Annotated in this window: 41 protein-coding genes (2 of these 41 running past the window's edge); 17 read left to right on the forward strand and 24 right to left on the reverse strand. The window is 52.7% G+C overall.

Annotated elements, in window-relative coordinates:
* The 3 genes in view from rffA to B5D63_RS04850 are tightly spaced (at most 28 nt apart) and all read right to left on the reverse strand, a layout consistent with a single transcriptional unit that may run on beyond the window.
* A protein-coding gene (gene rffA, locus B5D63_RS04840; protein ID WP_078667610.1) for a dTDP-4-amino-4,6-dideoxygalactose transaminase crosses the window boundary here: on the reverse strand, positions 1-91 show its start. It extends 1034 nt beyond the left edge of the window; only the first 91 of its 1125 coding nucleotides appear in the window; its start codon is at positions 89-91; its stop codon lies beyond the left edge, outside the window.
* A gap of 28 nt (positions 92-119) precedes the next feature.
* Entirely contained in the window at positions 120-812 is a 693-nt protein-coding gene (locus B5D63_RS04845) for a GNAT family N-acetyltransferase (protein ID WP_159455890.1), read from the reverse strand.
* A 12-nt stretch (positions 813-824) separates the two neighbouring features.
* Positions 825-2006, reverse strand: coding sequence for a TDP-N-acetylfucosamine:lipid II N-acetylfucosaminyltransferase family protein (locus tag B5D63_RS04850; protein ID WP_078667612.1), 1182 nt, complete (start codon positions 2004-2006; stop codon positions 825-827).
* Positions 2007-2540: 534 nt separating this feature from the next.
* Between B5D63_RS04850 and B5D63_RS34555 the strand changes: the two genes are divergently transcribed.
* A complete protein-coding gene (locus B5D63_RS34555) occupies positions 2541-13487 on the forward strand; it encodes a DUF7927 domain-containing protein (protein ID WP_143312764.1) in 10947 nt (3648 codons plus the stop codon).
* Between the two features lie 63 nt (positions 13488-13550).
* Here the strand turns inward: B5D63_RS34555 and B5D63_RS04925 are convergent, their stop codons facing one another.
* From B5D63_RS04925 to B5D63_RS04950, 6 genes are all read right to left on the reverse strand, one after another.
* Positions 13551-14180: a hypothetical protein gene (locus tag B5D63_RS04925; protein WP_078667614.1), complete on the reverse strand. Its 630-nt coding sequence runs from the start codon at positions 14178-14180 to the stop codon at positions 13551-13553.
* A 2-nt stretch (positions 14181-14182) separates the two neighbouring features.
* Complete coding sequence (locus tag B5D63_RS04930) at positions 14183-16984, reverse strand: TonB-dependent receptor (RefSeq protein WP_078667615.1); 2802 nt, start codon at positions 16982-16984, stop codon at positions 14183-14185.
* Positions 16985-17058: 74 nt separating this feature from the next.
* Positions 17059-17748, reverse strand: a complete 690-nt coding sequence (locus tag B5D63_RS04935) for a response regulator transcription factor (protein ID WP_078667616.1) — start codon at positions 17746-17748, stop codon at positions 17059-17061.
* On the reverse strand, positions 17745-19160 hold the full coding sequence (locus B5D63_RS04940) for a sensor histidine kinase (protein ID WP_143312765.1): 1416 nt from the start codon (positions 19158-19160) through the stop codon (positions 17745-17747). Before B5D63_RS04940 ends, B5D63_RS04935 begins: the two co-directional genes overlap by 4 nt.
* 163 nt (positions 19161-19323) lie before the next feature.
* Positions 19324-21939, reverse strand: coding sequence for a DUF7133 domain-containing protein (locus B5D63_RS04945; RefSeq protein ID WP_078667618.1), 2616 nt, complete (start codon positions 21937-21939; stop codon positions 19324-19326).
* A gap of 136 nt (positions 21940-22075) precedes the next feature.
* Positions 22076-23224 carry a serine hydrolase domain-containing protein gene (locus tag B5D63_RS04950; RefSeq protein WP_078667619.1) on the reverse strand — a complete coding sequence of 383 codons (1149 nt, stop codon included), beginning with the start codon at positions 23222-23224 and terminating at the stop codon, positions 22076-22078.
* A 206-nt stretch (positions 23225-23430) separates the two neighbouring features.
* Between B5D63_RS04950 and B5D63_RS04955 the strand changes: the two genes are divergently transcribed.
* The gene (locus tag B5D63_RS04955) at positions 23431-24426 is read left to right on the forward strand and encodes a sensor histidine kinase (protein WP_078667620.1); all 996 of its coding nucleotides are present in this window, start codon (positions 23431-23433) and stop codon (positions 24424-24426) included.
* A complete protein-coding gene (locus tag B5D63_RS04960) occupies positions 24423-25148 on the forward strand; it encodes a LytR/AlgR family response regulator transcription factor (RefSeq protein ID WP_078667621.1) in 726 nt (241 codons plus the stop codon). The genes B5D63_RS04955 and B5D63_RS04960 overlap by 4 nt, the downstream gene beginning before the upstream one ends.
* Here B5D63_RS04960 and B5D63_RS04965 read toward each other — a convergent pair.
* Together B5D63_RS04965 and B5D63_RS04970 are read right to left on the reverse strand one after the other, a co-directional pair.
* Complete coding sequence (locus B5D63_RS04965; RefSeq protein ID WP_078667622.1) at positions 25130-26362, reverse strand: RNA polymerase sigma factor; 1233 nt, start codon at positions 26360-26362, stop codon at positions 25130-25132. The genes B5D63_RS04960 and B5D63_RS04965 overlap by 19 nt on opposite strands.
* Before the next feature lie 49 nt (positions 26363-26411).
* Entirely contained in the window at positions 26412-26765 is a 354-nt protein-coding gene (locus B5D63_RS04970; RefSeq protein WP_078667623.1) for a YciI family protein, read from the reverse strand.
* Positions 26766-26983: 218 nt separating this feature from the next.
* On the opposite strand from B5D63_RS04970, the gene B5D63_RS34935 reads away from it, so the two are divergent.
* A complete protein-coding gene (locus B5D63_RS34935; protein WP_159455891.1) occupies positions 26984-27127 on the forward strand; it encodes a hypothetical protein in 144 nt (47 codons plus the stop codon).
* A 246-nt stretch (positions 27128-27373) separates the two neighbouring features.
* Entirely contained in the window at positions 27374-28291 is a 918-nt protein-coding gene (locus B5D63_RS04975) for a sugar phosphate isomerase/epimerase family protein (protein WP_078667624.1), read from the forward strand.
* Between the two features lie 111 nt (positions 28292-28402).
* On the opposite strand, the gene B5D63_RS04980 is transcribed toward B5D63_RS04975, so the two are convergent.
* On the reverse strand, positions 28403-28831 hold the full coding sequence (locus B5D63_RS04980) for a VOC family protein (protein WP_078667625.1): 429 nt from the start codon (positions 28829-28831) through the stop codon (positions 28403-28405).
* Positions 28832-28953: 122 nt separating this feature from the next.
* Positions 28954-29523, reverse strand: coding sequence for an RNA polymerase sigma factor (locus tag B5D63_RS04985; protein ID WP_235021462.1), 570 nt, complete (start codon positions 29521-29523; stop codon positions 28954-28956).
* A gap of 200 nt (positions 29524-29723) precedes the next feature.
* On the opposite strand from B5D63_RS04985, the gene B5D63_RS04990 reads away from it, so the two are divergent.
* From B5D63_RS04990 to B5D63_RS34560, 11 genes are all read left to right on the forward strand, one after another.
* On the forward strand, positions 29724-30716 hold the full coding sequence (locus tag B5D63_RS04990) for a FecR family protein (protein WP_078667627.1): 993 nt from the start codon (positions 29724-29726) through the stop codon (positions 30714-30716).
* Between the two features lie 46 nt (positions 30717-30762).
* On the forward strand, positions 30763-34215 hold the full coding sequence (locus B5D63_RS04995; RefSeq protein WP_078667628.1) for a SusC/RagA family TonB-linked outer membrane protein: 3453 nt from the start codon (positions 30763-30765) through the stop codon (positions 34213-34215).
* A 17-nt stretch (positions 34216-34232) separates the two neighbouring features.
* Positions 34233-35594 (forward strand): RagB/SusD family nutrient uptake outer membrane protein, encoded by a 1362-nt coding sequence (locus B5D63_RS05000; RefSeq protein WP_078667629.1) that lies wholly within the window; start codon positions 34233-34235, stop codon positions 35592-35594.
* A gap of 12 nt (positions 35595-35606) precedes the next feature.
* Entirely contained in the window at positions 35607-36794 is a 1188-nt protein-coding gene (locus B5D63_RS05005; protein ID WP_078667630.1) for a TlpA disulfide reductase family protein, read from the forward strand.
* 102 nt (positions 36795-36896) lie between these two features.
* Positions 36897-38177: a hypothetical protein gene (locus B5D63_RS05010; RefSeq protein ID WP_143312766.1), complete on the forward strand. Its 1281-nt coding sequence runs from the start codon at positions 36897-36899 to the stop codon at positions 38175-38177.
* A 23-nt stretch (positions 38178-38200) separates the two neighbouring features.
* Entirely contained in the window at positions 38201-38752 is a 552-nt protein-coding gene (locus tag B5D63_RS05015) for a hypothetical protein (RefSeq protein ID WP_078667632.1), read from the forward strand.
* A 193-nt stretch (positions 38753-38945) separates the two neighbouring features.
* Positions 38946-39542: an RNA polymerase sigma factor gene (locus tag B5D63_RS05020; protein ID WP_078667633.1), complete on the forward strand. Its 597-nt coding sequence runs from the start codon at positions 38946-38948 to the stop codon at positions 39540-39542.
* Positions 39543-39656: 114 nt separating this feature from the next.
* Positions 39657-40685 carry a FecR family protein gene (locus B5D63_RS05025; protein WP_078667634.1) on the forward strand — a complete coding sequence of 343 codons (1029 nt, stop codon included), beginning with the start codon at positions 39657-39659 and terminating at the stop codon, positions 40683-40685.
* A 33-nt stretch (positions 40686-40718) separates the two neighbouring features.
* Complete coding sequence (locus B5D63_RS05030; protein ID WP_078667635.1) at positions 40719-44267, forward strand: SusC/RagA family TonB-linked outer membrane protein; 3549 nt, start codon at positions 40719-40721, stop codon at positions 44265-44267.
* A 10-nt stretch (positions 44268-44277) separates the two neighbouring features.
* On the forward strand, positions 44278-45606 hold the full coding sequence (locus B5D63_RS05035; RefSeq protein WP_078667636.1) for a RagB/SusD family nutrient uptake outer membrane protein: 1329 nt from the start codon (positions 44278-44280) through the stop codon (positions 45604-45606).
* A 21-nt stretch (positions 45607-45627) separates the two neighbouring features.
* A complete protein-coding gene (locus B5D63_RS34560; protein ID WP_200816917.1) occupies positions 45628-47106 on the forward strand; it encodes a TlpA family protein disulfide reductase in 1479 nt (492 codons plus the stop codon).
* 40 nt (positions 47107-47146) lie between these two features.
* Here B5D63_RS34560 and B5D63_RS05045 read toward each other — a convergent pair whose 3' ends face one another.
* The 10 genes from B5D63_RS05045 to B5D63_RS05090 all read right to left on the reverse strand — a co-directional run bounded on the left by B5D63_RS05045 (position 47147) and on the right by B5D63_RS05090 (position 55284).
* Positions 47147-47914 carry an ABC transporter permease subunit gene (locus tag B5D63_RS05045; RefSeq protein ID WP_078667638.1) on the reverse strand — a complete coding sequence of 256 codons (768 nt, stop codon included), beginning with the start codon at positions 47912-47914 and terminating at the stop codon, positions 47147-47149.
* Positions 47898-48620, reverse strand: a complete 723-nt coding sequence (locus B5D63_RS05050) for an ABC transporter ATP-binding protein (RefSeq protein ID WP_078667639.1) — start codon at positions 48618-48620, stop codon at positions 47898-47900. The genes B5D63_RS05045 and B5D63_RS05050 overlap by 17 nt, the downstream gene beginning before the upstream one ends.
* Positions 48617-49846 carry a nitrous oxide reductase family maturation protein NosD gene (locus tag B5D63_RS05055; RefSeq protein WP_078667640.1) on the reverse strand — a complete coding sequence of 410 codons (1230 nt, stop codon included), beginning with the start codon at positions 49844-49846 and terminating at the stop codon, positions 48617-48619. The genes B5D63_RS05050 and B5D63_RS05055 overlap by 4 nt, the downstream gene beginning before the upstream one ends.
* A gap of 2 nt (positions 49847-49848) precedes the next feature.
* Positions 49849-50286: a nitrous oxide reductase accessory protein NosL gene (locus B5D63_RS05060; protein ID WP_159455892.1), complete on the reverse strand. Its 438-nt coding sequence runs from the start codon at positions 50284-50286 to the stop codon at positions 49849-49851.
* A gap of 1 nt (position 50287) precedes the next feature.
* Positions 50288-50857: a hypothetical protein gene (locus B5D63_RS05065; RefSeq protein ID WP_078667642.1), complete on the reverse strand. Its 570-nt coding sequence runs from the start codon at positions 50855-50857 to the stop codon at positions 50288-50290.
* A 54-nt stretch (positions 50858-50911) separates the two neighbouring features.
* Entirely contained in the window at positions 50912-52885 is a 1974-nt protein-coding gene (gene nosZ / locus B5D63_RS05070) for a Sec-dependent nitrous-oxide reductase (RefSeq protein ID WP_078667643.1), read from the reverse strand.
* A gap of 25 nt (positions 52886-52910) precedes the next feature.
* Positions 52911-53408: a c-type cytochrome gene (locus B5D63_RS05075; RefSeq protein WP_078667644.1), complete on the reverse strand. Its 498-nt coding sequence runs from the start codon at positions 53406-53408 to the stop codon at positions 52911-52913.
* A 130-nt stretch (positions 53409-53538) separates the two neighbouring features.
* Positions 53539-54057, reverse strand: coding sequence for a flavodoxin domain-containing protein (locus B5D63_RS05080; protein WP_078667645.1), 519 nt, complete (start codon positions 54055-54057; stop codon positions 53539-53541).
* A gap of 290 nt (positions 54058-54347) precedes the next feature.
* Positions 54348-54806 (reverse strand): RrF2 family transcriptional regulator, encoded by a 459-nt coding sequence (locus B5D63_RS05085; RefSeq protein ID WP_078667646.1) that lies wholly within the window; start codon positions 54804-54806, stop codon positions 54348-54350.
* A gap of 46 nt (positions 54807-54852) precedes the next feature.
* Entirely contained in the window at positions 54853-55284 is a 432-nt protein-coding gene (locus B5D63_RS05090) for a 6-pyruvoyl trahydropterin synthase family protein (protein ID WP_159455893.1), read from the reverse strand.
* A 103-nt stretch (positions 55285-55387) separates the two neighbouring features.
* On the opposite strand from B5D63_RS05090, the gene B5D63_RS05095 reads away from it, so the two are divergent.
* Positions 55388-57175 carry a hypothetical protein gene (locus B5D63_RS05095; RefSeq protein ID WP_078667648.1) on the forward strand — a complete coding sequence of 596 codons (1788 nt, stop codon included), beginning with the start codon at positions 55388-55390 and terminating at the stop codon, positions 57173-57175.
* A gap of 148 nt (positions 57176-57323) precedes the next feature.
* Here the strand turns inward: B5D63_RS05095 and B5D63_RS05100 are convergent, their stop codons facing one another.
* Positions 57324-57671, reverse strand: the 3' portion of a protein-coding gene (locus tag B5D63_RS05100) for a DMT family transporter (RefSeq protein WP_078667649.1). The gene runs 555 nt beyond the window's last position; 348 of the gene's 903 nt are visible here — the last part of the coding sequence; the start codon falls outside the window, past its right edge; its stop codon occupies positions 57324-57326.

The following is a 57671-nucleotide window of genomic DNA, read 5'->3' on the forward strand; positions in this document are numbered from 1 at the left end:
GGCCGTTCCCGGACAACTTACCGGAAAGAGCTGCCTGGTACATATAGTGGGCTTCTTTTCCGGTGAGGTATGGTTTATTGAAAGGTATCATCTTATGGTCTAATTATTAGTCAGTCAAATTATAGCCAGAAATGGTAAAAATACTCAATACGGGCAATATGGAATCCACATTTTTGATACAGGTTACAGGCTGGTGTATTGGCGCCTTGCGTCACCACCTGCAGCTGATGATATCCCTGCTGGCGGCTCCATGCTTCAGCGGCTGCCATGAGGGCCATACCTACGCCTTTCCCGCGGGAGGCGGGATCTACAGCCACCAGGCCTATGTCTCCCTTGCCACCTTTTTCACCCAGGGTGATCAGGCCGGAAAGCTGCTCTTGCCGGCGGTATACCAGTACTTCCCTCGCTATCTTCCTGTTCGCGGAATTAATGACCCACAGGCGATACAATTCTTTGTATTGGTCTTCCTCAAAATGATCATCCACCTTAAATCTTGAATAAACACCACTTTCAATACCAAGCCGGATAAGGGTTTCTTCAGGAGGGTCGGTGGTGTAACTGCTGATAAAGGGGGAGAGGGGCCCCGGTCCTTCCACGTTTTTTTCAAAAGTGGTTTTGATGTCGACCAGCCGGCCGTTGTAAGCCTCCAGCAGGGTCGTTGGAGTTTCAACGCCAGCGGCAAGATATACCAGCCGAGCCTTGCCTTTCAAGGCTGACAGGCATTGCGCAACGTCTGCATGGCCGTGCTGTATCCTGTATACTTCAAAGCCAAAAAAATCGCTGTCCCAGCTGAGTCTTTCGTACGGCATCATGTCATCATTCATTTAATTGCCCGCCAGCGTTTCTTTTAGCACCCGCATCTTTTCCTGCTGGTCAAACAGCTGGTCCACGATGGTAATATTCTGTTGTATCTCGCCGGCGGTGAGTGGCCTGGAAAATGCTTCAAAAGACAGGCTGCTGATATCCGCTGAATCAAATATGGCAGCGTGATGGTTCTTTAGCAGTCCGTAGGTGGTACTGTTGTGGTGTACAAAGACTTTTTTGCCCCTGTACAGCAATGCCAGCGTATTGCCTGCCGCCTGCGGGCGGTAGTGGTACATTACGGCGACATCCACTTCATCCAGTTGTTTATAATATTCGTCCCTTGGTAAAAATCCCCTCAGCGCCCTTACCTTCTCCTTGCCGAAGATGGCGATGGCCCGCTGTTCAACGAAATCTGCATAGGCGCCGTCGCGGTAACTCAGCGGGATGACCAGTTTAACGGGATCATTTTTAAATACCGATAATGCTTCGAGGGCCTCGATGTGATTGTTGGTAATAGTATCGGAGTTGCCCAGCAAAATGGTCGTATACGGTCTTTTTTCGCCAGTACCCTGTGCCGGCAAGGTATTCTCCGGTTTCGGGTTAAAATTGTAAAAGAAATATTTATATGCAACCTGGGTGGTATAATGCTGTTTGATCCAGTCATGGTCCAGCAGGTTCCAGTTGAGGAAATAGTTGAGCCGTTCAAAGAACAGCGCCCTGGTATGGGCTATTTCCCGTTGTTCGCGTTTATAGCGGATATATCGTTTGGCGAAGGAACGATACAGCTTTTTAGGCTTCAGCAGGTTCCATTGCACCGGATCATGTTCTTCGTGTTCCTCGAAGTATGGCAGGCTTAACGGCCCGTATATCGTGTGTTTAAAGCGGCTTACCGGTATTTCCACCACATCGCCGCCCCAGAAAAACAACCCGAGCGGAATGTTTTTGTCCAGCGTCAGTACAAACCGGATAGCGCTTTCAGATGCCCAGTGAATGAATACTTTGTCTTTTAGGGAAATGTTTTTTACCAGTTCGCTGAACGCCTGCGTATAATGCGGGGCGAAATGTACCTGGTCGGATTTAACATGTTTGGCCTGTTCTTTTACGGCGTCGATAATAAAAATATTATTCCCCGGCGCTACCTGCTCGGCATCCTTAATGAAATCGTCGATGAACTTATCGTCAATCATCAAATGATAATTCATTCCTCTTGCATTTCTGTTTTAATGAGTACAACCCGCCATCATAAATGGAATGCCCGTTGTTTCCCGGTACAGGAGGGCAAATATAACTAAAGCGGCCAAATTTCAGCCGTTTCGGACTGTTTTCTGCTGTAGCTCCTTGTCCTGAAAGGGTTTGGACAGCAGACACCGCTTTGCCGGGCGGGCGGGGAAAAAAGCTTGCGGGCCTCCCGGAAACCGGCCTGCCGCAGGCCGGCGGGCACCGGGACTATGAAGAAACTTATCTTCTCTCCTGTGAACATAATCCCATTTTTGCTGTTGTAGTATTTGCAATGATACTGCAGTGGATTCCGATGTATGTAGAGGCAGGTATCATCCCCGATTCACAGAACCGACATGGTTATAGCGCAGCAAAGCCCGATCCGGATGCAATGGAGCATACGCAGGATTTTTTTCTCCGGTGACTACCTCGCGAAAGCCATTATCCCCCGCCAGCTATAAGTATGGTCGGGACTTTCCCCATATGAGAAACCAAGTTATTCTACAAACCCAGCTATTATGGTAAAGAAGCTGTCCATTTGTGTAAATGTTCAGAGTGTTATTTCCCGTGTTGTAAAACAATACTGTTGCGTATTGTTGCTGCTGTTGGCAGGAGGTTATGTGAAAGCCCAGCAGTGTACAGGATCGCTCGGCGATCCGGTTTTCAAGGAGACTTTTGGCGAAGCGGCTACCGCTACAAAGCCAACGCTGGGTCCTCCGCTGCCGGCGGGCATCACCACCTACACCTATTACGCCCCCGGCGTAGGTTCCCGGCCTACCGGCCCTTATCCCGGCCAGTATACCATCAGTAACACTACGCGGGGCTATAACAATATTTACTTCGTGGACCGGCCCGATCATACCACCACCACCGGCCGTGGTTTCTGCATGGTGGTGGATGCCAATGCCACCCCTGATAAGTTCTACGAACGTACCATCACCGGCCTTTGTGCCGGCACCACTTTTGAATTCTCCGCCTGGATCATGAATATCAACCCCAGTGGGGGCGTGGCGCAGCCCAGCCTGCGTTTTGATATCGTGGACGCCAATAACCCCAACGGGCCTCCGATTACTTCTGTGTCTACCGGCACAGTACCATATCAGTCTCCCGGTACCTGGGTACGGCAGGCCGGTATCTTCCAGATGCCGTCTACTACCAGCGCCGTGATCCTGCGTATCTTCAGCAATACGCCCAACAGTAATGGCAACGACCTCGCACTGGACGATATCGCGTTTGCAGCCTGCGGTCCTCCCATTGCTTTTGGGCAGACGACCGGCGTGGTATGTGCCGGCGGTACCGGCGGGTTCTCTGTCAGCCTGCCTGCTGGAAGTTATTCCAACTACTATTTCCAGCTGCAGAAAAGAGCGCTGGGAGCGACCACCTGGGCCAACGAAGGGGGTGTGATCAACAACCAGGGCAACAATCAGTATACTTTCAGCGTCCCCAATGCCCGCGCAGGCTTTGAATACCGCGTGGTGGCCGCCGGCGGCATGGCGGAAATGAACAATGTCAGCTGCCGCGTGGTGTCCAACCCGGTAGAGCTGAAGGTGATAGACTATACTACCGGTGTTAACGGACCAGCGACCATCTGCTACAATACCAGCGCTAACCTGACGGCCGCTGTTACCCCCAAAGCAGGTACCGGCACCCCTTCCTCCGGGTTCGCCTATACGTGGGAGACCAGCACCGACGGGGTAAGCGGATGGACGGTCGTATCCGGGCAAACCGGCGCTACGCTGAATACCGGTGCACTCACCGCCAGCCGCTATTACCGGGTAACAGCCACCGTTAGCGGCTGTTCCGGCGATGGCGCCTCCAGCCCGTTCCGGGTGGTGGTCAACCCCAATATTGTGGTCAACATAGGAACGGTCAACCCTGTATGCCAGGGCACCGCCTTATTCAGTATACCCTATACCGTTACCTCCGGCAATGCCAATGTATTCAGTATTACCTCCGCGGACATGCCCGGCTTTAGCCCGGTCACCAATGCGGCACTGGGAGGATCGCCCATCAATGTGGTGATACCCGCCAATGTGGCGCCGGGGGCTTACCATTTTACCATCACCTTCCGGCACCAGGCCAGCGGTTGTTCGGCGTCCTACCCGGTGACGCTGGACATCAGCCCAACGCCTACCACCGCCACTGTAGGCCCCAACCAGCAGCTGTGCGGCACCAGCAACACTACCCTTACCGGTAATACGCCTGCCGCCGGCACCGGCAGATGGACGCAGGTGAGCGGTCCGGGCGTCGCCACGTTTGACAACCGTCAGGCGCCCAACGCCAATGTGTCCGGACTGGTGACCGGCGTTTACACGTTCCGCTGGACCATCAGCAGCGGCGCCTGCCCGCCTTCCTACGCTGATTTACAGGTAACGGAATATGGTAATACCACCCTGCCCGACGCGGGACCTGATTCTACCCAGTACAACTCCGGCGTGTTCCACATGCAGGCCAATACCCCCACAGTAGGTACCGGCAAATGGGTGGTCGTAAGCGGCAACCCGGTCATCGCTGACCCCACCGATCCGCATACGACCATCACCATACCTCCCAATACCAGCGCTACACTGGCATGGACCATCACCAACCAGGTATGTCCGCCATTGCCGGACGAAGTCACTATTACCTATGTAAGCCGCGCAGACATCCAGGCCACAAAAGAAATACTCGAACAGGGGCCTTATATCGCCGGGCAATCCCTCGTCTATCGTGTGGTGATCACCAACGTAGGCCCGAGTAACGCCACCGGCGTAAAGATCACCGACCTGCTGCCCGCCGGATTTGCGGCCGGTAACGTATCTGTTGCCAGCTCCGGCGCCGCGCAGATCATACAAAACAACAGCACCAACACCAATATCGATGTAACAGCAGACATACCCACCGGCAATGCCGCCATTACCATTACGGTATCAGGAAAGATACGGTCCTCCTTTGAAGGAGACCTGACCAATACGGTAACGGCCGTATCGCCGGTAGTACCCGACCCGGACGGCGCCACCGCCACGGTAACGGTGCCGGTCATACGCCGGCCCTACTTTGAAGTGGTGAAAAGCGCTCCCGCCATGACTGTGGCCGGGGAGTCCATCCGCTTTGGCATCATCGCACAGAACAGCGGGCTGGGAGACGCCCGCGCCGCGGTGCTGACAGACGTGATCTCTTCCAAACTGACCAACGTCAGCTGGACCGCCACCGCTACCGGTAAGGTGAATATCCTGTCCGGCGCCACCGGCACGGGCAACAACCTGCGCATCGTAGCAAATTACCCCGGCGGCGACACCCCGGCAGATACCGGTAAGATCTATATCAGTGTAACCGGCACCGTAGATGCCGGCGCTACCGGTAGTATCGACAACGTGGCTAAAGTAACCCCTGCCGAAACATCTGTGGGCGACTTTACCTCCAATGTCACCAACACCGTGATCAGCAGCAGCCCGGGACTGGTGATAGACAAGAGCCGCACTACGCCGGTGATCGCTATCGCCGGTACACCGGTACAATACGTGATCACGCTGATCAATAATGGTCCGAGCAATGCCGTGCAAACCGTTATCACCGACGCCGTGCCGGCGGCCATACAGCAGGTACAGTGGACCGCCACGGCGCAAGGCAGCGCAGCGGTAACGGCCGGCGCCTCCGGTACAGGCAACCAGGTGCGCGTTACCGGCAATATCCCCGCCGGTTCTTCGAATGTTATCACCATCCGCGTGTCCGGCGTCATCAGCGCCGACTATTCCGGCAAGCTCTCCAATACCGCCACCGCTACGCCGGCTGAACCGGGCGTGCCCTCCGTATCCGATACAGACGTGGCCACCGTACAGAAAGCCGTGAAGCTCACCATCGTGAAAAACGGCCCGGCGACAGCTGTTCCGGGACAACAGATCTCCTATACCATCGACGTGGATAACGAAGGACCTTCCAATTCTACCGCCACTACTATCAGCGATGTCATCCCCGCTTCCCTGTACAACGTTACCTGGACCGCCAGCGTGGTCACCGGCACCGCCACGATCACGAGCGGCGCTACCGGCGCCGGCAACCAGTTGAGCGTAACCGCCAACATGGCGGCGGAAGCGGCTATCCGCATCGTAGTGCGCGCGACCATTTTACCGCCTACCTACAATCCCATTCACAACACTGCCGTGGCAACGCCTTCAGAGCCGGGCTTCCCGCCGGTCACCTCCAATGAGGTGATCACCACCGTGAACCCGCAGGCGGCGCTGACAATCAGTAAAACAGGCCCGGATACCGCCACTGCAGGTAGTTCGGTGTCCTATGTAATTACCGTGGGCAACAACGGTCCCAGCAATGCCCGTGATATGCAGATCAAAGATGCCGTGCCGGCATCGTTGCAACAGGTGACCTGGACCGCAGTGGCCAACGGCAACGCCACCATCGACAATGGCGTCAGCGGCAGCGGTAACAACATCGCGCTCTCCGGTGACATCGCTGCCGGCAGCGGAAATAATATAGTGGTCACTGTTAGTGGTAAACTGGACCCCGCCTTCTCCGGCACCCTGACCAACACGGCTATCGTTGTACCATCTGAAACCGGTAGTACCGGCGATACCGCCACCAAACAGACCGTGGTCAGAAGGCTGCCGCAGATTACCATCACCAAATCCGCCGTTGACGGCGTACTGGCCGGCGATAGCGTGACGTATACCATCGAAGTGGCCAACGCCGGCGCCTCCGATGCTCAGAACCTGGTGGTAACAGACGCCGTACCCGCTGCACTGAGCGGCGTACAGTGGACCGCCCGTGGACTGGGACAAGCAGCCATCATCACCGGCGCCAGCGGTACCGGCAATAATGTACGGGTTACCGGCAACATACCCGCCGGCAGCGCCAATAAACTGGTGATCACCGTTACCGGTAAAACAGATCCTGGTTTCTCCGGCAATATCATCAACCATGCTACCGCCACGCCTTCCGAGCCGGTACCACCGGTAACGGCTACACAGACAGTGGTGGTGAGGAAGCTGCCTGCTATCAGGGTGACCAAAGCCGGTCCCACTTCGCTGAATGCCGGTGAACGTATCACCTACACTGTGCTGATCTCCAATACCAGTGTGTCTAATGCAGACAACCTGGTGATCGAAGATATTGTGCCTGCGGCGGTAACACAAACCACCTGGACCGCTACTGGCAACGGCGCCGCCGTTATCAACAATGGCGGTACCGGTACCGGCAACACCGTACGGGTAAACGCCAACATCCCCGGCGGCAGCACCGGTAACAGTATATCGGTGACCATCACCGGTATCGTGGACCCCGCGTTCTCCGGTAGCTTTACCAATGTGGCTACGGCGCAACCTTCCGAGGCGGGCGCACAACCCGCCGTGTCCGGACCAGTGGTGACCACTGTGGCGCAACGGCCATCCCTGCATGTGGTAAAAACCGGTCCTGCCACCGCCAGCGCCGGTGACAACGTACGTTATCTCCTCACCGTGACCAACACAGGGCCATCCAATGCGCTGAATACAATCATCGCCGATCAGCTGCCGGCATTGCTCACCAATGTGAACTGGAACGCTACCGCAACAGGCGGCGCTGCCATCATCAACGGAGCTGCCGGCACCGGTAACAACCTGCAGGTAACCGCCAATATACCGGTGACGACAGGTATCGTTAATATTGTGGTAACGGCAACCATCCCCGCAGCGACATTGGCGGGCACCATCAGAAACGTGGCGACGGTAGACCCGAAAGTAACCGGTTTACCGCCGGTGCCCTCTGACACCGTTACTACCGTGATCGGCCAGCGGCCAAAGCTTATTATCCAGAAAAATGCACCGGCCAACTGGAGCGCCGGCGAGTATATTATCTATGGGGTGAAAGTGGAAAACGCCGGCCCGAGCGATGCGCGGGCAGCAGTAATCACCGACGCCATTCCCGCTACCATCGTGAATCCTACCTGGACCGCCACGGCCAATGGTACCGCGGTCATTACCAGCGGCGCTACCGGGACCGGTAACCAGCTGAATGTAGTGGCGGATATTCCGGCTGGTACAGGTAACAGTGTGACCATCCTCATCGCCGGCAGGGTACAGAGCGACTTCGCCGGGGTAATTTCCAACACCGCCACGGCTACGCCGGCAGAGCCCAACGTGCCGCCGGTAAGCTCCAATGTATCTACCAATATCAGTCGCAGGGCACGACTGGAAATAAAGAAAGCAGGACCTGCCGCCACAACGGCTGGTAACAGTATCGCTTACACGCTGGAAGTGCTGAACAATGGTCCGAGTGATGCCAACAACATCACCATTAAAGATGCGATCCCTGCAGGCATACTCAACGCCACCTGGACAGCCACCGCTTCCGGCGGCGCCAGTCTTACTTCCGCCGCCACCGGCACGCAGAACGTGCTGGTGAATGGCAACATTCCCGCTACCGCCGGCGCTAAAATAACCGTTCAGATAAATGGTAAAGTAGATCCTGATTACGCATCGCCCAACATCACCAACGTAGCGATGGCGCTCAACGATCCGTCCTTCGCCACGCCGGTAGGGGATACGGCTTCAGTGGTAACGACCATCAACCGCGTGGCTAATCTGCGTATCGTAAAGAGCGGTCCGGCCAATCAGGGCGCTGGTGAACCGATGCAGTACACCCTGCAGGTACAGAACGATGGTCCTTCCAACGTACAGGGCGCACGTATCCAGGACGTACTGCCGCCAACGTTACTCAACAGCACCTGGGTGGTGACCAGCACCGGCGGCGTATCTAACATTACCCCTACCAGCGGCACCGGCAATGTGGACGTTACCACCGACATCCCCGCAGGAAATGGCGTATTGCGGGTAACGATCTCAGGTGTACTCAGTCCGGCGCTGGTGAACGGTTCTACTGTTACCAATACCGGTACGGTAGCACTGCCGGCAGGTAGCCCCATCACCGATCCGAACCTGACAGATAACACCAGTACCGTAACCACCGCAGTGGATAATGATCCGGTAGTGCGCATCGCGAAAACCGGTCCGGCTGTAGTAAACGTCGGCGACACCATCCAGTACCGCATCGTGATAACCAACGGCGGCTCCGGCAATATCACAGGTGCGCTCATCACCGACCAGGTACCGGCTGATGTCACCGTTACCTCCTGGGGCGCCGCTGCCACGGGCAATGCGCAAGTCACCGGACCCACCACCGGTACCGGCAACAACGTCAGCACCACCGCTGACATCCCGGTAGGAAGCAGCCATACGATCGTGGTCCTGATCAATGGCGTCGTCAACAAAACATCCAATACAACGTTCACTAATACAGCCGTGGTGACAGCAGGGGCCAACAAACAAAGCTCCATCACCACCACCGTCAACCAGTCCACTGATGTGAGTATCGTCAAGAGTGGCCCGCAACAGGTAACAGCGGGGGAAACAGTGAACTATACGCTCCAGGTATTCAACGCCGGTCCGGTAGATGTGGAATCGCTGGTTATCACCGACCAGGTGCCGGCTACGGTGACCAACGTCACCTGGAAGGCGGTGGTAACGGGCACCGGGGAAGTCATTGGCGCACAGGAAATAGACAGCGCCGGCAGTAACATTATCATCCCGGGTAAACTGGCCGCCGGCAGCGGCAACTACATTACCGTATATATCAGCGGTACAGTGAGTGGCAGCGCAACTTCCGGCAATATCATCAATACCGCCGATGTGGCTGTTAATAATGTGACTGATTATAATCCGGCCAATAACACCAGCACACTGACAACGACCATCGGCCGCCGCACCGGCCTGCAGATACGTAAGAGTGGCCCTGTGCAGGCACAGGCCGGCAATACCATTACCTACCAGGTAGTGGTGACTAACAGCGGTCCGTCTGACGCTGCCGGCGTGAACATTACAGATGTGGTGCCTGCCGAAGTGGAAAATGTGAGTTGGGAAGCAGTAGTCACCGGCGCCGCTACCATCACCGGGCCGTATAACGGCACGGGCAGCAATGTGGCCACCACCGCCGATATCCCGGGTGGTGCGGGCAACAGTGTGGCTATCACCATTACGGGCACGCTGAACGATGATTTTGCCGGTACAGTGCTCAACGTAGCTACTGCGGGCAGCAGCGAAGCGCCAGCGGTGAACGATCAGGTGACCACCACGGTGACCAAACAATCCGATGTGCAGGCGCATAAGAGCGGCCCGGCCACCATCACCGCCGGTGACAAGATCACTTACCTGATCACAGTGACCAACAATGGCCCCGCCTTCGCCCGCGGTCTCACTATCGCCGATTCTATCGACACGCGTATCACCGGCGTCACCTGGACCGCCAGCGTTACCGGCAATGCGAACGTGACCAGCGGCGCTACCGGCAGCGGCAATCAGCTTGCTGTAACAGCCGATATCCCGGCTAATGACAGCGCGGCGGTAACGATCACCATTACTGGTACGGTAAGAGCAGATGCTACCAATACGATCAGCAACATAACACGCGTAACCTCTCCCGATCCGCTGACACCTCCCGTAGTGACACCGCCGGTGATCACCGAAGTGGTACAGCGTCCGGAGCTGACCATCAGCAAAAGCGGCCCGCAGCAACTTAACGCCGGCGAAACCATCAGCTACTGGCTGGACATCACCAACAAAGGCCTGAGTAACGCTACACAGGCAGTTATCAGCGACCAGGTGCCTGCCGGTGTGAAACAGGCCAGCTGGGCGGTACAAACTGTCAGCCCCGGCACGACCGTCACCAGCGGATCAACGGGCGCCGGCAACAACGTACAGGTAACCGCTAATATACCGTCCGGCGGCAGCATCCGGCTGATGATACAGGGCAAGGTGGACTCCACTTTCTCCGGTACCATCACCAATACAGGCATTGTCACACCGTCAGAACCAGGCAATGTGCCGGATTCCTCCGAAGTGCAGACGGACGTCTTCCTGAAGCCATCCGTACAGATCACGAAATCCGGACCTGCCACGCTGCAGTCCGGCCAAACGATCACGTATACCATCATCGCTAAAAACGACGGCCCCAGCATGGCAACCAATGCCGCCATTCTCGATGCGGTGCCGGCAGCAGTCAGAAACATTACCTGGAGCGCAGTAGCCGCCGGTAACGCCCAAATCACGGGGCCTGCCAACGGCACGGGCAACCTCGTCAGCCTGACCGTCAGCATACCACCAGGTGCAACAAATAGTGTAACCGTTACCGTTAATGGTACCGTAGATCCGTCGTTCCGCGACACGCTGAATAATACGGCGGTCATTACCCCTGCGGAAACAGGCGCCCTGCCCGACACCTCCGCACTGGTACAAACGGTGATAACGGCAGCGCCTAAACTGCATATACAGAAGGCCGGTCCGGCCACCTCTACTGCAGGTCAACCGTTGCAATATATCTTACTGGTCAGCAACAGCGGCTTGAGTAATGCGTTGAACTTCACCGTGACCGACGTGGTACCCGCCATATTGACACAAGTCAGCTGGAAAGCCGTCACCAACGGAACCGCAGTGATCAGGAGCCCCGCCTCCGGTACCGGTAACAATATCAGCCTCACCGGCGATATGCCGGCAGGTAATAATAACAGCATCGTCATTACTATCACCGGGAACATTGCAGCCAACGCCAGCGGCACGATTGTAAACACTGCTACCGTTACGCCGGCGGAAACAGGCGCCACGCCGGAATCGGCCACCGCTACCACGCAGCTCATCACCGAGTCTGCTGTAAGGATCAGTAAAACCGGCCCGGCCACCATGATACGCGGCGACCAGGCGAGCTATGTCATCAGCGTGATCAACCACGGCCCGAGCGATGCTGTCAATACCGACATCTCCGACCTGGTACCCGCTGTATTGACTAACGTTACCTGGACAGCGACGCCACTACGCAGCACGGTGATCAACAGCGGCGCCGCCGGCAGCGGTAACAATGTAAAAGTGAATGTGAACATGCCGGCCGCAGATACGAGCGGACTGACTATCGAGATAAAAGGTACGGTAGCGCAAAATGCGCCTGCCGGCAGCGTAAACAACACGGCGCACGCTATCCTTAACAACATGGGCGGTAAGGATATTCCTTCCAATACAGTGGTCAGTAACATCGGCAGCGCTACAGACCTGGTGATAACTAAAACCGGTCCGGCAGAAGTGTTTACCGGCAGCATGGCCACCTATCAGCTGACCATCAGCAACGATGGCCCTTCCAATGCAGACAATGCAACGGTGACGGATATACTGCCGACATCATTAACACAACCAGCGGTGACCGTATTATCCATGTCAGGTGGTGCAGCTAATGTACAGGCCTTGCTGAACGACAATACCATGAATGCTACGCTGGGCACTTTCCCGGCAGGCGCTAAAGTAGTATTGCAGGTGAGCGCTACGGCAGGTACGCCGGGCAGCATAGAGAACACTGCCATGGTGAAAACACCAGCCGGTATGATGGATGAAGACAGCAGCAACAATAGCAGTACGGCTTCCACACTCATCAGAGGCAAGTCCAGGCTGGAGATCGTAAAATCTGTGAACCCTGCCAACGGGCCGTACAGCACAGGACAGGTGATCAGTTATACTTTACAGGTCCGCAATACCGGCAGCGCCGGCGTAAACCCTGTCGTGGTGCTGGACACCCTGCCACCTGCCAGTCTCGTCAGCGATCCGGTATACAGCAACCCTCCGTCGGGCAACATCGTTTACAACAGCAGCACCCGCGTGCTGCAGTGGAACGTCGGTCTCCTGAATGCAGGAGAAATCCGCAGCTGGAGCTACGACGTGACCATCAAAGGGGCGGGCGACGTCCGTAATATTGCAGTGGTGACCGGTCCGCCGGATGTAAGCGTACCGGATACTTCCACTATCACCATCAATACCGAAAAATTAGCCAATCTCAAAGTGGTGAAGCAACTGACCAGCACACCGCCGTTTAGTGTCAATAATGTGCTGACGTTCACCATGACGGCCACCAACAACGGGCCGGATAAGGCTACCGGCGTGGTGGTGGAGGACCGCCTCCAAAGTATGCTGGGCAGGCCGCTGACGCTCAATGCCAGTGCAGGTACGGCTACTTATGATATCGCCGCTGCGGCTATCAGCTGGCAAATACCGGAGCTGGCTCCCGGCGCCAGCGCCACACTGACATTCACCGTGAAACTGATAAGCGCAGACGATATCTTCAACACGGCGACTGTCACCGGCAATGAAAAGGACCCGGATATCAGCGACAATACATCAGTGGTAGGACCTATCAAAGTGACCGGAGAAGATATCTTTATCCCGAATGTGGTAACCCCTAACGGAGATGGTAAGAATGATAACTTCTTCATACCGGGGCTGAGCAAATTCCCGGGATCAGCGATGTACATCTACAACCGCTGGGGTAACCAGGTGTACCAGCATAAAAACTACGACAACAAATGGAATGGCGACGGACTGAGTGAAGGCACGTATTATTACATACTGGAACTCCGTACCGAACAAGGCGTAAGAAAGTATAAGGGATGGGTGGAACTGATGCGATAAGTACATTTACAGCAAAAAGCAGAAAGGCAGCAATTTTATTTGCTGCCTTTTGTTTTTTGGGGCTTATAATGCCGGAATAGTAACAAGGTCTTCTTTTACAGGTTCATAGTTGATAGCGGTAGCAATAGCTTTGAATTTTTTGGAATCCACGCCCAGTACTGCGCCTGCCGGTGTCCAGGTATGCAGCGGTCCGCCCCTGAAAGGCAGTTCCGTTGTTACCCAAAGGGTGAGCGGGCCATTTTTACCATTCACGTTTATTTCTTTACAAACGAAGCCAAGGATGGTGCGTGTTTTATTGCCTGCGCGTGATTTGTCGTCTTTCGGATGTTCTTTTTCCGTTAGTTTCTTTTTGCCGTCAGCTTCTGTCAGCGCCCAGGCTTTGCCGGTGGCGCCGTCTTCATAAAAAGCCAGTTCGTTGTCTCCCATCTGGATATGTACTTTAGCGCCTTCTTCTGTTTGCAGTTCTCCCGGTTGCTGGCGGGTGATCTTTGATCTGTTGCCGTTGAAATACAGCACTTCCCCGCTGTTGGCTGTTTCCGGTATCATGTCTTTATACTGAAGCTGGTCCGGTTTGAGAGACGCATGAAGGAACATGGTGAGGTCATAATGTATGATGCCCTGTGTTTTGTCTTGTGCGGTAGCGGCAAATCCAAGCAGAAGAAAAGCCGCGAGCAGGATGATGTTGCGTTGCATTGTTACTTGTTTTTTGATTTCGGGAAATGTCTGAATTTATAGATGGCGCTGAGCATAAAATACTGGCCCAGTGCATTGTTCTTGCGATCTTCGATATAGCCGTTGCCGGTGATACGGTTGATGCCGGCATTGTTGTTCAACAGATCTTTTGCGCTCAGGTAGAGGGAGAAATGTTTACCGATTTCTTTATTGATCCCTGCGTTGAGCAGCAGGATAGTATTATTGTATCCTGCTGCCAGACCCAGGGCGGAAAAGCCTTCCAGGCTGGCGTCGAACGTCATGTTCCATGGCAGCACCACCATACTTTCAATACTGTAGGTGAGCAGCCAGTTTTTTTCCGGAAGCCCGTTGCGGATGGCAAAGCGGCGGTTGTTCCAGGTGGCGCTGCCGGAAGCGCTGATACTGACAGGATCTGCGGGATAATAGTTCACATGCACGTCAGGAGCTAATGTGAGCACGGTGTTGTTATTGGCTTCTCCGTTATTAAATAACGTGTTGCGGGAGTATGTGCCGGTGAAGCCCAGGGATACCGAAGAATTGCGTGGCCCCACGGTGATGCTTTTGCCTGCAGAAAGCGACGCCCGATAGTTACCCCGTACATTCACCGGAATGATCAGTTGTTGCCCGGTGTTTTTGTCGATGCTGGTGCTGTCGGTCACCTGGCTGCTGTACCAGTCAAAGCCGGCGTTGGCATACACAGCATTGCCGGAAGCGGGGGATACTTCGTTAAAAGACAGCGACCAGCGGTGACTTTTTTCCTGGTCCAGCGCCGGATTGCCCCGGCGCACATACAACGGATCGGTATTGTCTGTCAGTGGCTGCAGGTTGGCGACGGACGGAGTAGTAGCGACGGTGTTATACCGGAACATCAGCTTTTGCCGGCTATTGGTTTTATATTCCGCGTAGGCCTCCGGCAACCAGGCCTGAAACTGCCGGTCTACATGGTAACCTTTCAGCCCGGAGTGGCCGTTGACAGTGCTGCGCTGCCATCCGGCGCCGATGGTGTAGCGCAGTTTTTTATAGTTGCCCGCCAGCAGTGCTTTGGAGGTATGTTGCCATTTGCGGGTATTATAGTTGTCGCTGTACAAAGGATCTGTTTCGTCGTAAGCGCCGCTGGCGGCACGATTACGGGCCTGCCGGTCGTAGGCGCCGTCGCTGTAATAGAACTGTTGTCCCAGCTGAAGGCTCAGCGTACGGGATAACGGTTCAGTATATAGGATATTTCCGCTGATGGAAGATACTTTGGATTTGCTGACCGTCTGTTGATCGGTGTGGTTGTCTTTTTCTCCTGTTGGGAGATGAAAGAAGGTGCTGTTAAACTGGTTCTGCAGGGTGGTGTTGTTTTCATAATATTCCGGTTTGGCCGTCAACATCAGGGTGCGGCCGGCTTTGGCGAGGCGGTGGCGTAGCTGCATTTCCATGGCGCCGAGGCGGTTATCGCCGGCGGTACGGGTATGCTGACTGCCTTCATTGAGCAGCGTGACGCCGTCGGCGGTATAGGATCGGAAGTTGCGGTCCTGGCTGTTGTTGAAGTGATTAAGGTCGGCATGCGGTAACAGCTTCAGCGTTGTACGGGTATTCAGCGGCGTTTCTACGGTGAAGTCTATACGCTGGTTCATATTGTAGTTAGTGTTATTACCGTTCTGCAAATAGTTATAGGCGGTATCGGCCAGCCGGTACTGCCGGGCATAGTCGTAGTTATTGCGGGTGTTGGTTTCATTAAAGAAATAACTGCTGCGCAATTTGAAGCCGTTGTTCCAGTCGTTGTTGAAATTGACGCCACCGAAGCGGGTGTCGGTAAGACCGATAGGACGGGCAATTTCCGCGAGCGCTTCAGGCGTACCCATAATTTTCACGCCTTTCATGTTCATCAGTTCAGAGAGCGCAGCGGGTGGGAGGTTGTTGAACATGTCAGGATTGGAACCGGCCATTTTGATCAGCTCGGAGGCACTGAAGCCGGACTTATTGACGTTGTTGCCTTTCAGCAGCAGCGACAGCTGCATATCGTTGAGGAAACTGTTGGCATTGATACCGCCTTCGTAGCGGTCCGTGGTGCCCAATCCTGCGCTGGCGTTGCCAAAGTAGCCGCGTTTGCGGTTCTTTTTTGTTACCAGGTTGATCGTCTTTTGTTGTTTACCATCGGCAACGCCGGTAAATTCGGACATATCGCTTTGTTTGTCGAGCAGCTGTACTTTATCGATCATGTCTGCGGGCAGGTTGCGTGTAGCGATGGAAGGGTCGCTGCCAAAGAATTCCTTCCCGTCCACGAGTACTCGTTGCACGGTTTCTCCCTGCGCTTTGATGCTGCCGTCGCGCTCTACCTGTACGCCCGGTAGTTTACGGAGGAGTTCTTCCACTACGGCATTGTCTTTTGTTTTGAATTTATTAGCGTTGTATTCGATGGTATCGCCTTTCATCTGTACAGGCGGTGTGTTGTCTTTAACGGTGACGGTCTGCAGCTGCCTGCTGCCTGCGTTGAGGGCTATAGCGGCGGGCAGTGCGGGGAAACGTCCGGCGGGTATGCTGAAGGAAAAGGTACTGTCGGTGTAGCCGAGGCTGTGTAGCCGTAAACGGTAGTTTCCATTGGGAAGTGTGAAGGATACTTTACCCTGTATATCGGTCATGGCCGTACGAACAACTGTTGTGTCGCTCCAGGAAGTGATTTTAACGGATACGCCAGCAAGAGCTTTTCCGGTGGCGGCGTCGCCGATCTGTGTTTGTTGCGGAGACTGCTGGGCTGTTGTTATGAACGGGCATAATAACAGGATACCCGGCAGATATATTTTACGCATCATTTTTTTCATGCGGTAAAATTACCGGGCTGTTGGCGGGGAATAGGTTAACGAGTGTGTATATATTCTTAATGAGTGTTAAAAAATCAGGCGAGGAGTTTAAAGCCGCGTCCGCGTATGTTCACGATCTGGATATTTTCGTCCTGTTGCAGGTACTTACGCATACGGGTGATATATACATCCATGTTGCGGGCATTGAAAAAGCTGTCGTCGCCCCAGATGCTGAGCAGCATATCCTTGCGGGGAGTGATGTTGTTGACGTTGTCTGCCAGCATTTTCAGGAGATCGGCTTCCCGTTGGGAGAGGCGCCGGGTTTCGCCGCCATAGTGCAGTTCCTGCCGCGGGTAGTCGAACAGGTATCCGCCCAACCTTATCTGCTGTTGTACGGGCGGGGTGGCAGGGGGGAGGGTGCGTTTCAGCAAGGCATGTATGCGCAGTATCAGTTCTTCCATGCTGAACGGCTTTTTGATGTAGTCGTCGGCGCCGGCATGAAATCCTTTGAGCACGTCCTGTACTTCACTTTTGGCAGTGAGGAATATCAGCGGGGTATGGGTGTCGATGGCGCGGATGTCCTGTACCAGTGTGAGCCCGTCCTTACGGGGCATCATCACGTCTATTACGCATACGTCGGGCCCGTGCTGCTTGTACAGCTGCCAGCCTTCGTGGCCGTCGGCCGCGTAGATCACTTCAAAGCCTTTCATCTCCAGCGTTTCCTTTACAACGCCGGCGAGTACGGTTTCATCTTCTACCAGTAGTAAACGTATCTGTTGTTTCATCGTTTTGCCAGTTCAAAGGTAAAGGTGCTGCCTTGTCCGGGGTGACTGTCTACTTTAATCGTCCCGCCTATTTTGTCCAGCAGGCTTTTCACATGGCTGAGGCCCAGCCCGTATCCTTTGACCGTATGCAGGTTACCCTGTGTAACGCGGTAAAATTTATCGAAGATATATGGCTGATGCGCCTTATCGATGCCGATGCCATGATCTTTGACGGTAAACAGGTAATGCTGCGGGTGTTCGGTGACGGTCAGGTCTACCTGTTTAACGTCCGACGGCGTGTATTTGATCGCGTTATCCAGCAGGTTGGACAGAATAGTCCGCAAGGCGGCTGGTTGGGTGAGCATTTCTTCCTGCGTCACCTCTACCGAGGTGCGTACCTGTACGCCGGGCAGGCCGGAGAAGCGGGCCACCACCATTTTCAGCAGCACGGGGATAGCGATGGTTTCCACGGCGCCTTGCGGCTCTTCGTTGTGCTCCAGCCGGGTGAGCGCCATGATATTGTCTACCAGTCCCTGTAGCTTATGCAGTTCGTCCTGTTCCAGTCGCAGGTAACGTTCCGTTTTTTCCGGGTCTTTGCTGCCGCCGAAGGTGAGCAGCGCTTCGTTGGTAGCGGTGAGGATAGCGACCGGTGTTTTCAGTTCATGGGTGATATTGCTGATGAAATCGTTTTTCATGGTCTCCAGTTTCTTCTGACGGATGATGATCCGCCACAGTACCCATATGCAGCCGGTGATGAGCAATATCATGCAGAAAGACAACAGCAGGGGCCAGAGTATTTTCACCATCAGGAGGGTACCGGCGCCCTCGAACCGGGCGATGATGGTCCGGGGGGATTGCAGGGAGCTGGAGCGGATGGTCACTACCTTTTCATCGGGTGTAATAGTGGTGTCTTTTTTTAGGATGGCAGTGGTAAAAGGCAGGGCTACGTGACGGTTGTTCAATTCTTCGCGGTAATATTTATTGAGCGTTGCGGTGTCCACTTCCACGATATTGCTGAAGGCGAAGATACTGGCCAGAAAGCGGTTCATGTCTGCACCTACGTCCTGCAGCCGGAAGTTCTGCTGGATGATGGTATTACCCTGCTGTTGCCCGTTGTTGCTGGTGATAACCTTCACCAGCCCGGTATCAGCGTTTGACAGGAGGGTATCGGCGATAGCGCCGGCGGTGAACTGGAAGGTGCGCCGGTGCCGGGGGGCTTCGGTGCTGTCTTTACGCTGCGATTGACCTTCCAGCTTTTTAACGGAACCGATCACGGCGCGGTCGTAGGCTTTCTGCAAGCCGTCAGACACCACCTGCACGAAGCTGGCCTGCTGGCTCAGCCAGGCTGTCCGCAGCCAGTACAGCTGGAAAGCCAGTACAGCCAGCGCGGTCGGGATGGTAATCCACCATATCCGTTTAACAATGAAGTCCATCTTACAAAGATAGCCGAAGCCGCCATGCCGGCAACACCGGATTAACACTCATTAACACTTTTGCAAGAATGATTAACAAAAGAAAAATGGCGCTTGTTGCCGCGTAGGCATAAAAAAACGGGTCATCTCTTTGGAGACGACCCGTTTTAATACCTGTGATGTTTTATTTCTTTTGTTGTGCCAGGAAGCTCACGAGCGCTGCAAACTCTTCATAAGATAGCGCGTTGGCAAGACCTGCCGGCATCATGGATGTTTTCATTTCCTTACGGCTGATGATATCTGCCGTCTTCACGGTGTATACGTCTCCCGCAATGTCTCTCAGCACTACCTTGGCGGCTGTTTCTTCCGTCACGAACCCTACGTAGCTCTTATTGCCTTTAGCCGTGATGGTCACGGTGGCAAAGCCCTGGGAGATGGAGGCGTTAGGTTTCAGGATGGACTCGGCGATCCGCTCACGATTCATGATAGACCCGATTTGTCCCATGAAAGGCCCTTTCATTTTTTCACTTCTGCTGAGACTGTGGCAGGCAACGCAGCCCTGGTTGGCAAAGAGTATCTTTCCTTTGGCGGGATCTCCCTTTATTTGTTTTACTGCGATGAGCACATCTTCGATAGATGATTTGCCCACCTGTCCTTTTTTGTTTTTTATTTTCTCCAGGTCGACTTTGACTTCTTTGGCAGCCACGGGTTCTGTTGGTTTCAGCGGGGCGAAGGCCGCTATCTCCATTCTGTGGCGGGCGTCGAGGTCCCGGTAAAGGCCCATGTTGGCGGGACCGGCTTTCTGCGCTTCTCTCTTCAGGAATTTTTCGATGACAGGCGATCCGGCCCACAGTACTGCTTTGTAATAGGGACCGTGGGAGTCCGGACGGGTGCCCCACCACCAGGAGGCGTCGTAAGTATCTTCTTTTTTATAGAGCCGTGCGAGGGTAGTCAGGATCTGTCTTTTCACCTTTGCATTTTTAGACAGGCGGTAGGCGGCGATCAGCCCATTTACTGCTTTCTCTTCATGCACATAACGCAGGGCCCATAGGGCAAGCGTTGCATTCGGGCCGTTGACGGCGGCTATCAGCGCGTCTGTGGCCTGCAGTGCCAGCAGTGCCCGCACAGCCAGGTGTGGCAGTACGATCGCGGCATTAGGAGTGGCATGGGGGCCTTCGGGGCTTTTCAACGGCGCCGCAAAGGAAGCCGGTACTTTTGTTTGTAACAAAGCGGTGGCGGCATCTGCGCGGCCTAAGCGGCCGAGGCCCACGATGGCCGCGGCGCGCACGCGGGGAGATACGTCTTGCAGTCCCTCCAGGAAAGGTTGCTCAGGAACATCCGCCAGCAAGCCTTTGCGGTCTGCCAGCGCCCTCAGGGCATGTTCACGAAGACTGGCGTCTTTTGTCAGCGCCACCAAAGCGGCGATACCTTCTTTTCCTGTGGCCTGCGCATAGGTGTAGAGGCCTGCCACGCGTGCATACAGCGGCAGTTGTGCGTCAGATGCTATCTGCAGCGCGGCCGCTGTTCCCTGTTGCTCTGCGCGCCGGAGCAGTTCCTGCGAGGCGCTTAAGCGGGCTACGGCGCTGGCTGACTTCAGCATGTTAGCTAATTCCGCCACCGATGCCTTGCCCGGATCAGGGAAGGCGGTATAGGTCCAGTTATTGGGGACGGCCCTGACAACAAACCCTATCGTGTCGCTGCCGGAATAGCCGGCGCCATCCCATGCGGAAAGGTAAAGCCGGCCGGAGCCGTCCACATCCAGATCGGTGATCTGTGGCAGTGCTATAAAATCTTCTTCTTTTTGTGTGAAAGTGGGGCCATCGGGCGTTACCCGGTGGATATAGAGCATGCTTCTGCCCCAATCGGCCATCATGGGAACATTGTTGTATTTCGCCGGCCAGGTGGGCTCGGACATAAATAAGGCGCCTGTGCCGGAGCCGCCGCCCAGGTCTGCCAGCGCGGGAATGATTTCATCGGTAAAATGCTGGAACAGTACCGGGTAACCATATTCGCCGGTCTGGAGGTGATGGGAGAACCTTACGTTCCATCCGCCGCCATCGTTGGTGTTTTCCCGGGTGAAGATATTCATGTAGGGGTCGATGGCCACGTCGTACACGTTGCGTGTTCCATGGGAGAACACTTCCATTTCCGTGCCGTCGGGGCGTACCCTTACAATTCCTCCGCCCAGCATGGTCAGCTTTTTACCGGAACGGTCGGTGGCGTTATGGAAGCCGAAGTCACCCACGGCGATATAGATCCAGCCGTCGATGCCCATGCGGATACCATTGGTAGCGTGATCGGTGCCCCGCTCCTGGATGTATTTGCTGTTGCTGAGATGCTCCACCAGTGGGGTGGGAGGGCCGTCGGCTTTTCCATCGCCGTCTTTATCTTCAAAAACCACCAGCGCCATCCCCGTGGCTTTGCCTGTTTCGCCGGAGAAGGTGGTGTGCAATACGAAGACCTGCGGGCCCCTGACGATGATACCGCGAGGGTTGTCCACGATGGCGAACTCCGTATGCTGGTCCATTTTGCCGTCATTGTCCCGGTCTACCAGCTTCAGTATCCGGCCTTTGCCCGCGTCTTTGCCAAGGGAGCCCATCATGTCTACGCCGACAAACACTTCGCCCGTGGGCGCTACCGCCAGGCACGCAGGACTGGGGGTAACGGACGGGCCGGAAAACCGGGTGATGTTGAGGTCTGCGGGCGTAGGCGTTGGCGTATTTTGCGAATACCCTGAAAATGGTTTTACTGTGATAAGCGCTGTAAGGGAACAAATCAGCGCAACAGGAAGTTTGATCATTGTAAACTGCTTGTGTAATAGTGGAATTTGCCTGTCAAGATATAAAAAAATAAAATTTATTTATAGCCTTTTTTGCCAACTTCCTTTGTACAGCAGCATAAAAGCGGGTGTTTCCTGCGAAACACCCGCTTTTTATCTAAAGCTCAAACAGCATATCCCGTAATTTGAGCCATTCCACTTCTCCATCGTCGTTGTAATCTCCGTTGATCATCACCACTGCTGCCCGTTTGGTGGCATAGTTGATATACAGTTGCATATGGCTGCCCGGGACATCGCCGCCGTGGCCGAAGATATCCTGGCTACCTGCTTTGCGGTGTTGCCAGAAAAGCCCGTAGACGTCCTGTGCCCGGGGATTCTGTACTTTACCCATAGCTTCCAGCGTGCCGGCGGTGATGATTTGTTTGCCGTCTTTCACGCCGTTGTTTACCAGCATCCTGGCGAATGTGCTGAGGTCTGCCAGGTTGGCGTGCAGGCCGCCGGTGCAGTAGTCCACCATACTATAATTACCGATTGGCTGCCTGTCAATGTTATAAGGCATAGCGAAGGGCTGTGTGGCATAATCGCGCAGATGCCATACAAGCGTTGTGGTACCCAGTGGAGCGATGAACTGGCGGTAGGACCAGGCGCCAAAGTCCTCTTTAACGGTTAGTTCCACAATATAGGCTGCCAATGCGGAGCCCACGTTGGAATAGCTGAAGATGGTGGTATTCCGGTCGTCGTGGAAGGTGCTCGTGGCGTAGAGTTTTCCGGAAGGGGTCAGCATTTCGCGTACAAATTCCGACAGCGGCATGGGATGGTCCACGTCAGCTATGAGAATGTCTGTCTCCGCCCGGAGCGCATAGGTGGAGTCACAGATGCCGGAAGAGTGCGACATCAGTGCGCGCAGGGTAATTTTCCTGCCCGGATTTCTGGGGTTTTGCACCTTAAACGGCAGGTAGGTGTTGATATCGGCATCCAGGTTTAGTTGACCGTTTTCTACCAGTCGCATGATGCTCAGTCCGATGAGTGGTTTGGCGAAAGAACCGATTTTGAAAACAGTTTTCGCCGTCACTGCTTCTTTTTTCTCCAGGTTGGCCATGCCGGCGGTTTTAGACCATATGATCCCGTCGGGGCCTACCAGGGCTACGGCCACGCCGGGAATCTTCACCCGGTCTGTCAGTACGGCGATCTGTTTCTCTACGTTCTCTGTTTTGAATGAGGCGGAAGGAGAGGTGTCGTCTTTGTCTTTCTTTTTGCAGGCGCAGAAGGCCAGCAGTAGTCCAAGGCCGAGGCAGTAGTTTCTCATTTTTTTTTTCTGCAAATGAAAGCAGTATGGCGTAGACAGGCGAGGGGTATTATAGGAACAGGGGCATGGCGGCGGCCAACAAACGGTTGTGTCCAACAATGGCCGGATAGGGGTAGCGGCAGACGAGCCGCGTATTATTGGTAGACTAAATCAGCCGGTTGGTGAGATGAACGGTTACCTTCGTTTCCCGGCGGCTTTTCGAAACAATGGAAATACAAGCAAGCGAGTGGAAAAGAATCATATCTGTTTTCCAGCATTTGGTGCCAGCGGTGGTGTTATACCTGATCGTAGGAATGAACGATTATCAGCCGCAATGGCAACCGGTCATGAAAGTGTTGGCTACCCTGTTTATCCTTATTGCCCCTTATGTGAACCAGTATGTGCTGGTGCCGGTACTGCTATTGCGCTTCCGGTACTACGCTTATGCCGCGGCAGTGATAGCGTTGCTCTCTCTGTTGCTGGGGGTGACGGTTTGGGTGGAGCCGCTGGTGGCGCCCATGCTGAAAGAGGGAAAAGCCTTTGAGCCTTACGAGCTGCAGGACGTATGTGTGTTTTTTGTGATGATGTTGTCGCTTGTAGCGGCTTCTACAGCTATACCGCTGTTCTGGCAATGGATGCAGGCCAGCTATTATCGTGCGGCAAGTTTGCAGACAGAACTGGAGAACCTGAAGAAACAGTTGTCGCCGCACTTCCTGTTTAACACGCTCAATAACCTCGATACGCTGATTTATGCAGATCAGCAGCGGGCCTCTGCAGTAGTGCATTCTCTTTCCCGGTTGCTTCGCTACCAGCTGTATTTATCGGGCAACGGGCCCGTTCGGCTGCGGCAGGAGCTGGATTTTATCACTGACTTCCTGTATCTGGAGCAGCTGCGGCATGATGTGCTGGAGATAAACATCAGGGTGGCCGACGATGTGCAGGACGTGTTGTTACATCCGTTCCTGTTGATGCCTTTTGTGGAGAATGCCGTGAAACATAACAATTATAACGGAAACGCCTATATACATTTGCAGCTGTCCGCTGCTGCCGGCTGTTTGCAGTTCACCTGTTCCAACCCCGTGGCCCGCGAAGCGGCGCCTGCAGGTGGCGCGGGCCTGAATAATGTACGCCGCCGGTTGTCGCTGTTGTACCCGGACGAGCATACGCTGCAAACTGATAATAACGGTCAGGTATATACGGTAGCTTTAACCATCAACATATGAATTGTATTGTAATTGATGATGAACCGCTGGCGAGGGAGAAGATCCGGTTGCTGGTAGCGCAGGATGTATCGCTGCAGTTGCTGGGCTGTTTCCCGGCGGCAGACAAAGCGGCGGATTTCATGGAGTTGAACCCTGTGGATCTCGTCTTCCTGGACGTACAGATGCCTGGCGGTTCAGGACTGGATTTTGCCCGGCAGCTGCCGCCGGAGGTGCTGGTGATCTTCACCTCTGCCTATGCGGAATATGCGCTGAACAGCTATGACGTGAATGCTATCGATTATCTGGTGAAGCCCGTGCACCCCGCGCGTTTTGCACAGGCGGTACAGAAGGCAATGGACTTCGCCGATCTGAAAAGGCACCGGAAGCAGCAACAGCAGCAGACTGCGGCCCTGCATAAGGACCATGTGTTTGTGAGGGCCGACAGGCGCCTTCACCGGGTGGTATTCAGTGACTGCCGGTATATTGAAGGAATCAAGGATTACAGCGTATTACACCTGTCTGACCGCAAGCTGATGGTGGGCGTTAACCTGAAAGCGCTGCTGGAACAGCTGCCCCAGGACATTTTTGTAAGGATCAGTAAATCGGTGGTGGTTAATTTCCGGCACGTGTCCAGCCTCAATCACCAGGATGTGCGGATAGGGGAAGCAGAGTTGCTGATCGGCAATGCCTATCGTGAATACCTTTTCTCCTTTTTTGTAGAACATCACGTGGTAGGCAGATGATCGATTTTTTGTTGAAGCGTTTGTTTCTCCGGCTGGGTTTTGGAGAGATGCCATGCCTGTTGCAGGTGTTGTAACGCCTGCTGATTATCGATGCCCTGATACAGTTCGCCCAGCAGGGCATGGTAGTAAGGATTGCCGGAAAGGCCCAGTTTTTCTGCTTCCGGCAGGGCGGCGGCGTTGCCTTTTACTTTCGCGAGGGCGAAAGTACGGTTGAGGGCCGCTACCGGCGAATATTGCAGCTGCAACAACCGGTTGTACAGCTGTAAAATGTTATCCCATTTTTCCGGCGTGTCTTCCTTGATGGTGTGCCACCAGGCGATGGTGGCCTCCAGGTGATAGGCCGACAACGCGCTGCCCTGTGAGGCGGCACGCAGGTAGAAAGCGCCTTCGGTGATGAGGGTACGGTTCCATAAAGCTTCATCCTGGTCCTGGTACAGGATCAGGGCCCCATTTTCATCTTTTCGTGCCGGCAGCCGCGACGCATGAAAACACATCAGGGCCATGAGCGCGTTCACGGCAGGTGTGTTGGTCAGCGGATGGTCCAGCAGTAGTTTGGTAAGGCGCATAGCTTCGATGCATAATTCCTCGCGGATAACAGTATCCTGGCTTTCGGAGTAGTAGCCTTCGTTATACAACAGGTAGAGCGTGGTGAGTACTGCGTTTAGCCGTTGCGGTATGGCGGCTGTTTCCGGCATTTCGATGGCTACTTTTTCCGCCCGCAGTTTCTCCCGGGCGCGGAACAGGCGTTTGTTGATCGTTTCTTTATTGGACAAAAATGCGTTGGCGATTTCGTCAATGCCGAAGCCGCAGAGGATGCGCAGGGCCAGGCCTATCTGTGCTTCAGGAGGTATGGAAGGGTGACATACGGCAAACAGCATCTGCAGCTGGCTGTCGCTGATGTTTTTATCGGAGAGGTCTATCTCCGGGGCTGGTGTATCGGTGGTTTGTTTCAGCTCCGGCGCTATCTTCCCGTGGAACATATGCGTGCGGGCGAAATAATTTTTAGCCTTGTTTTTGGCCACCACATACAACCAGGCCGCAGGGTTTTCCGGAACGCCTTTATAGGGCCATGTCTCCATCGCCAGCAGGAAGGTCTCGCTGGCTATATCTTCCGCCAGTTCTATATGGTCGATACCAAAATGTTTACACAGAACGGCAGATACCCTGGAGAATTCAGTCCTGAATAAATGTGGTATTAGTTCCTGTTGCTGCATAACGGAAAATTAAGCTCCTGCCCATGGGCAGGAGCCGTTACTGTATCAACTAATGCATATCTTCTCCCCGGATGATCTTTCTTACTTCCACGGTATTGCCTTCGCCGCCTAAAATGGGGCAGTCTTTGGCAAAAGAAGCGGCTTCGTCGGCAGATTCGGCTTTTACGATAATATAACCGCCCAGCGTTTCCTTGATTTCTCCGAAAGGTCCGTTAGTGACCATTTTGTTATGATGTACCACGCGGGCGTCGTCAAACAGGAGACCGTTGCCCAATACAAATTTGTTTTGTGCGGCAATGCCGCCGATCCAGTCCATGGTGGCTTTCATCCATATCTGCATTTGTTCGGGGGAGGCAATTTTCTTACCATCTTCGTGGCGGAAAATCAACATAAATTCGTCCATGATGAGTGCGTTTTTGTTATGAGAAATATTGTTTCAGAACACCCCTTAACAAATGGAAATTACCAAATTGGACAGCTGCCGGAAAAAATATTTACAATCCTGCGTCCGCTTTCGTTCACGCGGCAGTCCTGCAGGGAAAATCACGTAAAAGCGGGATTTTCTGTCTGTCCTGATTATTTTAAATTGTTAACATTTCTAATCACTCAAACCGGTAAATTATGAAAAAGAAACCCGCAGCCAAATTAAAATTGGCTAAAATCAAAGTGGCCGCCCTCAGTCAAACCGTTGTGGTAGAAGATCATAACCGCACCCTGCCGATCACACAACACAAAACCTGCCCTGAAACTTTCTGGGTTTGTTAGTCTCGCAAAGGCTTAGTAAGAGAGCAAAGACCGCAGAGAAGGCGTTTTGTTGATAAGAGCGCAGCGAAAGCGGATGCCTTTGTTTAGTCTGATTGTATAAGAACGCAAAGAAACGAATAGCATAGGCCGTTGGCTATTGTATTTATCCTTTACAATAACTATTTTGGGAAGGACATATATTATAATCAACCAAATATAAGATTCGTTTCTTTGCGTTCTTGTTTTTTCTTATAAAATCTTTGCGTGATGAACATTTCCAGAAGGAATTTCCTGCGGCAAGGTACCCTGGCATTGGCAGGGGCCACGCTTTTATCCCGGCCGCTGCTGGCGGCGGGCGCTAAAAAAGAAGTGATGGGCATACAGCTGTACTCTATCCGGGCAGATATGAAAAAAGATCCCCTGGGTACGCTCAAACAGCTGTCGGCCATGGGCTACCGTCATGTAGAACACGCCAATTACGTGAACCGCAAATTCTATGGTTACGCCCCCACGGAGTTTAAAAAAGTACTGGCCGACCTCGGGCTGTCCATGCCCAGCGGTCATACTGTATTGGGGCGCACCCACTGGGACCCGGCGGCCAGGGACTTTACCGATGCGTGGAAATATACCGTAGAGGATGCGGCGGTGGTAGGACAGAAATTTGTGGTCAGCCCCTGGCTTGACGAAAGCCTGCGTAAAAACTACGATGATTTTAAAGCCTATATGGAGGTATTCAATAAATCCGGGGAGCTGTGCCGTAAGTCAGGTATGAAGTTCGGTTACCATAACCACGATTTTGAATTCAGCCAGGAACTGAACGGGCATAAGCTGTTCGACCTGATCCTGGAAAATACAGACCCGGCGCTGGTAGCACAGCAGCTGGACATTGGCAATATGTATCATGCCGGCGGCGTGGCGCTGGAGATCATGCGTAAATACCCCGGCCGTTTTGAGCTGATGCATGTAAAAGATGAAATGAAAGCTGCCGGGAAAGGAGAGATGGGCAGCGCCTTCGAAAGCACTGTGCTGGGCAAAGGCGTTATCCCGGTGAAAGAGGTGATCGATTTAGGCCGCAAATCCGGCGGTACCAGATATTTTATCGTGGAACAGGAGTCTTACCAGTCACTGACCCCGCTGGAATCTGTTAACCAGGACCTGGCGGCCATGAAAAAATGGGGCTTCTGATCCATTGACAAGCGTTTTTTTCCGGTTGAGAAATTACCGGGTATACCCCCAAAAAAAAGGGCTTCTCCGTTGGAGAGGCCCTTTTTATGTGCAGTGTTTATGACTTCCTGGTTAACTGCGTGGCGCATCGTAGCTTACCATCCACGCAACGCCGTATTTGTCGGTCAGCATACCAAAGTAAGAACCCCAGAACTGATCGGCCATGGGCATGATCGTTGCTCCGCCTGCGGCCAGTCCGTTGAACAGTTTGTCCGCGTCCGCTTTACTGTCCGCCGAAACAGAGATAGAGAAATTGGTGCCTATGATCACCTTGCCCATATGCGAAGGTGCATCACTGCCCATCAGAAGGGAACCGTTGCCTATGGGCAGGGCGATGTGCATGATCTGGTTTCTTTCGCCTTCCGGGGGCGTATATTCCGGGGGGCTGTCGCTAAAACGCATGATCATAGCGAATTCGCCGCCAAATACAGATTTGTAGAAATTAAAAGCTTCTTCACAGTTACCTGAAAATGTCAGGTACGGATTAAGCGCAGATGCCATGGGATTACAGTTTTAAAGTGAATGAATATTTCGAACATTGCATTTAGAATTCAAAGTACAATCCATGCATTAATTCATCGGGGGGCAATCAGGACATTCTGAGGAGTATATTACGACAATTTTTATTGATGCAGCGAAATCAGCAGCAAAATAACAATTCCTTCTCTCAGCCTTTTGAGGGCCTTCCGCATATGTTGTTCCACGGTATTGACGGAGATGCCCAGGGCATCCGCGATTTCATGGTTGGACATCTGTTTGTTCCGGCTCAGGAGAAACACGGTCCGGCATTGATCGGGGAGGGCTTGTACCTTTTGCTGGAGCGCCTTGAGCAGGTCGGTACGGTACAACTGCTGGGTGGTGTCTTCTACCGTGGCCGGTTGCTGCTGCGCCGCCAGCGTCGTATGTTGTTCCCTTACCAGCGTCTTGCGGAAATAGTCGTAGGTTTTATGCCTTAGTATCACCTGCAGATAGGCGGCGACATTGTCCAGGCGATATTCTTTTTTATAATAAAATGCCAGCAGGCTTTCCTGTGCCAGTTCTTCGGCGATGTAGCGGTCTTTCGTTTTCTGATAGGCAGTCGTTACCAGCTGCGGAAAATACCGGCGGTACAGGCAGGCAAAGGCCGCTTCATCGCCGCTCTCCCAAAGCGATAATAATGATTGGTCGTCCGTATGTGTTTCGTAATAATTCAAATAGTTCAAATCAAAGCATCAACGGTGGCGGGATAAAGATATAATCTTTTGCTAAAAACCAACCCCTAAAAAAAATATCATGGAGGAGTAACGGCAGGACTGCTGGGATTCGTCATGCCCTCACGATTTCCTTTTATTAGAATAAAAAATATTTGTGTAACGGGTAACGGTAGTGCCTCGCAGGCACGTCAAACAGATACATGGAACAGGAAAAACTACATCAGTTACTCGAAAAATATCATACCGGCCAGTGCAGCGATGCTGAACTGGAGGCTTTGCAGCAATGGTATGAAAGCCTGGGAGGTGCGCCTGAGGCGCCCCACTGGGACGTAACGGATGATGTTTACCTGCGGGACCACTACGCTGCTTTTCAGCAGCGAGCCACGCTGCAGCCTGTCACCCATCGCCGCCGTACCTGGAAAAGGATAGCCGCCGCGGCGGCTGTTATTACCGTTTGCGGCCTGCTGGCCCGGTACTTTTATCCATTGCCCGTCACCGATACCCATCAGCCGGTGGCTGCTGTTGCCGCACAGGGAACACCGAAGCCACCGGCGCCGGATGAGGTGGTGAACTACGACCGGCACCTGGTGCTGCCCGACAGCTCTGTCGTACTGTTACGCGCAGGCAGTTCCCTGCAACTGTCAGCCGCCTTCGACCAGGCAGACCGCCTCGTGACCCTGCAGGGCGAAGCATACTTTGACATACGCCGGAATGCACGTCATCCTTTCATCGTAAGGTGTGCTAACGTATATACGTACGTGTTAGGGACCGCTTTCAATATCAATACCGCCGGAAAAGACCGGCAGGTGACCATCACCGTTACCAGCGGGAAAGTGCGGGTAGAGCGGGAACATAAGACCGTGGCCGTACTGACGAAAAACCAGGCGCTCACCTTCCGCGACCGCCGGCAGCCCATACCATCCACCCTGGAGAACGTTACGCCCACCGTGGAATGGATGGCCAAAGACCTGCTGTTTAACGAAACCAGCCTTGAAACAATCTGCCAACGGCTGTCTGCCCGCTACCAGGTGCATTTTACCTTTGAGCGGCAGGTGAACAAAGAAAAACGGGTTACCATCACCGATGCCTTTTATGGGACCGAATCACTGAACGATATACTGGATATCGTCTGTACTACCCTTGGATATACCTATTCCGTTACAGGCACTACTGTAACCGTCACAACGCAGTAATCATCCGTTCATACGGAAATTCAAAAATCAACCAAGCCTTATCATCATGAGGAAAGTATGCCTGTTGCTATTATTTGCCTTGCATGTGCACCTGGGTCATGCCCAGATCTTACAGAAAACCATCAGCCTGTCCTTCGAACACCAGCCACTGTCAACCATCCTGACAGAAGCCGGTAAACAGGCGGGATGTAAAATCTCTTTTCCGGCAGACGAAGTGGCCGGCTGGAAAGACATGTCTTTCCACTGTAACGGTAAACCGCTGGGCGAAGCGCTCGCGCAGCTGTTGCTCGACACCGACCTCGGTTATAAAACGCTTCCCAACGCCATCGTGGTGTTTCGTAAAACAGCGCCGGTGAGTCGCCAGCAGGAGCGTACCGTATTGCTGAAAGGCATTGTGAAAAACGAACAGGGCGCGCCTTTGCCTTATGTCACCATCGCGGTGGGCACCACCGGTGTCATGACCTCCGGCAACGGTGTCTATGTGCTCTCCAATGTGGGGGCCAAAGCCACGGTAAGGGTGTCTTGCGTAGGGTACGAACCACGTACTTTCGTGGCGGAAGACCTGGCGGCTGTTGCTGAAGTGGTGCTGAAATTCGGACGTCACAGCCTGGGTGTGGTGGAAGTTAGCACCGCCTACCAGCGTATCCGCCCGGAACAAAGCACCGGCGCCATCGCAGCTATCGGCACCAAAGAATATGAATCGCGTATCAGTACTGATTTTTTGTCCGGTATACAAAATAAACTACCGGGCGTGCTTATCAATAAAGACATGCAGTTTGAAGGAAACTCACTGTTCCAGATCAGGGGCCTGTCTACTATTTCGGCCAACAAACAGCCACTCATCGTAGTGGATGGTTATCCCACAGAGCTGACGCTGGATGCCATCAACCCCAATGAAATCAAATCCGTGACCGTACTGAAAGATGCTGCCTCCGCCACCATCTACGGGGTACGCGCCTCCAACGGGGTGATCATCATCGAACGGAAACAGGCGGAAATAGGCCATACGAAATTTGCTTTTCGTACTACCCTCGGCGTTACTGGTAAGGAAAAATACAATACCTACCGCCTGGCACCCAGCTCCGCCAAGCTGAACTACCTGCGCGATTCGTACAAAGACGGCGATGATTTACCCGTAGACTGGTCGGCTTACCGCACCAGCTATAATTTTTATCAGCCCGGGTTCGAAGTCCTCCTGGACAAAAAAGCCGGGTATATCACGCAAGCCCAGCTGGAAGAACGTTTCGCCGCCATGGGGAGCTATGATAATGCGGCAGACTATAGCCGGTTGTTTTTGCGCTCCGCTGTTAATCAGCAGTATGACCTGAACCTCTCCGGCGGCACACAACAGGCCACCTACTATGTGTCGGCCAACTATACGGCCAACCGGTTTACCAAAATGAATAACAGTGACAGTAGGTTCCTGCTTTCCGGCCGCGCCAATTACAATTTTAACAAACGTTTCTCCCTGGAGCTGACCACCGATTACCTGGAAACAAAAAATCTGCTTGCGCCGGTACCCGATTTTATGAACGTATACGGTTACGAACGTTTTCAGAACGCCGATGGCAGCCCTGCCCCGATCTTCGCCGGCTCCAACATGAACCCGGTGTTTAACGATACCATCATCAAGAAAGGGTTGTACGATAATATGAATTACCCGCTGGTTAATATGAACGAGATCAAAGACCGGAACAGAACAGTCAACAATAAAGTGATCGCTAATTTCAGTTACCGTATCGGCCATGGGTTTACGCTCAGATTTGGCGGTATCTACGAGAACTCCCGTTCAGACCTGAAACATTATGCCAGCGAAAAATCCTCTGAAGCGCGTCAGTACGTGAACGCCTATGCGGAACAAACTCCTGCAGGCATTCTCTTTAATGTACCGAAGGGCGGTTATATCAACCAGATGAACAGCAGTGCAGTGAGCTATACCTTACGTGCACAGCTGGACTATAATAAAATTATCCGGGACCAGCATTCATTCAACGTGATCCTGGGAGCGGAAAACCGGAAGGTAGTGGCGGAAGCCTCTACCAGCGCCACTTTTGGATATAACGATCAGACGCTGTTGCAGCAGCCGGTAGACTACAATAAGATCCTCACCGGGTATTGGGTTTCCAACTTCGCCGGCCGCAATCCCACTTTGAATTTCGATAAGCTCTTCGGGAAAACTTACCAGGAAGACCGCTATGTGTCCGGCTACTTCAACGGCGTATATGCGTTCAAGGGGAAATACTCGCTGACTGGTAGCGTGCGGGTGGACCAGTCCAACCTGTTCGGCACCGATCCCCGTTTCCGTTACAAGCCGCTGTGGTCAGTAGGCGCCGCCTGGAACATCGACCAGGAAGCTTTCCTGCAACATGCCACCTGGCTGGATGCCCTGAAACTTCGGGTGGCGTATGGTTTTAACGGTAATACTTCCAAAGCGAGCATTCCGCAGATCGTGGCTAAATACGCTACCAACCTGCGCACATCGCCCACTTCCACTTCGCTGAACCTGGCTTCAATGGAGAACGCCGCCCTGCGCTGGGAGCAGACCAAAAACTTCAATACCGGCCTGGACTTCCGCTTTTTCGGCAGTGTCTATGGCAGCCTGGATTACTATCAGCGTAACAGCGTGGACCTGCTGGCAGCCGCCCAGCTGGACCCCACCAAAGGCGCCAGCAGCGCTATGCTGAACGCCGCTTCTATCCGTAACCAGGGCGTGGAGCTCAACCTCCATGCAGACTGGATCACGCGGAAACGGTTCAACTGGAACACCGGCATAGCGCTGGCACGTAACACCAACAAGGTGCTGGACCTGTATGTCAACAATAAATTAAATTCCTACACCTATCTGACCAATAATTATGTAGTGGGCTATCCGGCCGGCGCGGTATTCAGTTATCGTTTCGCCGGGCTGGATACCGCCGGCCTGCCACTGATGTACAATGCCGCCGGAAAAGTAAAAACGCCGGGATATGCTGCACTGGATGAAGGGCTGAGCGACCTGGAATACAACGGGGCCGGTATCCCTACTATCACCGCCGGTATCAGCAACCGGTTTGATATTGGTAACTTTTACGTGTACTGCATGATTGACTACTATGGTGGCTTTAAAACCAGGATTCCCGCGCCTTCTATTTATGACAGCAGACCGTTGGCTGGCGCCGGGAATTATTTCCGGGAGAAAGGGGATGAGCAGCGTACCGATGTGATGGGCCTCTATCCTTATTGGTTGTACAATGCTTATCATTCTTATGTGTACAACTACGCCAATACGCGGGTGGTCAACGGCGCTTACCTGGTGCTGCGCGATGTGACCGTGTCTTACAACTTCCGTAAGCTGCCTGCCATACAAAGGATGGGCTTTACCAACTTCGAAGTGAAATTACAGGCTTCCAATATAACGACCATCGGCCTGAATAAATATAACTACAGCATCGCCACCGGCAACTATGCCAGGAGGTTCCTGGTGCCTACATACACCATCGGTCTGTTCACCAATTTCTAATGTGTCAACTGTAATATATGCGCAACAAATGGATGATATATGGCATGGCTGCTCTGCTTACAACGGCAGCCTCCTGTAAGAAATATCTCGATGTGGAGCCTATCGGCAAAACCATCCTGACCAACGTAAGCGACTACGATCTGTTCCTGAACAGCCAGGACCTCACTTCCAGCGGTGCCCGGGAGTTGAACCTGCTGTCTGACGATGTAGACGTTACCACTATTCCTCAAACGCCTGACAGGGTGGAGGACCTGGTGTATCTGTGGGCCAACCAGTACACCGTAGATACGAAGATACCACCTGCTTTCTGGGGTAAACACTACGGAAATATATACCGTTACAATGCGGTGCTGGCGGGTATAGACGCCGCAGGTAACGGTACGGTGAGGGATAAACGCCGTATCAAGGCTGAGGCATTGCTGGGAAGGGCTTTTGAATACCTGTACCTGGTGAACCTGTACGGCAAACCTTACAACGCCGCTACAGCCACCAAAGATCTGGCCGTTCCCTTTATGACGTCTGTGGATATTGCCGAGGAAACACCGCCCCGCAGTACGGTAGCTGACATTTATGATCGTATCATCAAAGATATCAATGCCGCCATCCCCGATCTGAACGCCAATAATACGGGCAATCGTTTCAGAGGAGCTGCTACAGCTGCCTACAGCGTGCTGGCGCGTACGTACCTCTGTATGGGCCGCTACGAAGATGCGGCAGAGAACGCGCGGCTGGCGTTGGGAGACAATCCGCCGGCTATTATAGACTACAATACCATCACGAATAAATCAGCTATTCCGAATATGGCCATCCGGCCGTTTGACCTGTATGCACGGTATTCTACCAATGCTTCCTCCAGGGAGTATCCTACTATTGCCCTGCTGAAAATGTTTGATGTGAATGACCTGCGGCTGAAATTGTTTTATGAGAATACCGGTGATTATACCTATCCCAAACGGGGAGTAGCGAACTTTAATCCCAGTGGCGCCGTCTCTAATTTTGGTACCGGCGTAGAGGAGATGAAACTGATCATCGCAGAAGCGGCCGCCCGTGGCGGCAGGCTGCCGGAAGCGCTGACACAGGTGAACGATATCCGTAAATGCCGTATCAAAAAAGAAGTCTATCAGCCTTTGTCTTCCACCGATGCTGCGGAAGTGATGGGCTTCGTGATGCGGGAACGCCGGCTGGAACTGGCGTTCAAAGGATTGCGCTGGATAGATATGCGCCGGTTGGACGCAGAAAACAAGATGCCGGCGGTGTACCGTTATAATGCCAACAATGAGGTCATTGCCACGCTGGCGCCTCACGCTGCCCGCTATACGTTGCAGATACCGCTGGCGGTATTGCAGTTCAATCCTGCTATGCCGCGGAATGACGAATAAAAACACGGAACCATGAGAACAAGCATTTTGTTAAGCGTAATATTGATGGGGGCCACCGCTGTGCAGGGGCAGTCGTTCACGCTCAAAGGGACGCTCGCTAAAAATACGCTGGCCGTCAATTCGTATATCTACCTGCGTTATGAGCAGCAGGGAAAGGCGATACTGGACAGTTGCCGCTTGCAGCAGCAGACATATCATTTTAAGGGACAGGTGGGGTATCCTGTGGAAGCTACGTTATTCCTGAAACCCGGAGACAAGGATGCCGAATACTACCGCCAGACGCGCCTGCTGAAACCTTACGAGCACACGTTTTACCTTGATGCCGCTGCACTGACCGCAACGTCTGCGGGTGAACTACGGGAAACGACTGTCACCGGCGGCGCTGCGGAGGCAGACCGGCAGGCGATAGAAGCGGAATTATCCGCTATTTATCAACGCGGTGAAAAGGAGTACGGGGCGAAGCGGGAGGCGGCGTATAACGCCAAAGACAGTGTGGCCATTGCAGCAGTCACCCGGCTTTCCTACCGGAATGATGATGAACGGGAAGCGGCTAAGCTGCGGTTTATGCAGCAGCACCCGCAAACCGGTATTATGCTGAAACTGTTGCAGGAATATACCCGTACTAAAATAAATCCTGTGGTGATCGGGCCTTTGTATGACGGGATGTTACCTTCGCTCAAAACATCTCCCGAAGGGGTGGCTTATGGCCGTCGGTTAGCCAAGGCACGGGAGATCGCGCCGGGCATGCCTGCCCCGGCGGTAGCATTGGAAGACCGTAACGGGCAGCTGGTAACCCTGGCATCGCTTAAAGGAAAAGTGGTGCTGCTCGATTTCTGGGGCAGCTGGTGTTATCCCTGCCGCATGAGCCATCCGCACCTGCGGGAAGTGTACGCCCGTTACAAAGCCGCCGGCTTTGAAATCCTCGGCGTGTCCAACGAGCGGGGAGATCCGGCCGGCTGGAAAGAGAAGTGGACCAAAGCCATGGATACCGATCAGATGACCTGGCTCAATGTGCTGAACACCGCCGCCAGTACCGATAAGGAGAAAGGCGTGCTGGATGCTTACGATGTAAAGGCTTTCCCTACCAAAATACTGATAGATCGTGAAGGTAAGATCGTGGTGAAGCTGGTAGGCAACAGCGAAGGTAGCCGCGATGCGCTGGATGCGCAGCTGGAGCGGTTGCTGGGCAAAGAACACTAATATTGCAGATAGCCGGCCGGGATCAACGGCCGGCTATTTTTTATTTTATAAAAGATGTTTTTGTCTTTATTGTAACTTTGCTCCGGTAAAAACAACTGGCCTATGAAGCGTGCAAATACCGGGGCAACGGAACGGAAGTGGATAACTGTCGCCCTCATCAACCTGATGATCGTGGCATTACTGGGATTACTGTTGCGGACCAGGGCCCTGTTTCCGCTACCGGGAATCAATTTTGGTCACTGGTTGTATGCGCATTCTCATTTCGCCTTCGGCGGATGGATCACGCTTTGTTTATTTACCCTGATGGCCTACCGTTTGCTGCCCGCCGGGAGTAGCGGTAAAAGAATATACCCGGTTTTACTGTCAGGGGTATTCATCAGTTCCGTGGGCATGCTGCTGAGTTTTCCTGTTCAGGGGTATGCGCTTTTTTCGATTATCTTCTCCACTTTATTCATCGTGTGCACCTGGGCGTTTGGGTGGGTGTTTATCCGGGATTTGCTGAAAGCGGGCACGGAGCGGTCGGTCACTCTGCTGGCGGCCGGATCGTTGGTATCCCTGGCGATATCCTGTGCAGGGCCCTTCTCCCTCGCTTATATGATGGCCACGCATCAGCGGAACACAGTATTCTACCACGATGCCATCTACACCTATTTGCATTTGCAATACAACGGGTTCTTCACCCTCGGGGTCTTTGCGCTCTTCTGTCACCATCTGGGGCCGGTCACTGCGGAGAAGGTCCGTTTCCGCTTTGCCCTGGCGTTGTGTGCATCGGTGCTGCCAACGTTGTTTCTTTCCTACCTCTGGCATCAGCCGCCGGCAGTGGTCCGCGTCGTGGCCGGAGCAGGCGGCGTGCTGCTGTTGCTTGTACTGGCCCGCTTCGCGGAAATGACCCGTTCTGTGAAGCCGGAGCTGTACAACGTCAATCCCCTGGCACGCCGCATCGGGGCGTTGGCGCTGATGGCTTTCGCCCTCAAAACACTGGCGCAGTTGCTCACTATTTTCCCGGCTGTCGGCAATGCCGTTTTCGCGAGTCGGCCCATGATTATTATGTACCTGCACCTCGTGATGCTGGGCTTCGTGACCCTCTACCTATTTGCCCAGCTGCTGTACGCCGGCTTTTTTGTCACCGCGAAAGTACTGGCCGGACTGGGCATGATGGTGTTTATCATCGCCCTGGCGTTTAATGAGGTATTACTGCTCATGCAGGGACTGCCGGGCGTGTTTAAAGTACCGGTGGACGTATACCTGTGGGGGTTATGGCTGGCCGCTGTGGGGCTTTTGGTGGGAGCGGGGATGGTAGCGCTGGCGGCGGGGAGGTGTTATTTTTTTACCATTCACTCCTTTGACAAAATTTCTTTATCTTCAAATAGAGATCGTATTTAACCTATATATAAATTCAGATACCGATGAAAAAAAGTATTGGAATTTTCCTGACATTTTTTCTGTTATTGTCTTTCTCTGCATTGTGCGCTCAGGACCTCAAAGCCCTCCTTACCCGCGATGGCAAAGTTTGTTTTAAACTAAACGTAGAAGGTGTTAACCTGTATGTTAGTTTGGCTGGAAAATTAACGGAGCTGAATGCTAACGTCCATTACAATGTCCTGGGCTATATTGACAAAGTCGGTGATGTTGCGGTCGTATGCGATATAAGCGGATTTATTACTAAAGTAGGTTCAACGGAGTTAAAATACGGATTGTATAAAAGAGTTGAGAAAATTGGTGTCGTCCACTTTAGCTACGGCGTGGATGGAAGACTGGACCATATTAATGATAAGGTGATTAATTATGATCTAATGAGCGGTAAGGTTAACAAAATTGACAATGCTGTCGTGTTTTATAATCAGGCAGGAGAAGTAGATAACATTGTGGATAAAGATGGATTAATATCTTTTATACCAGATCTGAGCGAGAACCGCGCAGGAGAGATGAAACCATACTGGATAAAGTATAATAACTAATTGTTGTATATCGCCATAACCCATACCTGACGCCGTTGCTTTAACAAGATAAATTTGCCAAATTTTATCAACCCCTCCCAACTTTGCCTCGTATTATGTAAATTCGCCATGTCCATTTATCTATTCGCGCTTCGCCCGCCATGGGCGGAAGCCGGCCATCAATGAAAAACCTTTCAACAACGACGCGCTTATCATGAACGAACTGGCAGCTGAACCTATAACATGGTGGAAATCATTCCTGGGAGGGGATAAAGACGCGCTGTCGTCCCTTTACCGGCATTATTTCCCGGTGTTATATGAATATGGCGTTCGGCTGCACGACCAGGAGGAGCTGGTAAAAGACTGTATCCAGGACCTGTTTGTTAAACTCTGGACGAACCGCAGTACCATACAGCAGGCCCGGGACCCCCGCCTGTACCTGTTGATAGCCCTCCGGGGCGGTATTTATAATAAACTGAGACCGGCAGGTATCCGGAAAGTGGTCCCTTATGAACCGCACCACGATTTCCGGTTGACATTCTCTGCCGAATCGGCCTATGTAAAAAAGGAGGCCGCGGGACTACAGTCCCAACAGCTGCTGCAGGCGCTGGAGAAACTGAGCGCCCGGCAGAAAGAGATCATTTACCTGCGTTTTTATGAGGAAATGGAATACGATGATATTTCCGCTGTCATGGGAATTTCTGTTAAAGCGGCCTATAAACTGTATGCCCGTGCGCTGGAAGCGTTACGCGGGGTACTGAACATATCTATGTCCGCGCTGTTGCTGTTGCTGGCACAGCATAAAGCCTGATTTTTTCCGGTTTGCTGAAAAAAAATTAAAAAACTTTGGGAAACGTGGGGTGTTTTATCCGCTTGCGGCTGTCCTGTATGCCTGGAACGTCAAAAAAAATTAAAAGAGAAGGTATTGGACTATCATCACTATGACAAGAACGACTTCCTGGAAGACGCTTCCCTGCTCGCTTATGTGAAGGGAAATGACCCTGTCGTTACACGTTTTTGGGAAGATTGGGCGCAGCAGCAACCGCCTAATATCGGCGAGTTCAGGAAGGCGGTGTTCCTGTTACGCCACCTGCTGTCCGCCGAAAGGATCAACGCCCGGCCCGGGACGGAGCAGGAGCTATGGGGTCGTATTTCACAAACGATAGATACCGCAGCGGCCACGCCGGTACGCCGTATGGGCCTACGCCGCTGGATAGCCGCGGCTGCCGTATTCCTGTTGCTGGCAGGCGCGGGGATAGGGTATTACATTTACCGGTATACCGGCACACAGATCGCGGTCTACGCTGCCTATGGGACAAAAAAACAGATCATCCTGGCAGATGCTTCCATGGTAACGCTCAACGCCAATTCCAGTCTGCGTTATGCCCGCCACTGGGGCAAAAATAGCGTACGGGAGGTATGGCTCGACGGGGAGGCTTACTTTGAAGTAAAGCACCTGAAAGACGACGCACTCCCGCTGAAAGCCGGGGAACGTTTCCTCGTGCATGCCGGAAAACTGGACATTGAAGTACTGGGTACCACCTTTAACGTGAAGGACCGCCGCGGCATTACCACCGTATACCTGAAAAACGGCGTAGTGAAAGTAGGTACCAATGCCACCGATGCACTGAACATACAGCCCGGGGAAGAAGCCGAGTACCGGCAGCAGGAAGGACTGCTCACCAAGCACCCCGGTGACGCCGGCGCCGCCGCCTGGCTGGACAATAAAATGGTACTGCATAATACGCCGGTCAAAGAAATTGTACAGGTGCTGGAAGACAGTTACGGCTATAAGGTGGTGCTGACAGATACCGCCGTCGCCAACCGCAAAATCAATGGGGTCCTGCCATTAAAAAATACCGAAACACTATTGTACATACTATCCAACATGCTGGATGTGGATATAAACGTCAATAAATCGGACAGCACGCTGCTGTTCAGGCCTGGTAAATAGTATTGTGTAAAAAACGTTAACCGTCCTCTTTCGATGAAAAAAATGCTACTGATTGGTAGTCACCTGCTGTTGCTATTATTGTGCATGATCACGTTTTCGGCCGTGGCACAGAAAAAGATGCCGCTGGTACAGGCGCTGGACAAAGTTTCAGCCGCCCTCGGCACCCGTTTCGTGTATGAAGCGTCCCTGCTGGCCAATAAAACCACCACCGCCGACCTCAGCGACCTGAAAAATAAACAGGTGGAAGAAGTGCTGAAAGCCATCCTCTATCCCAATGATCTGCTATTCCTGTATGTAGATAAAAACCACTACACCATTGTAGCACGGAAGATGAAGTCTAAAGGCGGAGACCAGTTGCAACCTGACGACGATGTGACTGTTCCCGGCGGTTCCATGCGGCAGCTGCGCGGCAAGGTGATGAGCAACTACAACGAACCGCTGGCAGGCGTCACCATCAGGGCTGGCAGTTATGCCGGCATTACCAACAACGAGGGCGACTTTACGCTCCGGGTGGGCCCGCAGGAAACAGTCCTTGATGTGACGGCCATTGGCTGGCAGCCCGTGCATATCGACATCTCCCCGAAAAATGGTTCGTGGTACCCCATTACCATGCAAGCCTCTACCAGCCTGCTGAAAGAGGTCGCCATTATATCTACCGGCTATCAGAAAGTCGAAAAATCACAACTCACGGGTGCTGCCAGCACCATCGCAGCCAGGGAGTATGATCAGCGTACAGCCGTTACCGGTAACTTCCTCGAAAACCTGGAAGGCAAGGTCCCCGGCCTGGTATACAACAGCCTCTCCAAAGAGCTGTCCATCCGGGGCGTGTCCACCTTCGACGCGGTGAAACGACCGTTGATAGTGATCGACGGCTTCCCCACCGAAATAGACATCACTACCATTAATCCCAACGATATCATCTCTGTATCTGTGCTGCGCGATGCCGCTGCCGCAGCCATCTATGGCGTGCAGGCTTCTAACGGGGTAATCGTCATCGAAACCAAGAGGGGCAAAAGCGGAAAACCGGTCTTCAGCCTGCGCGCTACCTATGCGTTGCAGGCTAAACCGGATTTCGGATACCTGCATTATACCGGCTCAACAGAATATGCGCAGCTCATGAAAGACAGGGTCATGCTGGGAGGCTATTCCCGCCGCAGTTACCGCCAGGGCACAGGCATTGATCCGATATACGACCTGCTGTTCCGTGTAAAAGAAGGCACCATGACCGCTGATGCGGCCGACCGCCAGATCGCGGAAATTGCCGGTTACAACAACATGGCGGAATACAGGCGGCTTTTTTTTCAGACCAGAACAGCCCAACAACTGGACTTTGATGTGAGTGGCGGCAATGAAAAAAGTACCTACCTGCTGGGTATCAACTACGTCGGGGAAGCCCTCACCCAAAGACGCTCCGATAACCAACGTTTTGTCCTGAACTTTGCCAACACCTACAAATTCACCGACCGTTTATCTTTCGATTTCCGGGCCGTGTACAACAACAGCGTTAACAAGAGCGGCAAGGCGGTGCCCTATACAGATGTGCCACCGCATCAGCGCTTTACGGATGAACAGGGCAACGCCCTGCCTTCGTTTTATGGCCCGAATCGGGAGTCTGTTTCTGTCCGCAGCGTAACCCAGAACGAAATCATCAAAAGCCTCGGCCTCTACGATCAGCTGTATTATCCCTACGAAGAACCGCTTAACACCACTACAAAAATCAACCTGTCGGCTTTACGGCTGCAAGGCCGCCTCAACGCCACACTCACCAAATGGCTCACACTGGACGTAGGCGGCGCCTACGAAAATCAGCAAACGGGCAACGGCTACCTGAGAACAGAAAAAGCATACACCGTTCGCCGGCTGCTCAATACCCGTGCCCAGAAAGATCCTGTCACAGGAAGACCATTGTTTGTTGATCTTCCTCAGGGTGGCATTTATACGATCGACAATATTAAAAGCAACGCCTATACAGTACGCGGCCAGTTAAACCTCAACAAGGATTTTGGCGCCAAACACAATCTCTCTGCCATCGCCGGTATTGAACAGCGGAAACGCACGGAATCGGGCATCAAAAGTTCCTACTTCGGTTACGACGGGCAGTCACTGATCAATAAGCCTATCAATATGCAGGCACTGAGCCAGTATGGGCCGCCGGCATTCAGAGAAACCGGCTTCCTGGCGGCCACTTTTTTTATCGAAGATTATTTTAAAGAGACCAGCCTCGACAGAAGATTTATGTCGTACTATGCGCAGACTACCTATATCTATGACGACAAATATGTCGCTACCGGCAGTTTTCGTATCGACCAGTCCAACCTGTTCGGCGCCGATCCCGCCTATAAAAATAAACCACTATGGTCTGTCGGCGCCAGCTGGCGTATGCATGAAGAGAATTTTCTGAAAACAGTCCGCTGGCTGGATAACCTGCAACTGCGTATTGCCACGGGATTTAATGGTAATGTGCCTTCCACTGTCAGCGGCCCATTTCTGCTGCTGAACACGATCATCAACGTGATACCCATGGTGCCCGTGTCTTCTTCCGATGTGCTGTCTCCCGAAAACCAATCCATCCGCTGGGAAACAACCCGCAACTTCAACGTAGGACTGGACTATGCGTTGTTTAATAACCGTATCTCCGGAACGGTGGATATCTATACAAAACGGGCGGAAGATGTGTTTGGCGCCGTGTCTTCAGACCCCACCACAGGCTTTAACGGATATAACGCCAACACGGCATCTATCAGCAACAACGGCCTGGAGTTGATGATTAACAGCATTAATGTTAAAACAAAACGTTTTAATTGGCAAACACAGCTGACGGTCGCCTTTAACCGGAACAAGGTATTGAAGGTAATGCCTACCGACGCCAGGGCATCGGTGGATATGGTTTCCGGCGTACTGGCGCAGGAAGGATACCCCATCAACGGATTGTTCAGTTACCGCTATGGCGGGCTCAATGAACTGGGGCAGCCATTTGTATACAACCGCAACAAAGAGAAAAAAGTCATGAACACCAACGGAGACCAGATCGTGGACGTAGATTTCAATGATTTGGTTTTCAGTGGTACCACCACCCCAAAATATGCGTTGGGACTGAATAATCAGTTTACACTGGGAAGTTTTGATCTGTCATTCCTCTTCATGTATTATGGTGGCCATGTCATGCGTATACAGCCACCGGATCCCGATGATATTGCCTTTTCTTATCCATTGCAGGGAGCTGCCAACTTCTGGAAAAAGCCCGGTGATGAAAACCATACCGGCATTCCCGGTTACCCGGTGTACGGCTCGCCCGGCGATTACGATTACACCGCGCGGTACGCTTATACCTTCGCGGATAAGTTTGTTCGCAAGGCTGATTATATCCGGCTGAGAGATCTGGTGCTGACCTATAACCTTAAATCAGCGTTTTTGCAACGGAGCGGTCTTACCCGCACACAGATAAGACTGCAGGCGCAGAACGTATTTCATTATACTTTCAGCGGAAATGACATAGACCCTGAAGCCATTGATCCGGTTTCGGGAGAGCGGAGATTACCGGTACAACCGTTTTACAGCTTTTCTCTTTACACTAACTTCTAATCCTGTTGATATGAAGAACATATGGATGATCATAGCGCTGATGACAATAGGTGGCAGCGCATGCAACAAGTTCCTCGAGGTAAAACCCAAAGGGGTGGTGATTCCTGAAAAACTGTCGGACTTCGAAGGGTTGCTGAACTCCCGCACCATGATATTCACTTTCCCGTCAACACTGTTATATTGTACCGATGATTATTTTGGTGAATATAATGAGCAGGAGCGGAATCTACAGGCCAATGCCTACTACTGGCGGCGCGATATTGATCCCAATGAGCAGATCAGCCCTGCCATATGGGGAGACGGGTATAAGATTGTATACGATGCCAATATCATCATTAATAATGTGATGAAGGCAACTGAAAGTAACGAACAACAACGCAGACAGATATTAGCAGAGGGACTGGCAGCGAGGGCGGAGATATATTTTACCATGCTGACAGCCTTTGCCAAAGCGTATAATCCGGCTACCGCCAGTGACGATCCGGGACTACCACTGGTAACTGCTACCAACGTAACAGAAAAAATTCCCCGGCGCTCTTCTGTACAGGCCACCCTGGATTCGCTGGTACGCGATCTGCAACTGGCCATCCCTATGCTGCCTGAACAGAATATTAACCGTTATCGCTGTACGAAATATGCTGCCAGCGGCATGTTATCCCGCATTTACCTCTATATGGGCAACTATGCGGAAGCCGACCGCTTTGCGGACAGTGCATTACAAGCAAGGCATGAACTGCTGGACTATAACAATTATGAAAGCGCTCTCAGTTTACCGCAGGCGGATATAAACCCGGAAGTACTGTGGCAACGCTCCTCAGATGATTATAAGGTGCCCGGCGAGATGTTGTATTCAGACACGTTGAAAACCCTTTTTCATGAAGGGGACCTACGCTATCGCCTCCTGACGATTGAGTTGCCTGAAGGTATTGTGAGGGCCGGCACTTCCGGCTTTGCCAATTTCGGCATTACTTTCCCGGAGTTATACCTGACACGCGCAGAAGTGGCCGCCAGAAAAGGAAATATCCCCGTCGCCATGGACTTCGTCAACCTTCTCCGTAAAGCACGCTTCGAAACAGACCGCTATGCACCTTTAGCGGCTGTTACGGAAGAAGAAGCGCTGGACATCGTACTGGCGGAACGCCGCCGGGAAATGGCCTTCAGCGGCCAGCGCTGGATGGACATGAAACGACTGGACCGTGAAGGTAAAATGCCGGCCATCAAACGGGTAAGCAGAGAAACTGGCGCCGTGATCACCATCCTCGAACCTAATAGCAGCCACTACACATTCCAGATACCCGCCAGAGTAAAGAAATTTAATCCCGATATGGCTATCAACTAACCTATGCCCAACACGTTTTTTATGAAACCATGGTTTAGAAATACTGTTTTGTACTTCGCCACTGCCGCCGCTTTGCCGGCATTCAGCCAGGTGAAGATCAGCGGTAAGCTGCCGCCCGCAACGGCCTCCAGCCTCCTGCTTACCATGCCAGGTCAGGAACCCCTGAAAGTACCGGCAGATAATAACGGGAGGTTTGCCGTCACCACAGGGCAAATACCCCGGGGAATCTATCAGCTGGGCGCCATCGGCCCCGTGTACCTGGAACCGGGATACGCCCTGGAAATTGTCCCTGATGGCGATGACTTCCGCTTCAAAGGAAAAGGCAGCACGGAAAATAACCTGATCAGAGCAGCCGCCAGTGAACTGAAAAAATACGTCCCTATGTACAAAGGGGATTATCTCTATTCGTTCTACCAGGTCAGCCTCCCGGAATTCCGGCAGAAAATGGCCGCCTGGCAGCAGGCCGCCGCCAACATACTGTCGAAATCGGACAACGCTTATTTCCGCGAACTGGAAAACACAGCCGTGATGTTCCGGGTGAAAAATATCGCGCAGGACTGGTGGCTGAATTATGGTGTGGACTCCGTCAAACGGATCGCTTTTCAAAAGATGCTGGAAGCTCCGAAGGAACTGAACGACACCACCCTGCACGTCCGGCTGAGGAAAGCCTTTAACGACATGCGCACCAAAACACTGACCCGCCAGGAACGCAGCGAAATAGACTCCTTCAGTTTTCACGGCTGGAGCATGAATAACGACGACTGGTTCCGCAACCTCGCCTCTTACAGGGAAGCCCTCGACAGCCGGATCACCAATATCATGTATGCCGGTTATCAGCAGGAAATGAATGCCGGTCAGCCACAGGAGATGATAAAGCTGACCATCATCACAAAAGAAATTACGTCCCCGTTTATCCGCGAATATTACCAGTACCAGCAAACGGCCAATATCCTCAAAATGAGCGACGACCCGGAAGAAGTGGATTCCCTGTATAAGAACTTCATGGCAAAGGTAACCAATGACGTCTACCGGAAAAGCATCAACGAAGTTTATGACAACCTGAAAAAATTTGGTGATAACCAGCCGGCGCCCGACTTCGAATTTGAAAATGTTCATGGTGCGAAAGTGAAGCTGAGCAGCCTGAAAGGGAAGTATGTCTACATCGATGTATGGGCCACCTGGTGCGGCCCCTGCAAAAGAGAAATCCCCTTCCTGACTAACATGGAAGCGTCCTACGCCGGAAAAAACATCCACTTTGTCAGCTTGTCGGTAGACAGGCAGGCGGATAAGGAAAAGTGGCAGGCCTTCGTGAAAGACAACCAGCTGAAAGGGGAGCAGCTGATCACCGACAATGACTTTAACGTCGACTTCATTAAAAAATTCAACATCAATGCAATCCCGCGGTTTATATTGATCGGGCCGGACGGAAAAATAGTGTCCGCCAATGCTAAAAGACCTTCCGATCCTGAATTGCAGCAACAACTGAATGGTTTGCTATAGTGTGTGCAGGGGCCGAAAAGAATGGCCGGCCCCTGCTTTTTTAAATATCTTTTTTCCTGAAAACCCGCACCGCTAATATCAACGGAATAACCATCCAGCAAAGCATACAGACTGCCGTATAAATACTGCCCGTTGCAGACCCCATAAATTTTTTGAACAAAGCACCGGAATATCCCATCATCACGGCTGCATCCAGCTGCAACAATACCAGTATCCGCGCCAGGTCCACAGGGTTCAGGGAGATAAACGCCAGCAGCGGTTCATCTATCGGGTAATCGCTGAAGGAGTAGATAAAGGCCAGCAGCAACCCATCAAACAATAATGTAAAAAACAATGCGGTGATGATAGCGGCGCCGATGCCCCGGGTTTTATCTTTGAACACTACAAAGATGAGTAACGCAAGGGCGGAAAAGATCAGCGTGAGCAGCACTCCGCCGACGACAAGGGCAATGGCGGCGAGGCTGTTGTACAATATACAAACGGTGACGCCTACACCGGCGAGATAAGCCAACCCCAGCGCCGTGGCTATACCGGTGTAAGATGCCAGCAACATGGACTTACGGCGTATGGGTTGCGCCAGCAGCAGTTCGGTGAACTCTGCGGAATTGAAAAAGTAAATGGTGGCGAATAGAATACTGATGATCGGCACAAACAGTAACGTGATATTGAGCAGGCTTAACATGCCTTTGGACATGTTGTCGCTCATGCCCGTTACGCTGATGGTCAGCACCGCCAGCACCAGGGTGTATATCAGTATGGTCCTGTTTTTTAACAGGTCTATCAGCACGTATTTAATAATTGTTTTCATGTAGATGGGTTTGCATCATGGCCGCGATCACCTTGTTCAGCTGATGTTGACCGGTTGATTCTTTCAGTTCATCCACTGTTTTAAAGCAGATCAGTTTTCCTTCCTGCAGGTATACCACATGACTGGTGATGTCTTCAAGGTCGCTGAGCACATGGGAGGTGATAAGTACCAGTTTCCCGTTGGCCCGTTCCCGTGCGATCTTATCTTTCAGTATTTCGCTGGCGAGCGGGTCCAGGCCGGCGGTAGGCTCGTCCAGTATGAGGATATCGGGTGAGAAGAGGAAAGCGAGGCAGGCGCTCACTTTCTGGCGGGTACCTCCGGACAGGTTACGCATCAGCTTATGATCGATGGCAGGCAAATCGAACTGCCGGATCAGCTCTTCGTCATACTGCCTGCAGTCTTTCCGTACTTCACGCAGCATGGCCAGCACCTGCCGGATGGTCATGTTCTCCGGGTAACGGCCGATCTGCGGCATATAGCCAATTTTGGAGCGGTAGCTCCAGTGACTGCGGATCTCCTGCCCGTTGATATGGATGCTGCCTTTTTCCGGTATCACAAGACCGAGAATGGATTTAATCAGGGTCGTCTTGCCGGAGCCGTTAGGCCCCAGCAGGGAGACGGCCTGACCGCGTTCCAGTTGCAGGTTAATATCATCCAGCGCCCTGAATTTTTTGAATGATTTTGTGAGATGATGAATTCGGATCATAGTTCCAGTTTTTTCATGAATGGCTGATCATCCTTTAACTGATCGGGGATGATGCTGGGCATTACTTTTTCCACCTGTTCCATGATGCTGGTGAGGAAGCTGCGGTACAGGATCATGGCGGATGGTATTTTTTCTGATATCACGGCATATACGCTGACGGGATAGTGTGGCACATCACCTACCTGGTCGCGGTTGAGATCATAGCCGTCGTATTTGTCCCAGTAGTTGCGGTGAAACTCGTTGAGCATAAGGGTGCCGTTGGTGGCCACATCGAAGGAGTTGCCGATAAAGTTGTTGCCGGTGAACTGGCTGCCGCTGGAGCTGGCCATCACACGGAGGGCCCAGCCGTTGTCCTGGAACAGGTTACGCTGTACAGATACGCGGGTGGTACCTTCCATGTGGATAGCAATGGTGTTTTTGATGAAGCGGTTGTGGGTGATATGGCTGTCTGTGATTTCTTTCAGCAGCAGCCCGTAGGAGGCGTCTCCCCAGTTTTGAATAAAAGTGTTGTCGGTCATGGTCACTTCGCGGGTGTACATGACAGCCACGCCGGCGCCGTTTTCCCGGAAAATATTTTTCGTATAGGTGTCATGGTGGGAGAACATAAAATGCAGCCCATAACGTTGGTTGGTGCTGGAAAGGTTATTCTCTATGCCTGAATTGGTGACAAACTCGAAATAGATGCCATCGCGGTGTCCGGATATGTTGTTGCTGCTGATTTGCAGTGCATCGCATTTCCAGGCGTGGATGCCGTTGCCGCCGTTGATTTCATTTTTGATGCCGGAATGCACAGTATTGCCTTCAACCTGGCAATGCTGTGCATTCTGAAGGTAGATGCCGTAGGTGCAGTCCAGGACTTTGTTGTTGCGAAGGGTGACGTAGCCGGCATTACTGACGCGAACACCGGCGATGTCTGATATGGAAGAACGGCCGGTATGTTGTATTTGCAACCCCTGTATGGTCACGCTGTCGGCCGTGATGAGGAAGCCCGGGTATTTGTATTCCGCATCGATCACGGGCATGCCGTTGCCCAGGATGGTAAGGCGCTGGTCTACCTGCAGGCTGTGTTCCCGGTATAGGCCGGGCTGCACGGCGAGCGTGTCGCCGGGGCGGGCGCTGCTGATGGCTTTGCGGAGCGCATCTGGCCCGGGCTTCACCACGATGGTGGTGGCTAGTACGCTGCCCGTGACCAGCAGCAACCATGACAATATCCATGCATGTTTCATGATTACGGCTTTAACTGGGGGAGGTCTTCCCATTTTAATAATCGCTGTTCCAGATTGTCTTTATGCGGAATGGCTTTTTTTTCTTCGTTGAAAGCGGCACAGCGGCCGTTCATCGGTGTTTTGAAAGATTCGCTGTGCAGGTAGACGGCTTTTTGCGCGTCAGTGAAAGGATGGCTGGAATCGCTGTAGTCGGTCACCAGGAAGCGGGTGCCATTTGCCGGTGTGTTGGCAGCGTTGTATTGCAGGAGGCAAACGATATCGTCGAACTTATACGCTTTGCCTTTTGGCGTGATCAGCTCGGCGGCATAACGTTTATCCATAATCGTCATTTTGCAGTGCGCGCAGGCGTCATGACCAAAATCGATCGGCTCAAATTCGGGGCGGCAGGCCATTTGCAGAGCGAAAAAGCTAATCACGAAAATCAGTGTCTTGTGTTTCATATCATTTCTTTTTCCATTCATAACAGGTGATGCCCACCAGTATCATACCGCTGACGATGTAGCACCATCCGCCTATGTCGGGCTGGGAGAGTACTTCGAAATTCAACAGTTTCTTGTAGCCGATCAGCGGCGGTTGGTAAGACATGCCGGGCACCTGTATGGGCGCGTTCGGGTCCAGGTTGTGGCCGTAGTTGTATTCCCACCGGTAGAAGTCAGCAAAGGACAACAGTGCGATGAGCAGGAAAATGCCGGTCCAGACGTAGTACAGTATTTTTTTCTTCAGCACCATGATCAGGACGCCGGCGGCCATAAAGCAACCGATAGAGACCGGCATGAACACAAACTCGAGGAAGTCTTCCTTGTGGATGGTTTTCATGCCGATGTAGTGGTTTAATCCGTTGATAATAGGTACATCGCCTTTTACATCATTGATCCATATCTGCATAGACAGGCCGTCGGGATACTGTGGTGCGCGCATGTCTATCCGCCACATGGGAAAGAACCATAGGGTGGCGAGACAAATAATGACAATCGGGATGCTCATAAGGCCTGCCTGTGATAATTTTTTCATAGCTCAGTGGTTGAAAGTACCGGCAGTGCTGAAGAGCACCGCCGGCGGGGTTGTTTATTTAGCTGCGACGGAAGTCACGGTTTCACCGGTACCGAATTTAAGCGGTACGTTGCTGCCTTTGGGGGATACCCGCAGGTAGCCGGACATCTCCTGGTGCAGGGCAGAGCAGAAGTCGGTGCAATAGAACGGATAAATACCCTGTTTATCCGGTGTGAATTTGAGCGTCACCGTTTCACCCGGCATGATCAGCAGTTCCGCATTGGGATTGTTTTTGATGGCGAATCCGTGCGGAATGTCCCAGTCCTGTTCCAGGTTGGTGACGTGGAAATACACTTCGTCTCCCACGAATACCCCTTCGATATTGTCAGGAACAAGGTGAGAGCGGATAGCGGTCATGTAAATGTCTACCCGGTTGCCTTTGCGTACCACGTTGGCTTTCTTTTCACCCATGGTCACGTACTCGTGCCCGTTTTTGTTGATGTCATAGAACTTCACCTGTTTGTCTTTGATGAGGCTGGCCTGGCAGGCCTGTGCATAGTGTGGTTCACCGAAGGTGGGGAAGTCCAGCAGCAGCTGCATTTTATCACCTGAGATATCGTACAGCTGGGCTGACTGGGCCAGTTCCGGGCCGGTGGGCAGGAAGCGGTCTTTGGTGATTTTGTTATAGGCTACTAAGTATTTACCGCCGGGTTTTTTGGTATCGCCGCCGGGGATCATCAGGTGGCCTACGGAATAGTAGGTAGGCACGCGGTCCAGCACTTTCAGGTCTTTAAGGCTCCACTTCACTACTTCGGAAGAGAGGAACATAGACGTATAGGCGTTTCCTTTACCATCAAATTCGGTGTGCAGCGGCCCGAGGCCAGGTTTCTGTACTTCGCCGTGCAGGGCTGCCTCGTATTTGATGATGGGGATGCCTTTGAAGTCGCCTTCAAACTGTTTGCCGGCGATGGCGCCGGTCATTTTGCTGAAGGAGAAGACCGGGATCAGGGCGGCGAGTTTGCCGCTGCCGACGATGTATTCACCGGAAGGGTCGATATCGCAGCCGTGGGGTGACTTAGGACAGGGGATCATGTAGATCATGTCCGGGCAGTCTTTCGGGTCCAGCAGCAGCACTTCGTTTTTGATCTCTGAGGTGGCGCTCTGTGTATGCTCGTCGTAGGTGTTGTGGGCGTAGGAGGCCGGTACTTTTTTGCCTTTGCCGGCTTTGGCGTATTCTTCGGCTTTTTTCCAGTTTACGGCTACGATGTAGTCTTTGTCTTTCTGGGAAGCATTTACTTCCAGCAGCGTATAGGCTTGTTCGGTATTATAGCTGGAGAAGAAGAACCAGTCGTGTGAGGGGCCCTTGCCGGCGTGGCTCAGGTCGAGGTTCATGCCGGGCAGCACGATCTGGAAGGCAATGTCCATTTTACCGGTGTTTTTATCGACGCTGATAAAGGAGGCGGTGCTATGGAAGTTGTCTTTGAAGGAGCTGATCGGCACGTCTTCGGAGCCGAGGGGTACGGAGAAGCGGGTACCGGCTACTACGTATTCCGTGTTTTCGGTGATGAAGGGGGAGGAGTGGTTACCGGCGCTGTTAGGTATCTGCAGGACCTCCATCGTTTTGAAGGTGGTGAGATCGATGCGGGCTACGCGTGGCGTATTGTTGGCATTGGCGAAGAGCCAGCGGCCGTCCTGTTCCCCGTTGGTCTGGGAGAGGTCCAGGTGGTGCTGGTCGTCCCAGGGAATGAGGCCGTTGGTGGTATTGAGCATGGCTTTTGTTTCTTCGCTGTAGCCGTAGCCGTTTTCCGGGTTGACGGCGAATACGGGGATGACTTTCAGCAGGCGTCCGGAGGGCAGGCCGTATACGGACACTTGTCCGTTGAAGCCGCCGGACACGAAGTTGTAAATTTCGTCGTATTTACCGGGAGCCACGTAAGTTTTGGTGGCGGCATCGCCTTGTACTGCGGTGGCGGCAGTTTTCATTTTACAGCTTTGCATGGCAGCGGTGGTGGCGACTGCCAGGCCCAGCATCAGGCTTAATCTTTTCATATGTAGATGGAGTGAGTGTCAGCAATTATTTTTTACCGTCGTTGTCCCGCATGTACTCCAGCAGGTGCCTGGCTTCATCGTCGGTAAGGTGCTGGTTGGGCATGCGGACCATACACTCTTCCAGCATGGCCTGTGCCGCCGGGTCTTTATCAATCATTTCATCGGTGTTGGTGATGAAGTTCATGATCCATTCCGGTTTCCTTCTTTCGGTGACGCCCTTCCAGCCGGGGCCGACCAGCTTTTCGGCGGATAGTTTGTGACAGGCTGCGCATTTTACTTCGTAGGTGCTTTTGCCGCTGGTGATCATGGCCTGGTCCAGGGGATCGGTGAGCGTGACGCTGGTGAATTTGCCCTTGCCTTTATCGTCGCTGGCGGCCGCCGGCGCCTCTGCTGCGGGAGCGGTAGTGGCCATGCTGTTGTCGGTGGCCGGTTTTTCAGTGTCGGCCTGCTGTGGCGTGGATCCGCAGCTGTAGAGCAGCAACGCCGTTGCCGCCACTGCAGTCAGGAGGGATACTTGTTTCATGAGATCGATTTTTTTGTTTAGGAAGATGTATAAATAAGGACATTTTTATCCTTTATTATGAATGAAAAAAACATTCAGGAAGAATTGTCGAACATCCGGTAAGGTATTTAGTGATTTGCGGATTTTTGATTTATGGATTTGGGTGTTGATGAAACGACTGCACATCGGCTATGAGGGCCGCGGTCAGTGTTTCATCGATCCGGTTGAAGTCCGATACGTCGAGCGGTTTGCCCATGAACCGTGCCATCAAGCCACCGGCGCGGACTTTCAGCTTGTCGGTGAATGACAGTTCGCGGAATTGTATTTTACCGGGATAGAAATAACGGTGGCAGTAGGTGAGTAGCGGTGCCGGCATATTTTGTACCACGTAGCTGTTGAGCTTTTCCTGTTTCTCCGCTTTGGTGGCGCATACCACAAAGAGAAAGAGCGGTTTGCCTTTGAGTATCGGCGCCTGTTGTTCCAGCCACCCACGCAGTAACATCCTGCCGATGTAGATGCTGGTGCCCAGGATGACAAAGTCGGCCGCCGCCAGCTGGGACGGCGTGACTTCGCCGGCTGCTATGGCCGGTATCTGCAGCGTCTTGCTGATCCGGTTGGCATATTGCCTGGTAGCGCCGTATTTGGATTGAAAAATGATGATGCCGCGCATAGCAAGAATGTATTGAACATTTCACGTTGATAGGGCGGAAAGCGTTGTGACCCGCTACCCGTGCTATTTTAAACCAAGGATGATCATATCCTTCTATTTAAGGACAAAAATATCCTCTTTTAATATATCGGCCAAATAAGTCGACCTGATATAAATCAGGAAAGAACATGACAGTAAACATATGAAATGCGCAGCGATACGCCGGGAACTAACGTAAAAGAGCACACGAAAGAATTGAATGGAGGTGGCGCTGACGCCGTTGATGAAAAGAGAAATGGGCGGGCTGCCACTTAACAGGGTTTACGGACGCCTTTGAGATTGTCTATAAAGTAATTGCCTTTATTGAATTCGTCCACCAGTTGCTGGATGGATGTTTTCTCAAACATCTGTTTGAGCTGTTTTTTGATGTTTTTATATTGGGTGTGCATGGGGCAGGGCCTTGTTTCGGAGCATTCTTTCAGGCCCAGTACACATTTGGTGATCACGCTGGCTTCTTCTACTGCTTCGAGAATGGCTTTTACGGGCAGCTTCCGGGCGCGGTCGGTCAGATAAAACCCGCCATTAGGGCCACGCACGGAACTGATCACGCGGTTGTTTTGCGTGAGCAGCTGTAGTATCTTGGCCGTAAATGATTTGGGTGAATCAATGCCCAGGGCTATTTCCTCGATCCCCAGCTTGTTCTCTTCCGACCCCTTCAGCGCAATGTAAATCGTTGCTCTCAGGGCGTATTCAGCAGTTTTCGACAACATAATATCAATTCAGACGGTTGCAAGATAATAAGAAATGAGATACCGGTCAACCCGCCGGTACCCATTCTGCATATGAGTCGCTGGTTTCATAGAGCCGCAAACCCGCCAGCGCCACTTCTTCCGGCAGCGCTGCCTGTAATACCCGCTCCATATACAACACCATGTTTTCCGCAGAAGGCTCCATGTCCCAGACCCACAGGTTTTCCTGAGTACTGCAACCGGGATGGGCCTGCATGTAAGCGGCCGAAAGGATCAGGCGATGGTCAAAATGTTGTACGATGGTTTCGTGCACCAACGATTTAATCACCTTAAAATCTACCAGTATCCCCGGCGCCGGCAGATAAGCCCCGCTATTGTTCCGGCCCTTTATCGTTACATGTAATTTATAGGAATGCCCATGGACGTTTTTGCATTTTCCATCGTAGGTGTGTAAGGCATGCGCCGTTTCGAAGCTGAATATTTTCGTCAGTTGTAACATATTCCGCACTGTTGTTTTTTGAAGAATTATCCAAAGGTACATTTAAAAAAAGATATTTGTGTCCTTTTTTGCTAATATTGCTGTCTGAAACAACTTCATCAACATGCACACATTCCATATACCTGTGATGGGACTGGCTTATACGATCGACAGTCCTGTTAAAGTGGCGCGGTTTGGTATTTCTTCTGTCATCTCCATTATCGAAGACCGGCTCATAGAAATGATGCGGAGCCATTATTACCCGGCTGTGGGAGAGACCTATCGGCCTATTCCGGCAACGGCGCCAGATTACAGGGCCCGGCGCATTACGGACTACCTGAACCTGGTCAACCGGATCGTAAAGGAGCAGGTGGAACAGCTCCGTCACAAAGCTTTTGAAGCCGGGTCTGAAATTACCCGTTACTTCGAAATGCTGCCGGAATACCATGTCCTCAAACAGATGTACCGGCAAATGACCAGCACGGCGGACAGCCGGGAGAAAGCCAGGCTGGCGTCCAGCCTGCGCAACGCTATCAAACCCGGGGGCATCGACGTCAACATCATGACCAAAACGGATAAAGACAACTACGATGGCAACGGACAACCCATCACGGACGGTTCTGATGCCGTAGCGGCCCTGAGAGGATATGTCAACAGCGACCTGACGGATTCCTCCATCGTTTTCTCCGCCGGTATGAACCCGCGTCTCTACAACTACCTGGAGAAATGTCCGCAGTTCAATGCGGACGCTGCTGGCAACTTCAGTAAAAAAATTATCGTGAAGGTGAGCGATTTCCGCTCCGCCCTCATCCAGGGTAAGTACCTCGCTAAAAAAGGTATCTGGGTCAGCGAGTTCCGTATCGAGTCCGGGCTCAACTGTGGCGGCCACGCCTTCCCGTCAGACGGTATGCTGATGGGACCTATCCTGGAAGAATTCAAACTGCGCCGGCAGGAACTGATCGATGCCCTGTTTGCGTTGTACCAACCCGCGCTTCAAAACAAAGGTCTCCCTGCCTTTACCCATCCACCGGCATTGAAGATATCCGCACAGGGCGGCATCGGCACGGCGGCGGAAGATCAGTTGCTGCATACCTATTACGGGCTGGACAGCACCGGGTGGGGCACTCCTTTCCTGCTGGTGCCGGAAGCCACCACGGTAGACGCAGACACGCGGCAACGCCTGTGCAATGCTACCCCGGCGGACCTTACGCTCAGCTACCATTCTCCGTTAGGCGCCCGCTTCCATTACCTGAAAGGCAGCACCGCCGAAAAAGAACGGCTGGCACGCATTCAGGCCGGAAAGCCCGGCAGCCCCTGCACGGAAAAACACCTGTCGTTTAATACCGAATTTACGGAGAAGCCCATCTGTACAGCCTCCCGCCAGTATCAACGCCTGAAGGTGGCGCAGCTGCAATCGCAGCAACTGCCGGAAGATGTGTACCTGGAACAGCTGGAATCGGTGCTGGACAAAGAGTGCCTGTGCGTTGGCCTTAGCAACGCGGCAGCTATAGAATACGAACAACCGTTTGTAAAAGGTCACCATACGGTCAACATATGCCCCGGGCCAGGTATCGCTTATTTTAACAGGGAGGTGTCGCTGCAAACCATGACGGACCACATCTACGGCCGGCAGGATGTACTCGGAGCAACCGAACGGCCGCATATGTTCATCACGGAACTGAGATTATACCTCGATTACCTCACGGAGCAACTGGAAAAAGCCCGCCGGCAGGATACGCTCACACAGCAGCAGAAGTATTTCCGCACTTTCTCCGAACAACTCACCAAAGGCATCGGGTACTACTATCAATTAACAGTAAAAGGCTTGTTGCCACAGGACGCGCTGTTGCCGGAACTGGAGCAGGCCAACCGGCAACTGACCTATATCATTCAGGCGTATGCGTTAGGGTAATGAACACAAAAAGCGGCTGTCTCAATAGTAATTTTTCCCCGATTTTATCCGGGTACCTGATGGCGGGAATTTTAGTTTACGCAATTCTCAACGCCTTCAAATTAATATTGAGACAGCCCCTTTTTGGCGTTGAATAGCTTACAGTACTTCAGCTTTGAGATAGCTGTGAAAGCCGGGAAGATGTACGTTTCTGTCGCATGGAAATCACCGTCTGTAAAATCACAGAGATGCCCACCAGCGCCAATCCCACGTAAAACGCACCGTTCACCTGTTTCCCTTCTCCAAAAAACAAAAAGGCGATGGTAATGGCATAAATGGGTTCCAGGTTAAAACTCAGGTTGACCGTAAAAGCAGGGACTTTCTTCAACGTCTCTGCAAACATGATGTATAACCCCACGGTACAGATCAGGGATAACAGCAACAGGTATACGATATCATCCCCGACCGGGATAATATTTTTCACCGGGAAGAAATAAAGATACACCGGCAATAAAAT

This window comes from Chitinophaga eiseniae, from assembly GCF_900167135.1.
GTDB classification, from domain to species: Bacteria; Bacteroidota; Bacteroidia; order Chitinophagales; family Chitinophagaceae; genus Chitinophaga; species Chitinophaga eiseniae.

What these genes read in the sequence shown, in the direction of transcription:
- B5D63_RS04845 (WP_159455890.1), bottom strand. Translation starts at nt 812, where the DNA reads ATGATGCCGTACGAAAGACTCAGCTGGGACAGCGATTTTTTTGGCTTT.
- B5D63_RS04850 (WP_078667612.1), bottom strand. Translation starts at nt 2,006, where the DNA reads ATGAATTATCATTTGATGATTGACGATAAGTTCATCGACGATTTCATT.
- B5D63_RS34555 (WP_143312764.1), top strand. Translation starts at nt 2,541, where the DNA reads ATGGTAAAGAAGCTGTCCATTTGTGTAAATGTTCAGAGTGTTATTTCC.
- B5D63_RS04925 (WP_078667614.1), bottom strand. Translation starts at nt 14,180, where the DNA reads ATGCAACGCAACATCATCCTGCTCGCGGCTTTTCTTCTGCTTGGATTT.
- B5D63_RS04930 (WP_078667615.1), bottom strand. Translation starts at nt 16,984, where the DNA reads ATGAAAAAAATGATGCGTAAAATATATCTGCCGGGTATCCTGTTATTA.
- B5D63_RS04935 (WP_078667616.1), bottom strand. Translation starts at nt 17,748, where the DNA reads ATGAAACAACAGATACGTTTACTACTGGTAGAAGATGAAACCGTACTC.
- B5D63_RS04940 (WP_143312765.1), bottom strand. Translation starts at nt 19,160, where the DNA reads ATGGACTTCATTGTTAAACGGATATGGTGGATTACCATCCCGACCGCG.
- B5D63_RS04945 (WP_078667618.1), bottom strand. Translation starts at nt 21,939, where the DNA reads ATGATCAAACTTCCTGTTGCGCTGATTTGTTCCCTTACAGCGCTTATC.
- B5D63_RS04950 (WP_078667619.1), bottom strand. Translation starts at nt 23,224, where the DNA reads ATGAGAAACTACTGCCTCGGCCTTGGACTACTGCTGGCCTTCTGCGCC.
- B5D63_RS04955 (WP_078667620.1), top strand. Translation starts at nt 23,431, where the DNA reads ATGGAAATACAAGCAAGCGAGTGGAAAAGAATCATATCTGTTTTCCAG.
- B5D63_RS04960 (WP_078667621.1), top strand. Translation starts at nt 24,423, where the DNA reads ATGAATTGTATTGTAATTGATGATGAACCGCTGGCGAGGGAGAAGATC.
- B5D63_RS04965 (WP_078667622.1), bottom strand. Translation starts at nt 26,362, where the DNA reads ATGCAGCAACAGGAACTAATACCACATTTATTCAGGACTGAATTCTCC.
- B5D63_RS04970 (WP_078667623.1), bottom strand. Translation starts at nt 26,765, where the DNA reads ATGGACGAATTTATGTTGATTTTCCGCCACGAAGATGGTAAGAAAATT.
- B5D63_RS34935 (WP_159455891.1), top strand. Translation starts at nt 26,984, where the DNA reads ATGAAAAAGAAACCCGCAGCCAAATTAAAATTGGCTAAAATCAAAGTG.
- B5D63_RS04975 (WP_078667624.1), top strand. Translation starts at nt 27,374, where the DNA reads ATGAACATTTCCAGAAGGAATTTCCTGCGGCAAGGTACCCTGGCATTG.
- B5D63_RS04980 (WP_078667625.1), bottom strand. Translation starts at nt 28,831, where the DNA reads ATGGCATCTGCGCTTAATCCGTACCTGACATTTTCAGGTAACTGTGAA.
- B5D63_RS04990 (WP_078667627.1), top strand. Translation starts at nt 29,724, where the DNA reads ATGGAACAGGAAAAACTACATCAGTTACTCGAAAAATATCATACCGGC.
- B5D63_RS04995 (WP_078667628.1), top strand. Translation starts at nt 30,763, where the DNA reads ATGAGGAAAGTATGCCTGTTGCTATTATTTGCCTTGCATGTGCACCTG.
- B5D63_RS05000 (WP_078667629.1), top strand. Translation starts at nt 34,233, where the DNA reads ATGCGCAACAAATGGATGATATATGGCATGGCTGCTCTGCTTACAACG.
- B5D63_RS05005 (WP_078667630.1), top strand. Translation starts at nt 35,607, where the DNA reads ATGAGAACAAGCATTTTGTTAAGCGTAATATTGATGGGGGCCACCGCT.
- B5D63_RS05010 (WP_143312766.1), top strand. Translation starts at nt 36,897, where the DNA reads ATGAAGCGTGCAAATACCGGGGCAACGGAACGGAAGTGGATAACTGTC.
- B5D63_RS05015 (WP_078667632.1), top strand. Translation starts at nt 38,201, where the DNA reads ATGAAAAAAAGTATTGGAATTTTCCTGACATTTTTTCTGTTATTGTCT.
- B5D63_RS05020 (WP_078667633.1), top strand. Translation starts at nt 38,946, where the DNA reads ATGAACGAACTGGCAGCTGAACCTATAACATGGTGGAAATCATTCCTG.
- B5D63_RS05030 (WP_078667635.1), top strand. Translation starts at nt 40,719, where the DNA reads ATGAAAAAAATGCTACTGATTGGTAGTCACCTGCTGTTGCTATTATTG.
- B5D63_RS05035 (WP_078667636.1), top strand. Translation starts at nt 44,278, where the DNA reads ATGAAGAACATATGGATGATCATAGCGCTGATGACAATAGGTGGCAGC.
- B5D63_RS34560 (WP_200816917.1), top strand. Translation starts at nt 45,628, where the DNA reads ATGAAACCATGGTTTAGAAATACTGTTTTGTACTTCGCCACTGCCGCC.
- B5D63_RS05045 (WP_078667638.1), bottom strand. Translation starts at nt 47,914, where the DNA reads ATGAAAACAATTATTAAATACGTGCTGATAGACCTGTTAAAAAACAGG.
- B5D63_RS05050 (WP_078667639.1), bottom strand. Translation starts at nt 48,620, where the DNA reads ATGATCCGAATTCATCATCTCACAAAATCATTCAAAAAATTCAGGGCG.
- B5D63_RS05055 (WP_078667640.1), bottom strand. Translation starts at nt 49,846, where the DNA reads ATGAAACATGCATGGATATTGTCATGGTTGCTGCTGGTCACGGGCAGC.
- B5D63_RS05060 (WP_159455892.1), bottom strand. Translation starts at nt 50,286, where the DNA reads ATGAAACACAAGACACTGATTTTCGTGATTAGCTTTTTCGCTCTGCAA.
- B5D63_RS05065 (WP_078667642.1), bottom strand. Translation starts at nt 50,857, where the DNA reads ATGAAAAAATTATCACAGGCAGGCCTTATGAGCATCCCGATTGTCATT.
- nosZ (WP_078667643.1), bottom strand. Translation starts at nt 52,885, where the DNA reads ATGAAAAGATTAAGCCTGATGCTGGGCCTGGCAGTCGCCACCACCGCT.
- B5D63_RS05075 (WP_078667644.1), bottom strand. Translation starts at nt 53,408, where the DNA reads ATGAAACAAGTATCCCTCCTGACTGCAGTGGCGGCAACGGCGTTGCTG.
- B5D63_RS05080 (WP_078667645.1), bottom strand. Translation starts at nt 54,057, where the DNA reads ATGCGCGGCATCATCATTTTTCAATCCAAATACGGCGCTACCAGGCAA.
- B5D63_RS05085 (WP_078667646.1), bottom strand. Translation starts at nt 54,806, where the DNA reads ATGTTGTCGAAAACTGCTGAATACGCCCTGAGAGCAACGATTTACATT.
- B5D63_RS05090 (WP_159455893.1), bottom strand. Translation starts at nt 55,284, where the DNA reads ATGTTACAACTGACGAAAATATTCAGCTTCGAAACGGCGCATGCCTTA.
- B5D63_RS05095 (WP_078667648.1), top strand. Translation starts at nt 55,388, where the DNA reads ATGCACACATTCCATATACCTGTGATGGGACTGGCTTATACGATCGAC.